Genomic DNA, 56,512 nt, shown 5'->3' with positions numbered 1-56,512 from the left:
GTTCATGCTTGATTCTGTTCTCTTCGTCTTCTTCCACTACTGGCGTACTTACCTTATAGCTGCTGGCCTGATCTCGTTGCTTTTCTCCGTCCCGGCCTCATCCTTGATAATCGAGACCGGCGGCAGCCGTTTCGCCATGAAGGCCGAGAGGGATCCGAACTTTTTGCGTTACACCATAGCATTCTCAATAATCGTGATAGGTGCTTTCATGTTCAGTGTGCCGCTGATGGCTGATGTGCCCAGTGTCCTATCTGGACTGCACATGGATCCCATTTACGTGACGGTGCTGTCGTTGGTTGGATTTGGAGGCTTTGTGATCGCCGGTTACCTTTCAGACAGGTACAGGCGTGGATACGTTGCCATGGCATTCACCGGTGCAGGAGTGGCGTTTGGCCTGGCCCTGTTCTTCACCGGGGTTGGGCGCTACTTCCTTTTCATACTTGGCCTTGTGTATGCATCATCCGGGTTCTTCTCGTTCAGCGGCATATGGGTAAGCGAGAATTATCCTCCGGGATCCAGGGCTCTGGCCACGAACATAGTGTTCTTCTCCGGAAGGCTTGTGGGAGGCTTCTCTCCCTTCATAGCTGCGCTGATAGACCCCTCATCGCTGGTATCAGGTATAGCCGTGGTCTGCATCGTTGCCGGGTCAATGGCCTTCGTCGCATCGGCCTACGTCCAGGCCATGAGGAAGCACAGAACGGGCCTGGCCTGATCATCATGCGAAGATCCTTTTCCCATTGAGCGATCTCACGTATTCCGGTGCATCTTCGCCGGGATCCCCAAGAAGATGGATGACAGGCAGGACGCCGGACCAGATATCCTCATTGGATGAATCATGTGGAGGCCCAGTCCTGGACTTGATGGAGAATTTTTCAGGCTTCACTGCGAAGACGAAGACATCCTTAAGATCGGCTTCAGACGGCTTTATCGATCTTTCCCATCTGCCCCTGACCATCTTTTCCGTCAGAATCTTGAATACAAACAGCTTTTTTTCGTCGTCGTTCACCTCGCTGGGCCTTCCGAATATGATCGCTGAGACATAGTTGACCGAGTTGTTCTTTATTTCCTTTGCCAGTACGATCCCTTTTATCTCCAGAATCGATATGGCGATCAGCTGGCCTCTCTTCAGTATTCCGTATAGCCTGCTCTTTGTTGATCCGTGGAGGTATATGGTATCGCCATCGCTGGCGAGCATCATTGGTATTGCATATGGAACCATATCGTCTATGAACGATACCGTGCACACGAAGTTCCTGTCCAGAATAGCCCTGAGTTCATCCGGATCGTATGAGGCCCTCTCGGGATACCGATTTATTCTGTCCTTTATGTGATCTTCGGACATGAAATGAGAACGCCTAATCTGGACATAAACATAACTGCATGCATTCAGAACACAATAACTGATCAAGGATAAGCCATCATGGATGCGACGCCACTCCAATGTGGGACAGGAAAACAGTGGTGGATACAATCGCGTATATCCATGCTATTATAAGTATGGCCCAGGCCAATGTCCCGATATAGTAGATGATGCTTGAGGCGGCTGCATACCCGTAATTCTCCATTATGGATCTCAGGTCGAATGAGGAGACGGAAAATATGGCTATAGGGAACGTGTATGCCCATATGCTTATGCTTGCTGGCTCCCTGAAAACGCGTTTGAGGCTTATCATCATTGCAACGACGAAATTCCAGAGCTCGAATGCCCACAGCGCGAATGATACCACAAGGGCTTCAGGCATGGCTATCTGAAAAACAGACCTTGTGGATGCGATGACCAGCGTGTTTATGACTATTATGCTGGCTACTCCCACGGGCAGAACCAGCATGGGTGAGGGGACGTTTGCTTTCAGGTCCCTTATGTAAGATGCGAAGGCCATTATGCCTATGAATAGAAAGAGGAAGAACGCTATGCCGATGCCCATTACTGTCAAAAACATAACGGTATCGAAGTACTGCGTCCTGAGGATCATGGAACCAAGGAGCACGTTGGATGAGAGCGCAACTGGCGGTATGAGAAGCCCGTATGAGATCTCGTTCGTGTGCACTGGCGATTTCGTGTATAGCTTGTAACCAAGGAAGAAGCTCAGGAAAAGGATGGCCGTGAAATCCGTGAAGTAGTTTGCAACATACAGCTGCGTGTACGATAAATCATAACCGTAGTACGATATGATGGCTGCATTCATCACTGATGCGGAAAGTGGTATTACCGTTGTGAAGCTTATCCTGTTCAGGCTGTTCCAGTCCTCCTTCACGACGCCTGGGTTCATGAAGGTGCGGAGGATCCAGGTCGCAAGAGTGATGATAAAGAAAATAACGCCAAGATAAAGGAATGCCTGACCAGCATAGATCAATTCTGAATATTGGAACACGGAATGAACGTGAATGAAGGCCAGCGAGATAGCAAAGGTTCCCAGTGTTATGGTGAACCATTCGGACCCGAAGAGGCTGAGTTTAGAATTGCCTGCCATCCCGCTGCAATGCAGGATCGATTCATAAGCTTTAACTTCCGCATCCAATGACGCAAAAAATGTGGGAAAAAGTCATAAAGTCATATAGAATATCCTCTATGATGGAGATGAGGATACTTATACCGGTCCTGGAGAAGAACGGAGAGAATTCAAGAGTTTCTCCGCATTTTGGCCGTGCACCATATCTTGCGCTGATAAGTGTTTCAGATCGAAAAATCACGAGTGTAGATTTTGTGGCGGGAGAGGGCCCGCATCCTGAGGAGAGAAGCGAGGAGGAGAAGAAGGCAGCCTCATTGATACACCAGAAGGTCATCGACCTGCATCCGGATATAATAGTGGCGAGCAGAATAGGTCCAAGGGCATATACCGATTTCAACAATGCCGGGATCAGGGTGATAGCCGCGGATGGGGAGACGATATCTCAAGTTGTGAACAGCCTCAATATCTGATGTCTCCAGGTTATGGTTTCTGTTAACCATGTTAACAACCACCTTTGGAAGTTGCCATCTCCAGGAATTCCTGGATGCTTAAACTTCGTGGATACAACCCAATACCTCCTATTCCATCCGCGAACGCTTCAGGAATTGCCTTTCTTATCAGGTTATATGAAGCCTGCAGGTCGGCACGTATCAGTGTTCCATTTATATAACTGTTTTCCTTTTAACATCCCTGTTCAATGGTTTGTAAACATCCTCATCACTGTAATCATAATAACCATTGGGCATAGCTGTGAATCTTATCTTCCCCGTTGAAGCGTATACATGGAGTGTCTTTCTGGAAATACGTAGTAGATTTAATACCTTCTTTGGATTCATAGTTAATAACATAATACATCAGTTGTATGTTATTTGAATTATATATCATAGAAACAAAATCACTTTTTGTTTGAATTTTGATACCCAATGATACAGCGCATGACATGTAATATAAATACTGGATAATGTCAAGCTCCCACTCCGTTATGCCATGGAGCACAGGGTTTTATCTTATTCTCTATTTCTTCTCTGCAGGGCGTATGATATTGATGGTAAAGGTCAAAAATGGACACGAAAGGATAGAGGCTGATGGGCAATTCCTCATAGTATATACGGACGAGCCCAGGGAAAACGGCAGAGCTAATATTGACGTGCTGAAGCAGATCAGCCGGTATTTCAAAGTGGGAGAAGGATGCGTGAGGATTGTCAAAGGATTGACCACTGCCAGAAAAACGATAATTATAGATGATAACTGTGTGCGTGGTTCTTAAAGGAAGCGTTAGGGGTTTGGTGGAATATATAATTCTCAATAGCTTCAGCTGACGAGTAGCTCACTTCTGAGTGGCTGCTTGGATGCTTCCCGTATAAATGTAACATCAGGAAAAGTCAACTGACCCTGTATTTCATTGCAACTTCGGAGGCCTTGGATGTGGCATCTCTGTCTTCTTCAGGGATCTCGTGGAGATCCTTCCTGAGGTCGATGATGAGATGTTCGTCGTCCATGCGCAGGTCCCTATCGCAGTCCATGTTCAGTGCAAGCGTCCACCCAACCTTCTCCATATCGGAAGCCTCAATCGCCTCTGGTATCAATATGTTGACATCCGCATCGGATTCACCATGAGAGATGAGAACCTTTCCTCTGGCCGAGTATATTGCAACGCTCTCCGGGTGCTTCTCTATCCTGAAAGGGCCATTGGATCCTTTGGTTACTGCTAAAAGTTTTGAATCTGTGCCGTCCGCCTTTGCAGTCGGATCGGAGCTTATCACATAAAGGTCTCTCAGGATGGTGAGTGTGCTGCTGAAATTTCTGGTCTCGGCAAGGCTCAGCAGCATCCTCTCAATGCTGAGGTCGGTCTTTCCCTCATTCACGATAACGACCTTGTTCCAGAGGGGATCATTCGCCATGGCTGATATGGCAACGTTCTTCGCCAGGCCCGGGAACGGGGGATCGATGTATCCTATCGCGAGAAAACGGGATCCGAAATTTGGCCATATGATCCTGATATCGTGGCCCTTTGGGCTGGTCTCCCTGATGACGCTGTTCACCCTGATGGACCGCGTGAAGGAAAACAGGTTGATATGCTCCCTGGAATTTGAAGGCATTATATCCACGTAGATCGGCTTTTTCCTTGCTATGATACTCCTGACCTCAGCAACGGATCTGGTCGAATCGTATCCCATGTACCCGGTGTATTCGGCGAACGGGCCCTCATCATATTCCTCGCCCGGAAGGTACCTGGCCTCTATCACGATCTCTGATTCCGCCGGAACGGGAACATCGTTCCTGTAGCCTCCATAATAACTGAAATTAAAGAGCCTCCCTATTCGCCTGTACTCGTCATCCATGAAGGCGGCTGCCGTCAGATAATGGACGGGTGGCGCGCCAATTATCACAGACATCTCCAGCGGCGTTCCGGTCTTCCTGCACTGCTGCAGGTATGACCAGAGATGTCCATGGCTCCCTGCATCAAATGCGTATCGGCCCTTCGCCATGACCTGTATCCGAGTGAAGCTGAGATTCATCCTCTCCGGATCGGAGGGATCCCTCGCAGCGACGATGCCTCCTGTTATATACCTGCCGTTTCCAGTCCTCTTCCCATCGTTTCTGTAGTGCCTAAGAACCGGCAGGGACAGGAGGTCGGGATGATCAACTATGGACATATCGTTTGGAACTGCTTTTTCAACGGGCAACTCGTTCGAAGATCCGTCTCCGGTTATGGCCGTCCACCTCCTGTAAAATTCATCCTCATTTTCAGATCCGAGTATCCTGGTCATCCTCTCTTCGGTTGAAAAGAGTCCCGTTACCAACGAGTATCCGGGAGCGTTCATAATGCGGTTGAACCCCAGGATCTTCCCGCTCCTCTCCATCAACGACGCCATTGCGGAGATCTCGAGATCCGTGGAAAGTTCATCATCGATCACCATGACGTTTCCGCGTTTCTCTTCATCTGCAAGGAATTCTCTCAGCGTTATCCCAGGCAGCTTCATGATCGATCATCACCTCTTTCGTTGTCATTTCCATTATCACCATCCTTTCTGCGGATCCTGCTTAACATCGTGGGTCCAGCGAAGGATGGAAAGCCGATGACGTACAGGAAGTGGTCCTCTGTGGATCTCTCGGTGCTTTCCTCGATCCTCTTCATGAAGTTCATGTGCATCTCGGAATACCTGGCCATTGTTTCCCTCGAGAGTGAAGAAAAAAACATGATCATGAGATCGCTGTTGATCTCCTCGCGATATCTCTTTATCTCCTCCGGGCCTGCCATTGCAATCTGCTCTGCTGCTATCGACATTATGGCTGATGATGTGGTCAGGAATGATATGATGAGGTTCCTAAGGCTCTCATCGTCCATCCCGATCAGCGCTTTCTTTAGATCCTCGGATTTCACGCTTGCAAACATATTCTCATTGATGTAGTAATACTTCTCGACATAGTTCCTGTTGGTCTCGGTCTTTACCTGAATGACAACCCCGTCAGAAACCATGTCCTTGATTATCTGGTAGAGGTTTGACCTGCTTGTTTTTATGGTCCTGGACAGCTGCGTGACGGTCATTGGCCCGTTTTCTATTATCAGCGTTATTATCATTAGCCTGGTCCTGTTAGAGAAGTTCTTCAGGAGCAGGTCTATGTTCTTGGCAGATCCATCCATGATAGCATATTTTTATATAAGATAATAATCTACGTATAAGTCCAATTTATATGTATAATGAAAACAGGAACGACAGTATGCTTCAGAACTTCCACATGACGGTGGCAAATGCGGCCATATCCAGATTCGGGCTATCAGCCTACAACCTTGTGGTCATATGGGTGGTGCTCCATATCACTGGCAGCCCTGCCCTTGCTGGCCTTGCAGACAGCATGATGACTTTCCCGCTCATGCTAAGCATCGTTGTGGGGTCGGTCGTGGACAGGATATGGCTGAAGAAGGAGATCGCGATTGGCGCGGCCATGATCAGGGTCGCCCTGCTGGTACTTATACTCTATGCAATTTACACGGGCAAGGGTATCTACGTTGTGGTTTCAATATTTGCCGCCACGTTTCTGCTTGGTTTCACCTCTGATGTCATCGATTCCGTGAGGGCCTCATGGATGAAGGTCTTCCTCTCAGAGGATCAGTACAAGTCGGGATCGTCAGAGATGTCCTCGGCTACAATGCTGGCACAGGGGGCTGGCTTCGTCATATCAGGAATAATAATAGCGCTCGGCGATATCAGGTCATTTCTCGTTCTCGCACTCATCTTTCTGGCGGCGCTTCTTCCTCTCCTGACGATAAGACATGCAAGATACGGTGGATCCGGTTCCGTTCAGGAGTACATCATGAACGGGATCAGACTGGCAATGGGGGACGGCAGGATAAGGGAGGTCATAATCATAGGCCTTATGGGAAACTTCATACTGGGCATGGCCGGCATAATGTTCATATCGCTTGTACAGGTGGGGTTCAGGCTTCCTGCCATCTACGTGTCCATGATCTTCGGAATGCTGGTGTTTGGAATAGCGGTGGGATCCCTGCTGGGACAGAGGATCAGTGGCAATATCGGAAGGATAAGCATCGCGGTATACGCCATTATAGGAGCATCATTCTTCTCCATTTCATTCGTGAAAAATGGTTTCCTAGCTGTGCCTCCATCATTCATCGCTGGCCTGGCCATGGGCATTGAGAATGTTGCAATAAACACTTCGCTGATGAGGATAATACCCGTTGAGATGATGGCGAGGATCCAGGGGGCATTCAACACATTCGGCATAGCTGCCACAGCCGTATCGAGTATAGCCGGTGGTTTTCTCTATGAGTCTGCAGGCAGTACGTATTCATTCATGACAGTGGGTATCTGCATGATGTCCGTCGCGGTCATGATAAGATTCATGAGGAATTTCTCATCCATGGCTTACTGAGAAGCCGATCATTCTTCTACCCTGCATGAATCCACGAGCCACGCCCTGTAATCTTCGCTGATCCTGTCCATTTTCATAGAGACGATTTCCGGTACTTCATATGTATGTTCCTTTCTTATGAACTCCTCAAGATCGCTCACCTTCTCGTCGACCGTCTTGAACAGGCACATGACCTCCTCGTTTTCATCTATGCTTCCCTTCCACCTGTATATGGACGTCAGGGCCGGAATGATGCTGACGCATGCTGCTAGATTCGCCTCCACGGCTTCTCTTCCTATTTTCTTTGCCATTTCCGGATCGTCAAAAGTCGTAATCACATAGTATGGCATGTTTCTGGCATATTTTCTAGGATTTAATATCATGTGCCTGCGCGTTGTCGGATTGGAAATGCAACGGATCAGGGTTTGCTCAGATCATAGCCTTATGTTGTTGATAAAATGGAAAAGAAGCGGGCCCGGTGGGATTTGGACCCACGATTCCCGACTTAGAAGGACGGTGCCTTATCCTAGCTAGGCCACGGGCCCAGTCAGGCTATCCAAATTCGTTATATAAAAGTTAGGTGGTCATGAAGTCTGTAAAATATAGGTTATGACGCTGTTGAGCGGGCAGCCATTTGTAGCAATTTTGTCGTACCATGAATACTGCTTAATCCTAAGATGCGATGCATATGCCATGGATTTGGATAAAAAGAGTAAGGTCATCATAGATCTTACCGGAAAGATAGTGTTGGTCACAGGGTCGAGCTCTGGCCTCGGAGCTGCCATAGCGAAGTACATGGCCAGAGCAGGTGCAAAGGTAGCTGTTCACTACCACAGCGGAAAGGACAGGGCTGATGAGATCGTTAACGAGATAAAGAAAGACGGTGGTTTTGCGATGTCCTTCTACGGCGATGTTTCGAAGAAGGATGACGTTATGAAGCTTTTCTCCGAAATAGACAGCAGCTTTGGGCCCATAGATATACTTGTTAACAATGCAGGCATAGACGGCAAACGGGAACTTGTGGGCGACGATGTTCCTGAGGACTGGGAGAAGGTCATACAGGTAAACCTCATGGGGCCGTACTACTGCGCCAGGGAGGCTGTTAAGAGAATGAAGCCAAGGAAGAGCGGCGTGATAATAAACATAACGTCGGTACACGAATACGTTCCTTGGTCAGGTTACACGGCATACAGCAGCGCAAAAGCCGGATTGTCCATGTTCACGAAGGCCCTTGCACAGGAGCTTTCGGACTACGGGATCAGGGTTGTAGCCATAGCGCCGGGAGCCATAAAGACGCCCATAAATAAAGATGTCTGGGGCAATCCTGAGTCGCTCAAAGACCTGCTGGACAAGATAGCCATGCCGAGGCTGGGCGAGGTTGATGACATAGGCCAGGCTGCGGTGTTCCTGGCAAGCGATCTTGCTTCATACATAACAGGTACAACACTGCTCGTTGATGGAGGAATGGCGCTGTATCCTGATTTCAAGCATGGCGGATGATTCATTATAAGGAATAAAATGATATATTAACTAGGGATATATCGCTGCATTATCTTTAGCTGTGAGGAATTCGGGTTGTTCCATGATTACGTTCGATCCGTCATTGAATAGGACTCAGGGAGCATGTATATCCGCGAAATATTCATGAACATTAATGGTGGCATTGAGAAATATTTCCATTGAATATATTAACACGGCAATTATTTTCCTGTGAAATGCAAATCATTCTCAGGAAAAATTATTTTATTTATAAATGCTACACTATAATATGTCGGTAAATATTATCAATAACTTCTGGGTTTTGTTCGCGGCCTTCCTTGTATTTCTGATGACAATTGCGGTCGGATTTCTTGAGGTTGGAGAGCTGGGTGAACAGTTAAAGAGGAGTCTCTACAAAACGATACTCATAACAGGGATTGCCTTCATAGTGATGGCTGCAATCGGATTTAACACTGCATTTGCTCCAACGATCTATGGTATCATAGGAAACCCGTTCTATTCGCCAGGGCTATTCCTCGGTTCTATAGGATCATCCACGTCCATATTCTCACAGGTATGGTGGTCGACGGCTTCCTCTTACTTCGATACTGGGCTTCTTGGCATCACATATTTCATGTTTGAAACAGCTTTCGCCTCCGTTACGCTGGCGCTTGTCTCCGTGATCGTTCTGCGGAAGATGAAGATGTCTTCCTTCGTAGCATTTTCAATAGTGTACTTTGTGATTATATACAACCTCCCAGCTGCCTGGATATGGAATCCAACGGGATGGCTGTACAGGATTGGTATGAGGGATTTCGCCGGAGGTCTCGTGGTCCATGGCGCCGCAGGGTTTGCTGGCCTGGCCCTAATGGTTAGGATATGGCAGGAAGAGAGGAGAAATGGCCTTAAGGAGAGCGCTAGGGAAAAAATGCAGATAAACGATACAATGCTCACATTGTCAATACTTCTCCTCATGATGGGCTGGTTTGGCTTCAACCCAGGAAGCGTGTTGGCCTTCTCATATGATACGCTGATAGTGGTTGCCACGACGTTCATAGCAGCTTTCGCAGCGATGCTCTCAACGCTCGCCTCTAGTTATTTTGTCAATGGAGAAACCGGCGGCATAATCAATGCGGTCAATGGCATACTGATGGGGCTCATAGTGATAACGCCTCTGGCAGGCTTTGTTTCGCCTTTCAGCGCCCTGATACTTGGAATAATAGCAGGCCCGATCTTCGTATATGCGGAGAGGTACTTCTCAAGGTTCAAATGGTTCTCGGATCCGGTTGGGTTGATGCCAGGGCATTTCACTGGAGGTCTGTTCGGCGTGATCATGATAGCATTCTTCACGCAACACTCATATGCCCTTCTCTCAGGAAACGGCAATCTACCCAACGGGATCTTCTTCGGAGGCGGCATAGCAGCTGTCCATCAGCTTGGGATAGAGGTACTGGGAATAATGGCCGTTGCAGCGTTCGTCTTCACCGTCTCTTATTTGACCATATACCTGATAAGCAGGGTATCTGGAGGCATACTCTGCAATAAAAACGACTTTGCTTCCAGGTACTATTCAAAAATACCTGCCACGGAAAGGAAATAGATCACAGCCTTTCGAACAATATCCTCATCATCTCCCCCTTTATCTCATATTTCTTTGTGAAACCTTCTATGTTCAGCCTCTCCACATCCTCCATCGTGAGCGCATGTTTTCCGGCTGCCCTGTGGAAGCTCCTCAGATTTGGCCTGTAGTACTCGTAAACTGCTACAACACCCTTCCTAGAGGTATACCGCGCCATGTTCCGCAGGCCGTCCTCTCTGCATTTCCAGTGGTGAAAAGATATCGATGTGAATATGAAATCGTATTTCCGATCAAAAGGTATAGATCTGCTGCTGCCCAGTTCTGTTCTTATCCTATTTCCGAACCTTGATAGCTTTTTCCTTGCAATGCTCAGCATGTACGGAGATGGATCGACGCAGTCAATGGACACATCGGGGAAGGCGGACGCTATGAAATAATCCGCTGTTCCTGTGCCGGAACCAACATCAAGGATCGCTGATGGCTTGAACTTTCCAACGTCGTCAACGATGATGGCGTATAGATCGCGCAGGAAATGGTTTGATATCATCCCGTAGAAGTATGATGAAACAGGACCAAACTTCTCTTCTCCTTCCTTGTAAAGATCCATGCATATCTATATCCAATCATATGCATAAGCTTTTTACCGGTTCTTTTATATCGTTATTGCCAGACTTGGCCGGGGGGTTAGGCGTCCCCTGTACCCGAAGTCTAGATGCGGGGGCGACAGCCCGGTGAGACCACCTGGGTTTCTGCCAGGCCCTGCGGAATCAATGATCTCCTGTCCCTCTGGATCGGAGGCCCATAGGCACGATCTCAAAGGAGAACGCGTCTATGGCCTGCCAGGGGAACGCGCCAGGCCCGGAAGGGAGCAACGACACCTTGGACTCTCGATGCTGGAGGGGTGCGGGGGTGAGAGGAAACAGGGGGTACCTGACAGGACGCCCAGACCGAACCGGGTGTGTCTGGCTTCTGATGGACATGAATTCAAAGATAGTGCAGGATCCGGTCTTTGGGCCAATACGCGCGTCGGGTGCCATACTCGAAATAATGGATACCGTGGATTTCCAGCGGTTGAGGTACATTAAAAATCTCGGCCTCTGCTATCTGGTTTTTCCAAGCGCCAACCACACGAGGTTCGAACATTCCATTGGCACATATCATCTGGCTGGCATGTATCTTGATCACCTCGGTATAAGATCGGATGAGACCCTCGTTGCAGCACTGCTTCATGACGTTGGCCATTTCCCATTCTCACACACGATAGAGGAATTTTATTACAGGAACGGGCGCGTGGATCACCTGGGCGAGGGAATAAAGATCATAAACGGTGAACGCGAGAGCGAAATACCGTCTATACTTGAAAGGCATTCCATTGATGCCCGAAAGGTCATCAGGATCCTGGAAGGCAAAGAGAATGTGCTGTCCGAGGTAGTCAGTGGCCCGATAGACGCCGATGAGCTTGATTACCTGCGGAGGGACTCATTCTACTGCGGGGTCTCGATAGGCTTCGTCAATCCCGCACGCGTAATCAGCGTATCCGCCGTCCATGATAACATGATGGTGGTTGAGGAGAAGGGCCTTTCCGATATCGAAAGCCTTCTCATATCACGCTTTCTCATGTATCAGGCAGTTTACTTCCACAAGACGTGCAGGATAGCCAATAGGATGCTTGAGAGGGCAGCCGTATTGTCAGAGGCCTACGACACATACATGATGAATGATCAGGAACTGACGCATCTGCTCATCTCAGACCCGAGATCAAGGGACATCATGGAGAACATACTCAACCGCAGGCTCATGAAGGTTCTTTACAAGGTAAAATACGAGGAAAGCCTCAAAAGGGATATTGAAGGCACACTATCGGACAGGTTCATAGTGGACGTGATACCACCGCTCTCTTTCAGGGGAAAGGAGAGGCTGAAGACACAGGTTGGCGTTCTTCTGGAGGGCAAAATAGCCACAGGCGAGGAATCATCACCACTGGTCAATGCCCTCAACTCCGCGATAGAGAGACGTTATCTTTACGTTTATGGCTACAGGGAAGACGAAGAGGAGCTGAAAAGGGATCTGGCAAGCATCTGATAATAGAAATCATTGTTCTGGGAAAACAGCCAGAATTATTCATGAACAATGAAATAGAATCATTGAAATCAGAAGTCCGGATACACGATCATGGAAGTAGAGGAAGGATTTATTGATATCAACGGGACAAAGGTTTTCCACAGGAAGAAGGTCTTGGTGGGAAACAAGAAGAATATAGCACTCTTTCACGGATACTCATTCACATCCATGGACTGGGATAGGGCTGACCTCTTCAGCAATTATTCGAAGGTTGGATACAACGTTTATGCCCCAGATTACCCAGGATTCGGAAGATCGTCTGGATCAGAAAGGTACGGAATAGCAAGGGGGGATCTTGATCATGCGGCACTGTTCATACACGATTACCTGAAGGCGAACGGCATCGATAGATCGGTCATACTGGGTGCATCGATGGGTGGTGGAATGGTCCTCATGACTGCGCTGCAGTACCCGGAGATGATTGAGGGTGTGATAGCGGTTGCGCCGGCATGGGTTGAATCCATGAGGGATGATTTGAAGAGGATAACGCAGAAGACGCTTCTGGTTTGGGGGTCAAAGGACCATGTCGTACCAATATCGCTTTCAAGGGAATATGCTTCCATCATACCCGGATCAAGGCTGGAGATCGTTGACGGTTCCGGACACCCTGTGTATATTGAAAAGCCAGATGAGTTCGTGAGAATAACTGTAGACTTCCTGAAGAGCTTGTGATCATCACACGAACTCGTATTCCACTATTTCCTCAACGTTATTTCTTATCGCTCTGGATATGAAGCAGTACTTTTCCGCCAGCTGCATTGCCCTGGGTATCTTTTCCTTGTCCTCATCGTTTACGCCTATCTTCACATGTATCCGGATCCGGTGAAACTTGAAGCCCTTTTCAGGAGATGGCCCAAGCTCTGCAGTGACGTGGCTGTTCCATGTCTTCAGATTTATACCCATCCTGTCCTTGAACTCAAGGAATGTTGTGAGAAGGCATGAAGCCAATACGCTTGGAAACAGCGTTTCAGGATACAACTGGCCCTCTGGCCCGCCGAACTCTGGAGGAGAATCAACCTCTATCCTGCGGTCCCCTATCGAGACCTCGGTACGCCTGTCGTCTATCCAGGAGACATCGCCTTCATATACATGCATCTCATCAGCCATCCTGAGCACCTCTATCTTAAAGATGATCCAAGAAGATCTGATATCTCTTTTCTTCCGAAAACTTCTGCAGCTCTCCAGACGTTCTGGCCTGTATTGTTTCTGGCTTTCAGATCGCAGCCAGCCTCGATCAACATCTTCAGGCACTGCACCCTGCCGTATTTGGCTGCAAGTATTGCCGGCGTATCCCCTTCAGCATTCTTAACATTGATGTTTGATCCGGACGAGATCAGAAGTTTAACCATATCGGTGTATCCGAATATTATGGCCCAGCACAGAGGCGTGTTGCCGGAATTGTCAGGCAAGTCCACACTGCATTTCATGGAGATGATGCTCCGGGCCGACTCAATGCGATTATTGCGCACGGCCCACATCAACGCCGTGTTGCCCTCTATGTCCCTGTCATCCACATGATCGTACTTTCTTGCAAAGAACTCGATCAGATCAGTCCTTCCGTACATGGCTGAGATCATCAGTGCATTCCTGTAGTACTGATCCCTGTAATCCCAGAGTTCATCGGAAGCTCCCTCTACGGACTTCATGTCGGCGTTCTTTATTGTTTGCAGAAGGTTCTGATCGTCCATGCAGATACAACGTTGAGAGGACAGATAAATGTTTGCCTTTTCGCGTTTGAAATCTGGCATGCAGGGAGAATGCTCGCATCAATATCTTTTATTGATACATGCAGCAAAATGTCGAATTTCATGGCATCAAGGCAAATAATTAGAACACACATTGCATTGAAGTTTCGTGAAACGGGGATATCTTGTCATAGCGCTCGTCGTTATGTCCATGAACTCGCTTTACCAGTACTCATGGAACGTTTTTGAGCCCATGATAGCCTCAGGCCTTCACACAACAACCGTTTACGTTGAGGTTGCCTTCACCATATTCACGGTGTTCTCGACCACGTTTCAGGGCGTGGGCGGATATTTTGCGGACAAAGACGGCCCTGCAAGGATAGGAGTCATATCTGCAGTACTTTCCGCAGTGGGTTTTCTTGGAGGATCCCTGTCCAGATCGATCTACGAATTCTACGTCATATGGGCCATGGGAAGCATAGGTGAAGGTATACTCTACGGAATAGCCACTAACCTTGCCGTGAAATGGTACAGCGATATAAGGGGGCTTGCGGTGGGAATAGTCTCCCTGGGCTTCGGGCTCGGATCGAGCGTTGCCAATGTGTTTCTTGTCCATGCAGCCGGTTTCAGGACGCCGATGTTGATCATAGGTATAATGGAGATGGTCATGATGCCCGTTCTTCTCTATATGACAAGGTATCCTGGCACGAACCTCACGGGCGGGAGGCCGAGGCGTAACCTATCCAACCCGGCATTCTGGATCCTCTACATCTCCTTTGTCTTCGGGTCAGTTCCTCTGCTGGTTATCTCGTCATCCTTCGGTTACATAGGCAGCCATCTGCCGCTGTTCGAGTTCTCCGTACTAGTATCGCTGTTTCCACTTCTCAGCGGAATAAGCAGGCCTATGATGGGGTGGTTATCGGACATGATCGGCAGATCAGCAAGCGTCATCATAATCGATGTCTTCATAATAGCCGGTTCGGCATTCCTTGTCATGAGGGATTACGTTCCAGCCATAGTTTTCATAGGATTCTTTGGAGGATCGATGATATCCCTGTACTTCGCATACATAGGCGATGTGTTCGGTACGAGGTTCTCCACCGCCAACAACGGCGTTTTCTACACGGGAAAATCCATCTCAGGCTTCGTCGGGAGCACCATATTTGCCCTGATATTTTCATATAATATGAGCATCTCATTCATATTCGTTCTGGTATCTGGAATCATCGGGCTTGGATTCCTGATGGCAGCGCGTGGTGCAGTGAAGAGGTTCAGCCAGCGTGATGGAAACTGAATGTGTTAAAGAAGGTTAAAATACGCATAGCCCATATTCGAATATGGCCATACCCGTAAGCCCAACGCTGGTATTCATCCCCATTCCAGAGCTCATAATACTTTATTCAATATCATTTCCGGTTGCCATATTCGACATCTATATGTGGTACAGATCCTATTCGAAGAAGGGAATCAACTATAGGGTGATGTGGTCATATCTTATATCCAATTTTCCGAGGATGGTGAAGCAGTTCTTCAGCTACGCCATATTCCAGAGGAAAATAGTCAAGAACAGGTATGCAGGCATCATGCACCTGTTCATATTCTACGGCTTCGTCATACTCTTCATAGCCACAGCACTTATCGCGTTATCCCATGATATACTGAAGCCTATCATAGGCGTCGGGATACTCTATGGAACATTTTACCTGATATTCGAGGTATTCACGCAGATAGGCGGCATAATCCTCATAATAGGCCTGATAATGGCCATAGCCAGGAGGGCAACGAACTTCGTATCAATGCACACAACCTCCGAGGACTACATACTGCTCTCCGGCATACTGATACTTGCGCTTGAGGGATTCTTCCTTGGCGCATTGAAGATAGCGCTCTTCAGGGAGTCATTTGATGTTTACAGGTTCGTGGAATGGTACCTGAGCTATATATTCCCGTATGGAAGCTTAAGCCCGGCAGGCATAGCCGTATATCGCGGCCTGTGGATGGCCCACATTCTGACCGCATTCCTTGTGGCCCTCTACCTTCCATACTCAAAGCTCTTCCATTCCCTGCTATCCCCGACGCATGCAACGAAGACGGTCATACGCGGCAATTCGTACATAGGTACGCCTTTCATACTCTCCGAGGTCATGGCCTCAGGGAACTACGAGGTGAAGGTCGGGGCGAAGAATGTGAAGGAGCTTTCTCTGGAGTACGTGACAGCGGCCATGGCATGTACAGACTGCGGTCGCTGTGAAAGGGCATGTCCAGCATACGCCTCCGGCACAGGGCTTGATCCAAGGGCCGTGGTGCAGAACCTCAAGAAGACTGTTGGTACGGATACGGAAATCGTGCCTGTCATACTTACAGAGAACGCCGCATGGTCATGCACCACCTGCATGGCCTGCGTGGAAGAATGCCCTGTTCTCATAAGGCCCTACAATTTCGTGACCGAAACTAGGCGCAACCTGGTCATGGAGAACAGGGTTTCCAAGGAGACAACAACATACCTTACCAACCTTTACAACACGGGAAATCCGCTTGGAAGCTCGCCAATGGACAGGGATGACCTGCTGCAGTACGCGGAAAAGTACTCAGAGGACAAGGAGGTACTTTACTGGGTCGGATGCATGGGCGCCTACGATCCCAAGGCCAAGGAAACCGCCATTGCTGTTATGGATCTCATGAAGAGGGCCGGTGTGAAGTTCGGGATCCTTGGTTCTGAAGAAAAATGCACGGGCGAGACCGCCAGGAGGATGGGCGAGGAAGGCCTATTCCAGACTCTGGCAACTGGAAACATAGAGACGTTCAATAGGTACGGGGTTAGGAAGATCGTCACATCTTGCCCGCACTGCTACAACACATTCAAGAACGAATACCCGGAGTTCGGGCTAAAGGCAGAAGTCATCCATCATTCGGAGTTTCTGGCGCAGCTTATACGTGAGGGGAGGCTGAAGGTGAAGAACTCTGAAACGATCATGACATACCACGATCCATGCTACCTTGGGCGTGGAAATGGAGTCTACGATGATCCCAGGTTCATCGTCTCATCATCCGCGAACCTTGTCGAGATGGAGAAATCAAGGAATTCTAGCTTCTGCTGCGGTGCAGGAGGAGGCAACTACTGGTACAGGGTTGATAACGAGAAATCCATAAGCCATATAAGGATGGATCAGGCGCTCAAGACTGGCGCATCCAGCGTGGCTGTGGCATGCCCATTCTGCAACGCAATGCTATCTGATGCGGCAAGGACCATGAACGTCGAGGATAAGGTACAGGTCAAGGATATTGCCATAATAATCAGAGAAAACCTGATCGACGATCAGGGTATGGATGCCTCTGGCCAGAAATCTGCAACCTGAAATTGCATTTTATACTAATAGGGAACAGATTCTGTATACATTTTTTAGTTACAGATCGCCATCGCGATCTGTTTCGAAATGACCTTTACTAAAACTATATCAGGCCGACCTTCTGCAACTCCTTTTTTACCTTTATGACGGCCTGTTCTATCTCGCTCTCCTCCTTCGCACCGGTGCACACAACCTTACCGGAACCAAACAGAAGGAGAACAACCCTCGGCTCTTCCACCCTGTAAACAAGTCCTGGGAACTGCTCTGGTTCATACTCCACGTTCTCAAGGCCAAGCGACATGGCGATGTCGGTGAGGTTCAGCTCCGATTCAAGGTCATAAACAGCCACAATGTTCTGCACTATTATTTCTGGATCATCATATACTTCGATATCGGCTGCCTTGAGCTTGTCGATTATGATCCTTATTGTTCTCTTCACGTCCTCTATGTTCTTCGCTCCCGTGCAGTTTACCTTACCGCTCCTGAAGATAAGCACAGCTGTTTTCGGTTCCTGAAGCCTGTATATCAAGCCGGGGAACTGCTCCGGTTCGTATTCAGATCCATCGAGGGCGAGCGCGATCCTGCTAAGATCCAGATGCTCCGCAAGTGATGTTGATGCTACTATATTCTCTATGGTGATCTTTTCTCTCTCACTCATAAGTTATCAGATGGTTTATATTTAAATAGTATTTAAAGATATGATTGCCTTCGATAATTCGATCAGTAATCAATATTCAGGGCCTGTTTTGCCTCATCGCTCATCATCTTTGGGTTCCATGGCGGGTCCCACACAAGCTCTATATCGCATGCCTCAACGCCGGGAAGTTCCTCCACAACTTGCTGCGCCTCGCTCAGTATCCACGGAGTCACAGGGCAGGTCGGTGCCGTCATCGTCATCTTTATATACACCCTGTTGCCGTTTATCTGAATGTCGTACACCAGACCAAGATTTACGACGTCATAGCCTATCTCTGGATCGGCCACGGCCTTCAGGGCTTCCAGTACCTCTTCCTTTGTCACCATTCCACAAACACCTCACAGTTTAACCTCAATAACACACTTGCTCGATCCATTGCTGATCTTCTCGGTTATTTCGAAATCTGCGTTCAGCGACTGCACTATGAGATCCTTTCCAAGAGAATTGCATATTATCCTGTTGTTTGTCTTCGCTAGATCGTAGAATATGCAGTTGTGCCTGGATATGATCACCCTGTCGCTGTAAATGTCAAGCGTTGCGTTGTAACCGAGAATGTTCAGCATTGAAACGTATTCCTGAATCTTCTTTATCTTCTCCTCTCTAGGCTTGTAACGCAGATCTTCGGCGAGCCATCCTGTATCGGATATCATCCTGGATGCTATCCTCTCAAGTATAGCATTCATCCTCTCAGTGCCCATGACCTTCTCCGCCTCTTCCAGAAGGAGTTTGGCGAAATCTATGTACTTCTTAGGAAAGAGCGAAATCCCCTTATCTGTAAGTCTGTAATATTTCTTTGGCCTGCCGGCACCTCCGCTCTGAAAGTAAGAGGAAACATAACCACGCATCTCGAGATACTCCAGATGCTCTTTGACGGCAGTCTTGTTTATCCCGAGAAGGTTTGAGAGGTCATCGACGCTCCTGTCCTGGACGTTGAGGCTCTCCAGTATCGTCGTCTTCGTTGCTCCCAGGATGTCGTCATATATCATATGATATGTAATGCGTAATGGTTATTTAAATTTAGTCAATTTAGACACAAAAAAGTGTTTAAATAGTATTAACGTATATTCCCTTGATAGCTTATGATACTCGAGATCAGAAACCTCTCTGCATCAGTTGAGGATAAACAGATACTGAAGGATGTCAACCTGAAGATAGGTGGTGGCGAAATACACGCCCTGATGGGTCCAAACGGGGCCGGCAAAAGCACGCTGGGCAACGTGCTCATAGGGCATCCAGATTACAAGATAACCGGTGGCCAGATAATACTTGATGGCAAGGATATAACATACGCAACGCCCGAGGAAAGGGCCAGGGCTGGGCTGTTCCTGGCATTCCAGAGCCCAGTGGCCGTTGAGGGGGTCAGAATATCCACATTCCTGAGGATAGCGTACAGCCATCTGCATCCGGATGAAAAGATAGTGATTTCTGAGTTCAACAAGAGGATAAAGGAGGCCATGAAGACCGTAGGGCTTGATGAGAGCTTCATATCAAGATCCGTCAACGACGGGTTCTCCGGCGGAGAGAGGAAGAGGTTCGAGATACTGCAGATGCTCATACTGAAGCCCAAGATGATCGTTCTGGACGAGATAGATTCCGGCCTGGACGTGGATGCACTGAGGATGGTGGCCGAGCAGCTTAAGAGGTATTTCAGCAGGGATGTCGGCTACCTCATAATAACGCATTATCAGAGGATACTGAAGGATATCGAACCGCAGTTCGTTCACGTCCTCGTAAACGGTACCATAGCGATGAACGGAGACAAATCGCTTTCAGATAAGATTGAGGAGAATGGTTATGATTGGTTGAAGGAGGTGGCATAAATGGAATCAACGTATGTTAATAAGGATGAGGAGATAGATCGACTTATAAACGATCTTAAGTCAAACGGTGCTCTGGATTACGGCTTCCACGATAACATAAACCCCGTTTACTCTACGGGGAAGGGACTGAGCAGGCAGGTCGTGGAGGAAATATCTGAGATAAAGAAGGAACCTGACTGGATGAGGCGCATAAGGCTGCATGCCTATGAGATATTCATGTCCAAGCCCGTGCCCACATGGGGCCCGGATCTGTCCGGGATAGACTGGGAGAACATGACGTATTACAGCAGCCCAGACGAGGTAAAGGCGACCAACTGGGACGAGGTCCCCAAGGAGATAAAGGACACGTTCGAGAAGCTTGGCGTGCCAGAGATGGAGAGAAAGTACCTGGCCGGATCCATAGCGCAGTACGACAGTGAAGGAATATACAACAGCCTGAAGAAGGAATGGGAAGACAAAGGCGTTGTATTCATGGATCTGGACTCTGCGCTCAAGAGGTATCCGGATCTGGTGAAGGAATACTTCGCCAAGGCGGTACCTCCAAGCGATAACAAATTCGCTGCCCTGAACGTGGCGGTATGGAGCGGAGGTGCATTCCTGTATGTTCCGAGGGGAGTGCATGTTGATATGCCTCTTCAGACCTACTTCAGAATAAATGGGGAGGCCACTGGCCAGTTCGAGCACACGATAGTCGTTGCGGACGAAGGATCAAGTGTACACTATCTTGAAGGCTGCACTGCTCCAGTTTATTCCAAGGACTCGCTGCATGCGGCCATAGTTGAGTACTACGTCATGAAGAACGCTCATGGTAGGTACACGAGCGTCCAGAACTGGTCCAAGAGTGTATATAACATGCCGACAAAGCGTGCATGGGTTGAGGAAAACGGCAACATGGAGTGGGTCGGCGGTTCCCTTGGATCGAAGATCACCATGATATATCCATCGTCCTACCTTAGGGGCAGGAACGCGACAACCTCAAACCTCAACATCGCACTGGCGGAGTCCGGTACGGTTAAGGATACTGGGGCAAAGGCAATACACATGGCGCCAAACACAAGCTCAAAGATCATTGCGAAGAGCGTTTCTCTGGGCGATGGCAAGTCGATATACCGCGGCCTTGTGAGGATAAACAAGGACGCTGTAAATGCAAAGAGCCATGTGCAGTGCGATGCCCTACTCATCAACGACGAATCCGTATCGTACACAATGCCGCATGATGAGATATACGAACCCACCGCCAACTTCACGCACGAAGCGACGGTCGGCAAGATCGGTACCGAGGAGCTCACATACCTGAGGTCCAGGGGACTGTCAGAGGACGAGGCAAGCTCACTGATAGTGCTGGGTTTCCTGGATGACGTCATGAAGGAGATCCCAATGGAGTTCGCCGTTGAGATGAACAGGCTGGTCAAGCTTGAAATGAGCAAGATGGGTGCTGTGGGATGATCGAACAGATACGCGACATGATAAATGAACGTGGATACGACCGGCTTCATGAATACAGGCAGGAGAACTTCATCCAGTTCATGAAGACACCACCTCAGGTCTGGAAGGAAAGCCCGACCAGGATGAGGTATGTGGAGTTCACGGACGAATTCGTAGAGAAGATGGTTCTTGGCCGGCCAGAAGATGATGAAGGCGAGTACAGGAGATCGGAAGAGGACGTGGCCATCGTGAATGGCCATGTCCATGTTTACAATGCGAAGGGCCTGATAGTTTCATCTATGCGGGATGCGGAGGAGAAACATTCCTCCATAGTTTACGATTTCGCAGGAAGAGAGTACGTATACGACAGGTACGAATTCCTCATAAACGCTGGCTTCCATGACGGGATCTTCATCTACGTACCAAAGGGCATATCGGCTTCAATAGACATCGAAGACTATGCCTCTTCAGCCTCTTCATTCGCAGCCAAGAACATGATCATTGTGGACGAGGGATCCAAGCTGAAGCTTTTCAGGAGGATCTCCGGCAGCGGCAATGGAAACGGATACCAAGGAGACAACACATATATATTCCTTGGAAAGAATGCTGCAGTTGAGTACAATCAGGTTCAGGATAGGCCCAAAACAGTTGTTGGCCTTCAATTCATAAGAACATTCATGGATGACTATTCTTCGGCCAGGATCTATCACGCTGAGAATGGCTATGACAGATCCATTATAGTTACGGAATCATATCAGCAGGGAAACAACACCAACTACCAGGTGAGAGGCGTCAGCTTCACCAGATCGCTTCAGCAGATGGATCTTAGGGATAATACAATTCAGATTGGAACGCACACGGTTGCAGACATATACATAAGGGGAATAGTGCGGGATAAGAGCCTGACGATGCAGCGCGGAAACATAGATATACGCGAGCAGGCCAGGCACGCCGAGGGCTATTACGACACGAGGATACTGCTGCTCTCAAGGGAGGCGTTCGCAAACACAAAACCTGCGCTGCTGATAAACAACAACGATGTGAGATCGAAGCACGCGTCAGCGATAAGCAACATCGATGATCAATCGCTCTTCTACCTCAGATCCAGGGGCATAGGTGAAGAAACGGCCAGGAACATGATAGTGGAGGGCTTCACTGAACACGTTGTTGAAGGATCAGATGAAAGATTGAAGGAGGCCGTTGTCAGGTTCTCCGGCCTCTGATTCAGTCCTTTTTTCTTGATGTTTCATATATAATTTTCCACTGTTCTTCGGTGAGATCCTCCAGATGGTTGAACTGCCCGGCCCCCTTCAGCCATTCGCCACCATCGATTGTAACCACGGATCCATTCATGTATTCAGCCTGATCTGAAACAAGGTAGGCTGCAAGGTCTGCTATCTCGTCCATCCTGCCAGGCCTTTTCAGCGGCACTCTCTGAACAATGCGCTCCTCTATCTGGGGTATTGGGAAAAGATTCTTCCGCGTTGCCTCGGTGGGAAACGGGCCGGGTGCAATGGCAACATGCCTGATACCGTACTTTGCCCATTCAACAGCCAGCGATCGGACGAGGGCAAGAACTCCGGCCTTAGCTGCGGCAGACGGAACCACGTATCCGGATCCTGTCCATGCGTAGGTCGTGACTATGTCCAGGACAACGCCATGCCTACCGGTCTTGATCCATTTCTTTCCCAGATCAAGCGTCATATATATAGTTCCATGAAGCACTATGCCCAGAACAGCGTCAAATGCATGGGGCGACAGCCTCTCCGTTGGAGAGACAAAATTGCCTGCAGCGTTGTTGACAAGGATGTCTATCCCGCCAAACTTATCCAAGAAGTGATCGATGGTCTCGGAAACCTGGGCAGGATCCCTCACGTCGCATCTGTGATAATCGGCCGTTATGCCGGCCTCACTGAATCTTGACACAGCTTCAGCGAGGACGTTTTCCCTGCGCCCACATATGGCTATGGATGCACCCAGTTCCCCGTATCTCTTTCCTATATTGAATCCTATGCCGGTGCCGCCGCCGGTGATCAATGCAACCTTCCCCTTCAGGAGATCCCTTTCAAACATCCCATGAATATTTGCATCGAGCTATTAATTTTCTGCATACCGAGGAAAAATGAATCCGTTTGTGCGCACCCGCTGGATGATGATGAACTTGCGGATAATGGGAAGAAAATGAAGAACAAGGGTGTGTAAGGTCAGCTGGAAAATAGGCCAGAGATTGAATCAGGAAACGATCTTATCCTCTCGAGGAGGTCGCCTGTGCTGATCCTTACCTGTCTTGTGCTGTCCCTTTCCCTGATCGTAACAGTTTCATCATCCTTTGTCTGGTAATCCACGGTCACGCAGTATGGCGTACCGATCTCATCCTGCCTTGCGTATCTTCTACCTATGTTCCCGCTGTCATCGTAGAATATGAACGGGTCCACTGATCTGATTCTTTCGAACAGATCCCTTGCAATCCTGTCCAGATCATCCCTCTTCTGCAGAGGGAATACCGCAAGATGTAAAGGAGCTATGTGCGGGTCCAGGCGAAGTACCTTGTAGCCGTTATCCCTCCTGTAGTAAGATGAGTCCATGATCGTAAGCAGCAGGCGGTCAACGCCGTAGGAAGGTTCGATAACCCTAGGCGTCCTGCCATCTATCTGGAAGTTCTCGCCGGAGAACTGCTGATGCCTTCCCAGATCATAGGTGCCGCGATCCGACACACCGACGATCTCGATCCAGTCCTCATCGAGCAGGTATTCGAAATCCCATGTCTCAGATGAATAATGTGCCCTTTCCCCAGGGTCGTGCTCCCTAGCCCTTATGCGGTCTGGCTGGAACCCCAGCTTCAGCAGTATATCGTATGTCTTGTTGAGGAAATAAGCCATGACCCTGTTTCCGACAACGCCTGATTTCAATGCGTCGCTTACCCTTATCCTCAGGAGTTCGCCAGTGTTCCTCAGCAAATTCAGTTCCATATGCGAATCTGGAATCGGGAAATCCTCGTTTTCCAGATAGAAGACCTCGACCTCTGCCTGAGAGAATTCCCTCATCCTTATGAGGGCCTGCCTTGGAGATATCTCATTTCTGAAGCCCTTGCCAACCTGGCACACGATTATCGGCATCGAGTTTCTGGCGTAGTTGTAGACGTTCTTGAAATTGATGAATATGCCCTGCGCAGTCTCCGGGCGGAGATAAAGGTCATTTGATCCGACACGGAACATGAGGTTGAAATCGTATGGGTTCCTCAGCTTCTCCCCGCACTTCGGGCATTTGACATCATATTTTTCAAGTATTGCAGAGGCCTCATCAACAGTCTTCGCTATCTCATTTATCCCTAGACCTTTGATAAGGCTCTCGAATTTATAGGGCGTACCGCATTTGGTGCATTTCACTGCTATGTCGGAGAATTTTTCTAGATGCCCTGAGGCCCTGAACACGTCAGCCGGAGAGATGACAGGAGTATCAAGGAAAATGGCGCCTTCACGTGCATATTCCCTCTTCCATAGGCCTATTATGTTGTCCTTCAGCAGGGTACCAAGGGGGCCATAATCGTAGAAGCCAGATTCACCGCCGTATATCATGTATGATGGCCAGAAGAAGCCTCTCCTTTTCGCCAGCTCGATAACATCCTCGAAGCTCATTGAAACACACCCAGCATCTCTATATCGTAGAGCATACCGTATATGCCGTGGGAATCATCGAGAACAGGAAGCTGGTTGTAGTTGTACTTGATCATGAGGTCAGCTGCTGTAGAAAGCCTGTCATTCGCGTAGACAACCGTTGGGTTCTTCACCATGATCTCATCAGCGGAGATCTTTGGAAGCTTTATATCAGCGCGTTCTACGACGTACTTGAAGACATTGCGCAGTCCTGTCCATGACCATGGATCCTCATCGTCCGCGATCCCCATCTCGCTGAGTATCGAGTCAAATTTGAGATCTATTCTGTCGAATATGTCCCTATCGACAAGCAATCCAACGAATGACCCATTATCGTCTATAACAGGGAATGAGAATATGCCAGATACGTTCATGACCGTGAGTATAGCTGGTAAAGGTGTCTTATACCATATGGGGACGCTGGTTTCCTTCATTACCTCCTTCACCTTTACATTTCCGTAATTGTCCTTTATCGTCTTCATGAAGTTCTGTGGTGTCAGTATGCCTTTCACATGCCCCTCTCTGTCTATTACTGTCAGGTGCCTCTTCTTCTGTGCAAGCATTTCAAGGGCAGCTGTCCTGACGTCGTCGTCTTCGTATACGGCCTTCGATCTCCTCATCACCATGGCCGTCTGGGTTTCCCTTGGATTGGCAAATACATCCCTCCTGCTTACAAAGCCGGCGTAATGACCGGACTGATCGGTTATTGGAACACCGGTCACATTGTATTTTATGAGAACCTTTATGACCTCGTTTATGGAGCTCGGGACATGGTAGGTTATGGGATCTGGCGTCATTATATCGGATACTTTCATGATGGCGGTGCATTGTTAATCTGGATAAAATTATTTTCCTGAAGGATCTTTCATGCCTTTGCACAATATTCGTCATATCCATGATAGTATATCACAAAAAAGAAATTTATCCCACGTTGCAATGTACCATTATGGAAGAATATGACGTCATCACCATAGGTGCAGGGGGCGCTGCCTATCCTGCAGCATTCAGGCTCAAAAAGTCAGGTTACAGCGTTCTCATGATCGATAAGAAGGGTGTGATGTCTGGAAACTGCTTAGCTGAAGGCTGTGTTCCATCGAAGGCGGTGATCGAGACCGTTCATACTCTTGCGAAGATGAGGCATTTCGGGGATTTTTCCATAGACTACGGGAAGATCGTCGATCACAAGGACAGCGTGCAGAAGATACGGTATGATCAGCATGACGAGGAGTTGAAGGAGGCCGGTTTGAAGATAATCAAGGGTACCGCTAGGCTGATAGACGAGAACATGGTTGAAGTTTCGTCAGATACCGGTACGTCAAGATACAGGGCCTCCTCAATAATAATAGCATCAGGATCAGATACATTCGTGCCGAAGATACCAGGATCAAATCTGGCATGGACAAGTGCCGATCTCTATGCGCTGAATGCGAGGGTAAGAAAGCTCCCAAAGAGCATGGCGATAATAGGCGGTGGATACATAGGCATGGAAACAGCATCGTTCATGTCAATACTGGGAGTCAAGGTCACCGTCATAGAGATGCTGGACAGGGTACTGAGCACCATGGAGAAGTCCATGGTTGATAAGCTTCTTCCGCTGCTGCCTAAGATAGAGATAAAGACATCATCGCCAGTTAAATCTATAGAGAAGAACGGAAGTATGTACAGGGTGAATTTCGGAGCGGACAGCAATACAGAATCGATAGACGTAGAGGCAGTGCTAATGGCTGTAGGAAGAATCCCTGTATTTCCGGATGGTGTCGACGAACTGGGCATAGAACATGACCGCCATGGAATAAAGGTGAACATGGCCATGCAGACAAATATAAAGAACATTTACGCTACGGGGGATGTCAATGGTATAACGCCGCTGTTCCATGCGGCAAAGAGGCAGTCAATCGTTGCTGCGAACAACATCATGGCAAACAACGTTCCAACAGACTATTTCGATCCCCTGTCCGTACCGTTCACTGTATACACCATACCACAGATGGCCTATGTGGGCATAATGCCATCTCAGGCCAGAAAGATGGGCATCGATTATGTGGAGACAGATTACCAGATAGAGACGGATTCCATGGCGCAGATAAACAATGAAATGTATGGAGAGATCAGGATATTCACAGACAGCAGGATGAAGGTTATAGGCGGCTACGTTATTGGAAATGACGCTGGAAACGTCATAAACGAGATTGCACTTGCAGTTTCAAGAGGTCTAAGTCTCAGGGACCTCGCAGAAATGGCCCACCAGCATCCAATGACATTCGAAGGCATAGACTCTGCGGCAAGGAAGCTCTATTGAACAGTAGATTTAATTTTTCTCATATTTTCATGACCTGAATCAAAGGGCACCCATAGCATTTCTGAGGACTCGGATCATGGATCGCAGCGTGCATAAAGGGTGAATTATATTCCCGGGTCTTAAACGTGAGAAAGCAGGATCACTTCTTCGAAACGACCTCATCAGCGTGTATAGTATTTCTGAAGAGCGAACCTCCTATTACACCGCCCATTATGGAGAAGAGCGTAAAATCAACTATTATCCTGTTGACGAGTGGCGATATCGGTGAGTTTATCTGGTCAACGGAGTAGCTGACGAATGAGTATACAAAGCTGTTTCCTGTCGAACTGTATATGGACTGCAGGAATGAAGATGGCACAGCTATTGTCAGCGTGATCATTATGAATACCGTTACTAGTGACGAGATGAGGGCTGCAAGAGCTCCTCTGCCGGATCCCTTGGAGGCTATGCCTGCAACCAGTCCAGATATGAACCATGAAACAGGGCTTATGGTCACCATCGCTATCAGGAAGAGGATGCCAGCCGCGGTACCTGCGGCGAGGCTTCCAGTTCTTGCCAGTAGAGGCATAGCCATTTAACGTTAGCATTGTATTAAGCATTATGGCGATACGTTGAGAAGGAAGAACAATCCGTAGAAATATATTTATAACGGGTATATGATGCTGAAAGAGGTGCACCGCCACGGACGATCGTAACCTTTTCCTGATCAGGTTCGGCATAGTTGTCGCAACCTTCTTTTCGCTGGCACTCTATGCTGGATCGTTCACCTTCATATTGAGGGAAGGGGGTATTCCGTTCTATTACCTGGGCGTGTTTTTTGCCATAGCAGTCATATTCTACCTGATATTTAATTCGCTTTCGCGCGAGTACGTGGACCGTTCAGGAGATGCAATAACGGTTCCACTTTCCATACTTATGGTGGCCGTGGCATTCATATTGGTTTACATATCACAGAGCGTCCCAGTGATCTCCGTTTCTGTTGCCCTATTCACGGTATCGCTCACGATGTTCTACAATTCCACAATTAGGAACAGCATCTCCATAAGCGCGAACGAGAGAATATTCATGGTCGGTGCAGGTCTGGGAGGGTTCATCGGCCTGATAGTGGCAGGCGTATTTCCAGGGCAGATGTATACCCTGGACTCATACATGGCTATCATAATGCTTGCAGTCGGCCTCGCTGCTGTATTCTTCTTCTTCAAGAGGCCCACTGGCAGATTCAGGAGGTACGATATCTTCCGGGTTTTTCTGAGGCCATTCAACTCCATGGAGAGTATAAGGACGGTTGAGAAGAAGCTTCTTTTGCTTGCAGTTTCGCTGGATGAGATATTCGTCTGGATATCAATAGGATCAGCTTTCCCGTTCATAATATCGGCGGGTCTTGGTTCCAGCATGTCAAGATCCGGGGTTATGTTCTCTGTTGCCGCCGCGATCATAATAGGCGCGGCCCTTGTATACGTGTTTGAATCCTCGAAAATACCTTCCATACCTTTCTTCTATCCAGCAAAGGATCTCATACTGGTGGCAGGTCTTCTGCTCATGAGCTTCATGTCGCCAACGTCCTTTGTTGCCGGCCTTATTTTTCTCTCTCTGCTGCCGGTCGCATTCATAGGATCCGGGCGTTTCATCCGATCACAGTTCCCGTCCGCTTTCGATTTCAGGCAGATAACATCATTCTTCAGGAACCCGATAATGGTCATAGCGCCGCTCATGGGATCAATACTGTGGGCTGTAAGCGGTGCAATGCTCTTTCTCACAGCGATGGCCTTCGCGATATTTGCGCTGGTCATAGGAATAATAGTAATAACAAACCCCAGGATATTCAAGGTCAGCGATCCATACGAGACGGCAAATAACTGAAGACCATTGAAAACGTATATACGATACGGAATCATATCAGGATGATGGTAAACGTAGTTGTTCTCATTAAGCAAATTATAGACATAGACCAGATGAAGACAGACAGCGAGGGGAAGCCAATACTGACCGGAATTCCTTACAGGCTGGAAAATCTTAGCAAGAATGCCATAGAAGCCGCAGTACGGATCAAGGAGAAGAACGGTGGAAAGGTGACCGGGATCATATTCGGCACTGAGGCTGGGACCTCTGCGATGAAAGAATCCTATGCAATGGGTGTGGATGAGGGTATCCTCATAACGGGCTATAAGGGGAGCAATCCGCAGGTCACGGCCAAGGCCATTCTCACATATCTCAAGCAGATCCAGTTCGATATGGTCATTCTTGGCGATCAGTCTGCTGACTCGTATACAGGAATGCTTCCGGGCCTCATTTCAGCTGGACTGGGCATCCCCCTTCTTGGTAATGCAAACAACATTGCCATAGATGGGAAGACCGTACGCATAACTCAGGTCGGAGAGGCGGAGAACGTGGAGATGGAGGCTGAGATGCCGGTGGTTGTCTCAGTCACGCAGGAGATAAATGAGCCAAGGCTCCCGCCAGTTCTGCAGATAATGGCTGCCGGGAGAAAACCAATCCGCACTGAGAAGTTTGACGGGTCTTTCAACAACGTGAACGTGATATCCAACCTCGCACCGAAGAGCGAGAGAAAGAGGAAGGTCTTCGAGAAGGTTGATGAGGGCATCGCCGAGGTTGTCAAGGTTCTGAAGGAGGAGGTAAGATGAAGTTTCTGACAGTATCGGACGATATTAACTTTCTGAGGCAGGTCAACACGCTGGTCTCTGGTAAAGGCGATATTGACTCCGTGCTCATTGGAGAGGGGGATGCCAAGGGCCTCGGATCGCATGTGCTTTACAAGGCGAAGAGAGAAACGCCGTTTGATGCAGTATCTGAGGGCATACTGAAGATCGCCGGCAACTACGATTACATAGTGATAGGATCAACTGAGATCGGAAGGGAGATCGCGGGATACCTTTCGTTCAAGACGGGTTTCTACGCTGCAACTGAAGTCTTCTTCCTTGATTTCAGCGGGCAGAAGACGCACACAAAGAGATTCTTCTTCGGCGGGAAGACTGTCATAGAGGAGGAGAGCGATGCCAGGATCATAACCGTCGCACCTGGCGTCATAGAGGCCAAGGACCTGGGTTCCACTCCGGAAGCAAGGGATCTCGAAGTGGGACAGAGCAGGATAAAGATAACCAAATTCGTCAGCAAGGCCGGTGGAAGCGTTAGGCTGGAGGATGCAAAGGTCATCGTATCAGTGGGTAGGGGCATAGGCAGCAAAGATAACATAGCGAAGATCGAACCACTGGCAAAGGCGCTGAACGGTGAGATCGCCGGATCTAGGCCGGTCTGCATGGATTACGGCTGGCTCAGCGAGGACAGGCAGGTGGGTCTGTCCGGCAAGAAGGTATCACCGAAGGTCTACATCGCTCTTGGAATATCCGGGCAGATACAGCATATCGCCGGAATGAGGAACTCGAAGACCGTGATAGCCATAAACAAGGATAAGAATGCACCGATATTCCAGGAGTGCGATTACGGCATAGTAGGCGACATATTCACCGTGGTTCCGAAGATACTTGAACAGCTGAAGCAGTAAAAATTTTAAGAAATTAGACAAAATTCTTATTTTTTCTCTGGACTGGTATACTCGGATGTCTGCCGGAAACGTTAAACATCTGCCAAAATTTATATAATGTCCATACGATCATCATCAAATGCAAAATCTGAGGCAGGGCGCTTTTGGGATGGGGTTGACTTTCTGGCAGATCCCCGTCATACTCGTCCTCCTTATCCCAGCAGGGTTCACATTCATTTCCAATTCATCCAGTCCAATAACATATGCCGTGGAAGCACTGTGGATAATGGGGTTGCCAATAATCATAATAGCCCTTGCTGGTGCCTACAAGAGCAGAAATGTCCGGCTATCCGATTTCAGCGGTCACATAGATGAGACCGTAATATTCCAGATAGCGTCCATAGCAAGGTGGGATGTGGTAAATGCACTGGAGAGGGTCATAAACTCTGTGACGTCGTCAGCGCCAAGAAACCTCAGAAACTGGTTCATAAATCTCGTGATCGAGGAGAACTCAGAGGCCAGATCATACCTGGAGAAGAAATACGGCGGCAGCAGCTGTATAAGGATAACCGTAGTCCCAAGGGAATACAGGACCAGAAAGGGGGCGTTGGCTAAATCCAGGGCAAACCAGTACGCAATAGAGATGCTGCGGGCGCAGGGTCTGGTATCGAAGAATACATGGATATACCATCTTGACGATGACACATCAATAGGCCCAGAGAGCGTTGCCGCAGTGGCGGAGCATATAATGCGCTATGGGGACAGGTATTACCTTGCACAGGGCATACTGTCATTCCCGCATTTCCTTACCAGGAACTTCATAACGAAGTACGCGGATTCCATGAGGCCAACGGATGACCTCACCAGGTTTTACTTCTTCACGAACGTAATCAAGATGCCGCTGATCGGGCTTCACGGAGAGAACATGCTCGTCAGATCGGACATAGAGGAGTCAGTTGGCTGGGACAACGGCAACCGTGCAATTGCAGATGACAGCTTCTTCGCTCTGAACTTTGCCTATATGTATCCGGGAAAATCAGCGTTCATGCCGGCTATAACATATGGTTCGTCGCCCACCACCATAAGGGATATGCTGAAGCAGAGGAAACGCTGGTTCCTGAATGTTTCCAACCTGAGCTTCTATGGTGGTATACCCATAAAATACAGGGCGTTCATGATATACAGCATCATCTTCTGGATAGGCATGGTGGTGCAGAACGTCGTTCCTGTGCTGATGATCCTTCACTTCCTCGGTGTGATACGAATGGCGGTGATCAACCCCGAAGTACTGTTCCTTTGGGCATTCACGCTCTCATTTTGGATATGGTTCTACATATCTGGCCTACGGATAAACAGGGAAGTCTCGGGTATATACAGGGAAAGCATCATGGATTATGCCATACTGGTATTCCTTTACATATTCGTGATATCCCCGCTTGAAATAATAGGTGGATTTCTTGGTTTCATAAGTTTTCTGAAAAATGAGAGGTCGTTCGAGGTCATTTCAAAACCCATCTGACGAAATGTCAGAATCGACGACTTTCCCGAATTCTGATATGAGCGTTGTTGCGTATATGCCTTTTCCGAGGGTGAACTCCATAATGCCTCCGGAAACAGAAAAATCAACTGGCTTTGCCGATACTATCCGCCTGTCCCCGGTGGATGACAGATGTGGATACTCCACGTTCCTGAACATGGCCTGGTCAATGTGTTCCTCCTCCAGGACCTTCCTCTCGATCTCTCCGAACTCGCTTGAATCAGGGCCAACTTCAGATCCTATTATGGGAAGCGCGACCCTGAGGCTGTCTTTCCTTATGAGCTCGTTTATCCTGTCAACGTTGACCTCGTTAACCTCCACAGGCCTACTCCGATCAGGGTTGAAGTATCGATCCACAGGGAAGGCTATATCGCCAGGTATGGCAGTATTCAGCCCGTATCTCTCTATCCTCAGGCTCAGCATCCTGTTGAACAGGTATGACTGATATGCATGCACGAACATTATGGCAAGGTTCTTGGGAAGAGCGTCAAAAGCACCGCGGAAAGTGCGATGATCAGCGTAATAGCCGATGATTGATCGCTCGAACCTCAGGGTCTTTGGAAATTGATCAAGAGCCCTTGCATAGTCCAGTGTCTCAACAAAATCCTTCCGATAGTCCTCTGTGTCGTAGCGATCATCGTAGATGTATAGGCGGACAGCGTCCTCGTACCTGCCCATGACTATGAGTCTTCCAACGTCATGCGTGTTCCTGCGCCTTGATCCGAAGCGTTGCTGGCCGAAGTAGTTGGGAAAACCGCCATTGGCCATCATGGCATCGTAACGCCTCTTTATGTAGTCATCCTCTGGCCCGTGGAATCTGATCCTGAAATGGTTTGCGGTTAGATCGCCGAGCTTCAGGTAGTGATCGCTTCTGAATGTATCGAGGATCCTGAAACCGTTAAGGGAGATCCTGGTTACATCAACAGGTGCATTTATGCAAAAATACTGTATCTTTTTCGCACGCTTGTCCTTTGTGCCAGCATACGATATCCTTTTCCTGCTTATCCTGAGCGATGATGCAATGGCCTCCACGACCTTATTTGTGTCCCAGTCCGTGATCTCTGCTCTTATGATTATGTACTTGCCCCCATCTCTCCGGGGAATGTCTGCTATCTCCTCAACCAGAAAATCTTCAGGGTCCTCCTTTATCCTTATGGCCGGTAGGAGACTTCCGTCATCATCCAAGGTCATTTATGCACTCCTGGCGTATATGACACCGCGCGAATATAATTTACGCAGGTCGCCCTCACACTCACAAACCAGAGAAAAAAGGATGCCTGCAAAAATCAATAAACCTGCACCGGCCTGTAGAGGTTATCCCTCTCCACAGGCACCATGCCCAGGTCCTTGATGCTCCTTATTATTATCTCCTTCCTGAGGTTTCCTACCTGCTTGCCGGTTGCAGGTATAACGCGCTCATCGTATATCGTACCGCCCCAGTCGTTTGATCCGTATATGATCGCGAGCTGCCCCATCTCCACACCGTTTGTCAGCCATGAACTCTGAATTATGGGAAGGTCATAGTTCAACACTATCCTGGATATGGCAACGTTTCGGATCACGTCCTCAGCCTGTGATCTGTAGCTCAGGACACCTTCCCGCTGGAGTTCCGTGTTGTCCGGTTCCATGTTCCATGCCGTGAATGACAGGAAGCCATGGTACTTCTTCTGCAGATCCCTGATCGCGATAAGGTGATGCGCCTTGTTTATGCTCTTCTCAATGTGCCCGTAAACCATGGTTGCAGAGGTCTTCACGCCGATCCTGTGTGCGGTCTCCATGATCTCCAGCCACTGCTTTCCGCTTCCAGGCGGCCTTCCGAGTGCCACCCTGATATCGTCATCCAGTATCTCTGCACCAGCTCCGGGTATCGTCTCAAGCCCCGCATCCCTGAGTACGGATATCGTATCTTCGTAGCTCATCTTCGCCTTTCTTGATATGAAATTTATCTCTGCCGTTGAGAGGCCGTTTATCCCTACATCAGGGAATTCCTTCCTGATCCTGCTGAAGACCTCGAGGTAGTAATCCAGATCCAGGCTGGGATTGACACCTCCCTGGATGAGAACCTGTTTTATGCCGAGAGGATAGTATTTCCTGATCTCATCTATGACCTGATCTGGAGTCATGGTGTACGCGTCCTCTTCTTTTCCAGTCCTGTAGAAGGCACAGAACTTGCACCTGACATTGCAGACGTTTGTATAGTTAAGAATTATGTTTGACACAAAGGAAACGCGGTTCCCGCTTATTCTCTCAGTGATCTTCCTGGCGAGCTTACCAAGATCGTTCACGTCAGCTTCATCATACATATATACGATGTCATCAGCGTCCAGATCCTCTCCGGCCTCGATCTTCTTCTCTATGGATGAAATATGATCTGATACTATCACGATACTCTATTTTTTAATGGTTATTAACATTTGCCAAAAATATGCGGATCACGATCTTTCCTCGGATCTGATACGCATTCCGCCTATGACCTCCTCGTATGATCTGTAAAGGAGTATCAGAAGAGAGGTCAGAGTTGGCTTGTGTTTGTTGGACCATTCTATGTCCTTGCTCATGTAGGCGAGGTGCTTATCCACCCGGTTGCTCTTGCAGTAGTTGTTGCCCCGCCTGTAGTTCTGGACATTTCTTATTATGGTCTCCATGGTATCCCTGCTTATATCGCCAACATCGTACCTCAACTGGGTCATTCTTATCTCTGCATCGTACGTTGCATTGACTATTTCGTCCCTGGTCATCCACTGTGTTTCGTAGTCCAGGAAATCGTACCATGTCTTTCCCATATCGAGGATGCGGTATATGTCTGCAAGGGTCCTTGCGAAGACCTTGAATCCGTACATCTCGGACTTTTCGTACCAGAGCGAACCCGGATCCACGAATGGCGCTATCGGCGATATGAATGTGCTGATCTTCATCTGCGATCCCCTGAAATCCCTCATCAGCTTACCAGCGTATTCAACTGTATCGATTACGTTCCTGTAGTCCTGGTGCGACAGCCCTATGGAGAAGTAAACATCGAACTTTTTCGATCCGTATTCCTCCGCAAGTTTGAGAGATTTTTCAAGATCCTCGTTGCTGTATCCGCTCTTGTTCCAGTTTCTGACATTTTCATCGGATGTTTCCGGTGATATCTCCATTGAGAAATCGACAACGCTCCTGCTTATCTCCTTGGCGTAGTCCTCGTTGAACGGCTTGAAGTACTCAGTGAGTATTGGTATGTCGATCTTCCGATCCCTAAGGCATTTGAAGAACTTCTCATAGTATTTCTGCCCGGCAAGAGCGAGATCGCCGACGATGAAGACTGGCGATCCAAGGATCTCCTGTGATAGCTCGATCTCATCCACCACTCTGCATGGGTCCCTGAACTGGTAATTGATCGCAAAGTTGTTCTTGTATGAGAAGTTTGACCCACCGCAGAATCCGCAGTTGAGCTGGCATCCACGTTCTATCAGCGTGAAGCCCTCAGGATTCCTCAACCAGTCTGCGTAAGGCAGATGCCCCTTCACGTCATGATACTTTATTGCGTTTTTTAGAAGCACTTCGTAGTTGAAGAAGACATTCTCAAGGCCTTTCCTGAAGTCATACGGCCTCTCCTCCTTCACCATGCCGTTCTCCCTGTGAACAAGGCCGGGCACCTCAGACAGCGGCTTGCCCTCAACTATGCTCTCGGCAAGCTTGTATATGCCGTATTCCTGGAAATCACCGGCGAGAACGAAATCGACGAATGGGTAATCACGCATTATCTCCTTCCTGAAGTAAGTGGATGAATAACCACCAAAGACAACGTACGAGTTTGGATGGAGATTTTTGACTATCCTCGCAATATTAAGGGCACCATGGGCATGCGGAAGCCAGTGGAGATCTATTCCATATATGGGGGCATCCAGATCCCTCAGGTATGATACTGGATCAAACCTCCTCGACTGCACCATCCTGACCGCGACGTTGGCTATCCTCGCATTGAAACCGTTCTGAACAAGATAATTCAGCATGCTCACAAAGCCGACCGGATACATCTCGAACACTGGCGTGGACGGAACGACATCGCTTATAGGGCCAGGGTCGATATCCCTCTTCCTGAAATCATAGATGGATGGGGGATGTATGAATACAACGTCGGTTTTCATGGGTCACGCCCAGTCATTTTCCTGCCGTATTTAAGCATTTGTTGATTAATCATATCCATAAAGTTTAGATATCCATTCATTCGGAGAAAGAGGCTGAAGCAGAAATATAATGCGCCTTCGTTCAAGGCGAAATGGCTCCAAGTTTAAATATCAAATGACAATGAGTATAAAATGATCTCCTATGATGTTGATTACTGGGTTGAGAGAGCCAGAAACTCGCCCATAACGTTCGATGAGGCCATGGATCTCACCAACATGGATATATTCGACCTGATGAAGATAGCAAGCAGGCTCACTGAGATCGATGTCGGCGATACCGTGACGTATGCAGTTTCATATAATATAAATTACACAAACTACTGCACAGCAAGCTGTCCAATATGTGCATTTTATGTCCCATACAAGAACAAGAGGTTCGGAAAGGGATATGAACTGACTAGGGATATGATCATGCACGAGGCCTACGAGGCAAAGAAGAGGCAGGTGACCGAGGTTCACATAGTTGGCGGCTTCAATCCAGACCTGAGCATAGAGTACTATGAGGATATGTTCAGGACGATAAGGTCAATTATGCCGGACGTCGCCATAAAGGCTTTCACGATCCCGGAGATAGACTTCATTGCAAGGACAACGGGGAACAGCATAAAGGAAACTGTTTCAAGGTTCATGGAGGCCGGCATGAACGCACACACTGGAGGCGGTGCTGAGATATTCGATCCGGAGATCAGGAGGATAGTGGCAACGCCGGAGAAGATCTCAGGTGAAAAATGGCTTGAGGATGCCAAGATAATACACGCGCTCGGCCTCAGGGGGAATTCTACCATGACCTACGGCCACGTCGAGGGATGGAACCACATAGTGGATCACATGATAAAGATAAGGGACAACCAGATGGAGGTTCCGGGTTTCCTCTCATTCATACCGCTGAAATTCAGTCCAGAGAACACTGCACTGCTAAAATCCGGTAGGGTGAAGGGTCCGGCACCAGTAGACAAGGACCTGAAGGTCATAGCGTTGGCTAGGATAATAATGGGCGAAGCGATAAGGAACATAAGCGTTTACTGGGTCGCATTGGGCAAGCTTGTCGCACAGATCGCCATCAACGGAGGCGGCAGCGATCTGGTGGGTACAGCTTACAGCGAGAAGGTATTCGGTGCTACGGACAGGAAGAATCCGACCACCACGGAGGAGCTGAACCGCCTCATAAGGCAGGCTGGAAAGGTACCCGCGATAAGGGACACCTTCTATAATATAATGGCGTACGCATGATATCCATAATTGATTTTGCGCACAGCGATCCTCTTTATATGGGATTTGAAAATCGAGATGGTGTTGATCGGCATGGCCCGTTCCAGAACCTGGAGCTTGTGCTGTCCGGCAGATCCGAAATAGGGATGGTGTCGCTTGTCTCATATCTGGAGAATGAAGATAACCTGAGGCTTCTCAATACTGCAAATATACACTCCAAGGGGAAGACCGTATCAACGCTGCTGGTATCGAGGAAAGACGGCTTGAAGAAGAAAATGGATGTGGCAATAACGCGCAATACCAGAACCACGGAACTGTACCTTGATCTTGTCCTCACATCCCTACATGTGGAACACAGGTTCATCCATACCGATTACAAGGATGCGGAAGATCTTCTAACCGTGGCTGACTACGCCCTTCTCAATGGTGATGAGGCGCTTGCAGTTTATGCAGGCAGAAACCACATAATAATGGATGTGGGCAACGCGTTCTCAAGGATATTCCACATGGCACCAGTATACGCGGTATCAGTCTCAAGAATATCGGAGAATCCAGACACGACGGAACTCGATCATGCTGTCATGCGATCGATCGCCTACAAAATGGAATGTGCACGCAGCCTTTCAGAACGGATTGGAATACCGATGAGCGTTGCAGAGGACTACTACAATACAATACTGTACGAGTACGATAATCATACAGCACAGACGATAGAATTCATCAGGAAGATCATCAGATCCACGAACGGGAACAAAACATCGTCGTCGATCACCAGATGATCTTTCAGAGGAAGAACTGGCAACATTTATTTATTGGTTTTTACTTCCTTTCGCATGTATAGAGAGAAATTCACGAAGATAGCTGAAGGTTTCACTTTTGACGATGTCCTTCTACTTCCAATGAGGACTTCAGTCGAACCCAAGAACGTTGTTGTTTCATCCCGTATAAGCAGGCATATACAGGTCAAGGTACCCATAATAAGTTCTCCAATGGACACAGTCACCGAGGATGCCATGGCCATAGCCATGGCACGGTATGGTGCCATAGGAGTTATACACAGAAACCAGCCAAGGGAGAAGGAAGTGGAGATGATCAAGCGCGTCAAGAGGGAAGAGACCATAATAATCAGGGATGTTTACACCATAAGCCCGGAGACGCCAATAGAGGTCGCCAAAACTCTCATGGCCACGAGAAACATAGCTGGTCTCCCAGTCGTGAAGGACGACAAACTGATCGGTATAGTGACGAAGAGGGATCTGGAATTCGTGAAGAAGGGTTCTTCGGTATCCGACGTCATGGTAAAGGATGTTATCACGGCACCAGAGGACGTGGATATTGATGAGGCAATAGAGATACTGCACAAGAACAGGATCGAGAAGCTGCCACTCGTAGATAGCGCAGGACATCTCGTCGGGCTCATAACCGCCAAGGACATAATAACCAGGCAGAAGTTCCCAGACGCCTCGAGGGACAGCGAGGGGCAGCTGATGGTCGGTGCAGCCGTCGGCCCCTTCGACATAGAGAGGGCAATAGAGGTGGAGAAAGCCGGAGCAGACTTCATAGTCATTGATACTGCACACGCGGACAACGAAAACGTCCTGTCATCGATCAGGAACATGAGGAAACAGATATCCGTAGACATCGTCGCTGGAAACATAGCGACGGCCCAGGCCGCAGAGGATCTCATAGCCTGCGACGTGGACGGGCTAAGGGTCGGCATAGGGCCGGGATCCATATGCACTACCAGGATAGTTGCGGGCGTTGGAGTGCCGCAGCTCACTGCCATCTCGGAGGCGGCTGAAGTTGCCAGGGAAAGTGGGATTCCGGTGATAGCGGACGGAGGCATAAGGTACTCAGGAGACATAGTCAAGGCAATAGCCGCAGGCGCAGATGCGGTTATGCTGGGTTCAATGCTGGCTGGAACCGAGGAAAGCCCCGGCCAGGAGATGATAATCAATGGCAGGAAGTACAAGGCCTACAGGGGCATGGGATCCATAGGCGCTCTCACAACCGGCCTTTCTGACAGGTACAGCAAGCTGGGCAATGGTTTCATAGCTGAGGGCGTAGAAGGAGCAGTCCCTTACAGGGGTAGGGTTGACGAAGTCCTCTTCCAGCTGGTCGGCGGCCTTCGCACGGGAATGGGGTACGTGGGTGCAGCCACGATCGAGGATCTAAAGAGGAACGGAAAGTTCGTAAGGATAACAAACAATGGCCTGAGGGAGAGCCATCCGCACGACATAAGGCTGATAAGCGAACCGCCAAATTACCAGATATCAAACATAAATCCGTAGGCTGACATGATAATAAGAAATAGATTCACGGATGAGATAGAGGACGCGTATCTTGAATACGGGAGTCCTGGTCCGGAACTGGATGCGATACAGGATGCATCCGCATCACTGCGATCTCTCTCTGTTGAACAGATCCGATCATCCATAGATTCCGTCTTTGATTATCTGCAGGAGAACAGAGACGCCATACTGCCAAGGATAGCGAGGACAACGGGGAAGCCGGTGGGATACCTAATATCGGAGTTGAACCGATCGCTTTCTGATGTGAGAAAGATCGGTATACTTGAGGATCCTGTATTCAATCATCTGCCGCAGTATTCCATTGTATACCCAAATCATCAGGATCCAGTATCATCAATGCTGGTTCCATCCCTATTCTTCCTTTCAAACCGCGTGCCGGTGGCGGTTGTTCCGGACAGGCATGCATTTCTTGTCCCATCGCTGATGTACAAGGCCTTTGCCTCCTCAGGGCTACCAAAGGGATCTTTAACCGTGTGGAACCATGGAATTCCGGATGGTCTGCCGGGATCGAAATACGTGGTGTCATATTCGACTGATGGGATGCAGGACTACGGCAGAACTTCTGGAACAATCCTCGCGGACAGGGGAGGGCCATCTGTTGTCGTAGTGTGGAAGGACGCAGACCTGGATTTTGCGGCGCAGGATCTTGTCAGCGGGATCATAGAGAGGCACGGCACGTTCCTCAGGGCCATGATAGTGCATGAGGATGTCTTCGAATACTTCGTGAACAGGCTGAAGGAACTGCTACCATCAATAAGGGCAGGAGATCCTGAGGATCTCTCAACACAGCTTGGCCCGTGCGCATCTGATATCGATCTTGTCCGATCTCTGAACATGATCGCAGAGGCGAGAAAGGCCAGATCCCTCATGTATTCGAAGGGGCCACAGGGCAACATAATAACACCCACGCTGATAAACGGCGAGATAACGGACTTTGACGACATGCTCTACACGCCGGTCTACATTCTGCACCATGCTGCATCAGTGGAAGAGGTTATGGAACGCATTATGAAAATTGATCCGGTATCCCTCGCCGTATACAGTTCCGATTCCATGATATTCCGGATGATGCTGACCAGGGCAAGGACAAGGTATATTGGCCTAAACAGATATCCGGAGATCTCATACAGGCCGGACATAGTTTTTCCAAAACGTGGCATCTTCCTCTGAAAGCACAGTCTATTTCAGGCGCCCAGACATATAGATGCCGATGCTCATAACAACGAATCCGGCGATCATTATGCGGGATACCGCCTCGTGCAGCATCAGCACGGAAAGTATCACACTTATCGCCGGAACAAGGAAGAAATATGCGGAGATATCGCTCACCCTGTACTTCCTGTAAAGCGTCAGGAATATGAAGTAGGCCACCGCCGTTCCCAGAGATCCCATGTATATCATTATGAGGTTGAACTGCGGTATCATCAGCTGTCTGTTGATCCCGCCAGTAATGAAGGCGATGATGATCACGACAGGCATGGCATAAAGTAGCTGCAGCGTGTTAAGGCCGGCTGAATCATAGCCGGTCAGGAATTTCCTGTAGAATACCGTGCCCATGGCCCAGCTCAGTGCCGCCAGTATGAGCATTATCAGGTCTACATAATTATAGACGTTGATAGAACGGAAGAATATAATTACGAGACCGGCGAAGCCAAGTGCTATGCCCATGGCCTTCCCCCTCCCGAAGCGGTCGTTCAGAATGGCATATGAGGCGGCCAGAGACATGATGGGATATGAATATATGACGATGGACGTCAGCGAAGCGCTGACTCCGGTCTCTCCAAAGAACCAGAGCGAGAAGAATGCGGTAATGTTGAGGTTCGCAAGCCCGAACACCTTCAGGTGCTCTTCCAGCGTCCTCGGAAACCTTATCTGCCTGAAGAACAGTATTGTTGAGAATACGAGCGCGTAGAGAACCCTCATGAGGAGCACCGAGGATGATACGTCGTATATGTACGCGTATTTTACCATTATATAGTTCAGACCCCAGAAGAAAGCCATGAAGAAGAAGAGAAGCGGTTCTCCATCTTTTTGCATCCCTGCGTGATCTTCTCGAATATAATATTACTTTTTGAACGATCTTCGGAAGATAATCCATTTATGCTTGAAGCGGATCATCGTGAAGTGCAATATGTCCCAGCTTGATCGGACGAGCCTCATACAGTACTTCAACAGCAATGGCGTGCTGATATCACCGGAGGCGCTGGATAAGCTGATAAAATACTCTTCCAGCTCCATGATAGAAGAGATGATAAGGAATTCTGATGGCTACATTGATGAGAAATACGTGGACCGCTATATTTCGAGGCCAAAGATCAGGAACGATTACGAGGTGTATCTTCCGGATGTGCGTTTCAATGCCTCAATTGAGGACTTCAGAAGGATGTTCGTGAGCAAATACGAGAAGATCATCAAGATCATAACCTCGAGTTCGTCGATGCGTGGTTCTGTCAGCATAAAGACGGCAAAGAGGTCCCAAGGCGAGGTAAAGGTCGTCGGCATGGTCTCAGAGGTATCGATGACGAAAAATGGACACAAGCGCATAGTGATCGAGGATCTGGAGGATTCCATAACGGCAATAGTGATGAAGGACCGCGGCCCTATAAACGAGATAATACTGGAAGACGAGGTCATAGGGATAATAGGAAGCGTAAGCCAGTCATCAAAGGATCCGGTCATATTTGTGAATGAGATAATCAGGCCTGACATACCCTATCGCGTTATGGATGAGGAGAAGCACGATCCTGTGTACGTTGCCTCGATATCGGACATACATGTTGGAAGCAAGACATTCAGGAAGAACGAGTTCGAGTCAATGGTTAAATGGCTGGCTTCTTCCGACTCAGACGCATCGAAGGTTAAATACCTGATCCTCAGCGGTGATGTCGTAGACGGTATAGGCGTGTACCCAGATCAGGAAAACGATCTTGAGATACTGAACCCGCTGGAACAGTACGCGAAGCTGGCCGAATACCTCGTTGATGTGCCCGAGGACATAAAGGTTTTCGTGATGCCTGGAAACCATGATACCGTACGCTTGTCAGAACCGCAGCCGGTTTTCCCGCCAAGGATCAGGGATCTGTTCGAGCCAAACGTGGCCTTCCTGCCAAATCCATACAATCTGAAGCTGGAGGGAAAGAATGTCCTCGTATATCATGGCATGTCCCTAAATGACATGATAGAGCTGATACCCGGAGCGAACTACGACAGCATAGGCAAGGCCATAGAGGCCATACTGATAAGGAGGCATCTAAGCCCGAAATATGGCGGTAACACGCCGATGATACCCTCGGCAGTGGATTATCATGTAATAGAGGAGGTTCCGGACATATTCATAACGGGACACATACATTCGCACTACATCGGAAACTACAAGGGTGTGAGGTATGTGAACTCCTCAACATGGCAGTCCCAGACCGAATACCAGAAGATGATGAACTTCAACCCGAAGCCATCGAAGCTCACGATCTTCGATCTCTACTCAAGATCCATTATTGTGAAGGACTTCGACACGACATCATAGCGTCTTCCTTATTACTGCCTCTATCTCGTTCTTGAAGACCTTCATGAAATCCTCGTACATCTCGGATTTTACGCCTTCAGGTGCGCTGACGAGCCCGATCTTCGCGATTATCTTCGTCATGCTTATCATTGCATCATACTGCTTCACGCGGGACTCCATGAACTCCTCCAGAACGGTGGCAAGTTCCTTCTTTATGGTCTCGTCTTCATTCATCTTCTTCTTTATGTATTCTTTTATAAGATCCTTTACTATGTCGCGGACAGCCTCGAGGTATAGGTCCTCGGTGGGCATTGCCTTCATAAAATCCTTAAAATATTTCTCCAGTTCGTCGTCCATGGCAAAACATCATCATATGGGATAAAGAATTTTTGTAGGATCACATTCTGTTGGCTCTTCTCTGTCTCTTGAGCCTTCTGATTCTCTTCTTTCTCCACTTCCATCGCATCTTTCCGCGCTTTTTCCAGTCCCTTGAACTTCTCTTCAACCAAACACCTCTGATCGCTATAGTGTGACGTTGACCTGATTGAACAACCATATATGAAAGTTATTACTCGATGCTGCAGAAAGTGCCGACGATTCATTTCATATATAACATAGGTGAGGATGCGGTCAGGGTCGTTAAAAATATGACCCGGATGGAACTTCAGTCGGCGTTGCCGTGGCAGAAGTAACCAGAAAGGTAGCCGTCGTAAGCCGTTCGTTCGACTGCGTAGACAGCCGGAACCATCGTGTACCTGCTCACCGCTTCTCTAACCATCTCCTCAACGTCCCCCATGGAGGACAGCTTTCTGTACATCTCATCGTCTATCTCTATCTTTGCCATTGATAATCATACTCTTGCATACTATTTATATTTTGCTATAATCGCATTCGGCAATTGACGTATAATTCCATACAATACACAATGTTTCTTATGTAAAATACCGCACATATTAATAATTGGATTGCATCAGGAAAATGAGCATGGCCATTTCGAAGAACGACCTGATACTCATCCCGGTTCTCGCGGGGGTCATGATGGGAGCAATCGACAGCACGATCGTTGTGCTTGCTCTCCCGACAATATCGGATAGCCTGAAAGCGCCCCTTTCGTTGTCCATATGGATAATACTCGCTTATCTTCTCACAGCAGCTGTGACCACAACCCAGTTTGGCCGTCTTGGAGACATGAAGTCCAGGAAGACAATATTCAACAGCGGCATGTTAATATTCACGGCCGGTTCGTTCCTGTGCGGAATATCTCCGAACATCGAGTCGCTGATAGCCTTCCGGTTTATACAGGCCGCAGGCGGTTCCATGATGCAGGCCAACTCCGGTTCGATCATAGCGGATAACTTTCCACCCAACCTTAGGGGCAGAGCCTATGGATACACCTCAGTGGGCTGGAACTCCGGTGCAACCCTTGGTATAGTATTGGGTGGAATAATTACAACGCTGATAGGATGGCGCTACATATTCTACATAAACGTGCCCATAGGGCTTGCCTCGTTCTACTTCGCTATGAAATACATAGGCAAAAGCGAGAGGCGCATGGCACGCCTAGATATACCGGGTGTGGTGACGCTCTCTGCTGCCCTTGTATCAATCTCATACGCTGCGACCGATTTCACTTCACATGGTATAGACAGGTTGAACGAGGGGCTCATGTTAGTTGGTGCAATACTCATCGTTGCATTCGTTTTTCTTGAGAGATCGAACAAGGACGCTCTCCTGCCAGTGAGCATGTTCCAGAACAGGGTATTCAACTTCTCGATAATGGCTTCGTTCCTACAGAGTCTTGGTTACCTTGCAGTGACATTCATAATAATAATGTATCTACAGGGCCTCCGCGGTCTCACGCCTCTTGACAGTTCTCTGCTGCTCGTCCCGGGATACGTCCTTGGAGGTTTCACTGGCCCGATATTTGGACGCTTATCGGACAGGATAGGTGCTAGGTTACCCGCTACTCTCGGCATGCTGATGATGGCGGTTGCCATAGTGCTGTATATGCAGCTGAGCCTGTCGACATCCATATACTACATAATACCGGTATCGATAATATCTGGCCTTGGATCATCCATGTTCTTCCCTGCCAACAACAGTGCTGTTATGGCCAGTTCGCCTGTGAAGACATATGGGGCCGCGTCCGGGCTTCTCAGGACAATGGCGAACATAGGGATGCTCGGATCATTCGTCCTCGCAATAACAATATCTACATTATCGATACCTAGGTACATAGCCTTCGAGGTGTTCGCAGGCGTTGGTCATCTGGTGGGTGGAGTATCAGCATCTTTTCTCACCGGCATACACACGGCGCTGGCCGTCTCGCTGATATTAATACTCATCGGTGCGCTTTTCTCATTCATAAGGGGAAAGGAAGAGCGCAGCAGGGGTTCTATAACAATTCAGAAAGGCAGTGAAAATCCGAAATAACAATGTCTATATATTTTTTCAAATTGTCCAGATGTGCCTGAGAAAGTGATCGAGGTTGAACACCTCCGGCAGACCTATGATGGGAGAACGTTCGTGGTCGATGATGTTTCATTCAATGTTGCAAAGGGGGAGATATACGGCCTTCTTGGAAAGAACGGGGCCGGAAAGACGACGACAATAAGGACGATGACAACGATACTTCCCGTACATTACGGAAAGGTCAGGATTCTGGGCATGGATGTGTCCGAGAATGCTGAGAAGATAAGGAGGCGCATAGGAGTGGTGCTGCAGAACGAGTCATTTGATTTTGCAAGCGTTGAACGTAACCTGAAGGTCTACGGCATGCTCTGGGACGTCCCCAGGGAGGTGCTGAAGGCAAGAATTGAGGAGGTGCTTGAGGTCTTCGATCTCGGTCCGCTGCGCAAGGTGAGGGCCATGGAGCTCTCTGGTGGCCAGAAGAAGCGCCTTCAGGTAGCAAGGGAGTTCATACACGATATGGATCTCCTGTTTCTGGACGAACCTACAGTTGGCCTAGATCCGATAATGCGCCGTTCCGTGTTGAATTATATCAGGGACAAGGCGAGAAGAGGCCTGACTGTACTCTACACGACGCAGATCATGGAGGAGGCCGATTACCTCTGCGACAGGATCGCCATAATGAACAGGGGGAAGATAGTGGCTGAGGGTACAAGCTCCGATCTGAAGGCAAAATACGGTGATCTCAAGACGATACACGTCGTTGTCTCAGGGGACATTGATTACGAGAGTCTCAAATCCAAGTTTCCTGAGGATGTCATCGTGGACAACGAAGAGATACGCATAGTTTCCAAGAACGTGGAAGATATACTCCCGGATCTCATAATATACCTGAAGACAAAGGATATAAGGATAGAGAGAATAAGCGTCGAGGAGAGCAGCCTCGACGACGTTTTCCTGAAGGTGGTATCATGATGCCTCCATCCCTCCGCCTGACGGCAAGGAATCTGATAATAAACACTGATCCTGGTACGCTCCTCTTTCTTATTGGCCTCCCCTCATTCTACCTTATCGTTCTTGGCCTCATGTTCCAGGCACTTATACCAAATGTTGTTTTTGACGGGAGATCAATAAGCTATGCGCAGTTTCTGTCTCCGGGTGTTGTGGCGATGCAGCCCTTCATAGCTGGATCCATAGGTGGGAGCATGCTGTGGTCTGACAGGCGCTGGGGGATGTTCGAGCAGCTGCTGGTGGGTCCGTTCCACAGGATAGATTACCTGCTGGGAATAATATACGTGTCGATGATATTCTCGGTGGGGGGAGCCCTTCTCATGTTCCTTGTATCCTATCTTCTCACCGGGTTCGTTGTTCATTACCTGGTGAACATACTGCTCATAATTGTCGTACTCCTTGTATCATCGATACTCTTCACCTCGCTGTTCCTGGTTCTCTCGGTGTTTATACGCACCATTCAGACATACAACACCGTGACCATGTTCATATTCTTCATTCTGGACTTCGCAAGTTCAGCGTTCTATCCGATCAATGGAAGGACGCCCCTTGGACTGAGGATAGTATCCTACGCGAATCCACTGACATACATAGTGAATTCAGTGAGGGACATGATGTTTGCCCGGCTCACAGGATCCGACCTGGTATATGTTGGCGTTGTTGTGATCCTCTCCGCTTTGTTCTTTGTCTTCGCCGCGCTCTCCTACAGGAAGGCAAAGATCTGAAAATGGAAAGGTTTATCCGCAATTTTTAGCTTGATGTATTATTCAGGTTCTGGATGGAGATGAGGCCATGTTCAGGGACAGGATCGAGGCCGGGCACTTACTTGCAGGCAAGATCCAGAGGCCAGCAGGGAACTGTACCGTTACCGGCATCGCAAGGGGCGGCATCCTTACTGCCAGGCCTATAGCCGATGCGCTGGGTTGCGAACTGACGACAATAGTGGTCAAGAAGATAGGGCATCCTGATGATCCGGAATTCGCCATAGGCGCCATAGCAGAGGGGCAGGAGAGGAAGCCCTATCTGAACACATTTTCATCTGGCATAGACAGAGAAAGCATACAGTACAGTGTCAGCAGGATCATGGACGAGATCGCGGAGATGCGCAGATCTCTTGGTGATAGCAATTCCGTGTTTCGTGGCAGATGGGATGCCGTCATACTTGTCGACGACGGATCAGCCACCGGTACAACAATAGTCGCGGCCGTAAGGAGCATAAGATCATCGATAACCAGGAATATATCCATCGCCGTGCCCGTTCTGAGTGAGGACGCCTTCGATCTGATACGTTCGGAGGGTGTTCCGATAATCTACGCTGAAATGCCCTATGAATTTGAGGCAGTCAGCGAGTTCTATTCGGATTTCAGGGAGGTCAGCGTGGTGGATCTTTATCCAGTGTTGAAACGATGAATGCACTGTGATCATGATCTGTCCCATTAATATGCAGTGCAATAATCTGCGAAATTGATATATACGATACAAACATCACTCTCTGAAACTCCGCGACGTTCCATCATCGCACGATGATCGAACTCTGGTGGATCAGTTGCGGCAGGGGACATGGGGTAATGGCATCCTGACGGGCTCCAGTCAGGAGATGATTAGAAACAGGGTCATCTGATGTGATGATGAGTGACTGGAACTATGATCCAGGAAGAGACCCGTAGATCTGGGTTCAACTCCCAGTGTCCCCACTTTCCATGGTTTGTATTTCTCATATCTATGCGGAATTCAGGAGGTATGATGATCTTGAGGATACCTTTTCCAGTTGATTCATCTTTGATGAAAAATTTCTAAAGGTTACGATATATGGCATTGCTCCGCATACTATTTCCAAATGGGAGCAGCATCTCAGGAATTGATATTCCAATGTTTTCTTGCCGTGTCCTGTTCAAGATAATAGCGCTGGCCTCTATTTTAAATTCCTCAACATCTCCGCCTATCTTTCAGTATGCACCGCTGCAAGTTTCCCCATCTTTACGATACGAAGCCGCGATCACGTGATATAATTCCAAACGGAATGCGCGATATCGCTACACGTTCAGGATCCTCATTATGCTCCACGTTATGAATATGATCTTAAGCCTCATGTAGAAGGGATCACGCACCACGTACCATATCTCATGGGTAAGCCGATAGAATTCGTCGTTACAGTCCTGCAGAAGGCCCATCCAGAAGCCTATAATGCATCTCACAAAGACATTAGGCCACTCGCATGAAACGAGGCAGCACCAATGGAGAATTGAATATGGTGCTGCAACTCTCCATGAACCAGAAAGGCCAGCAGAACTGTAAGAGCTATCATGGCTGCCTGAGGGCCATCTTGCCTATGTCCTCTATCTCGCGTATCACGTCGCTGTCGTCTGTGTTGCTTGTATCGCCGACAGGGAGGCCGCAAAATGCGGATCTTATCACCCTCCTCATGATCTTCCCGTTTCTTGTCTTGGGTATCCTCGATATGCGTATCACATGCGCCGGCCTGAACGGCTTCCCCATCCCCATCTCTATCTCCTTCTCTATCCTGCCATTCAGTCCAGGATCACCTACATAGAACACGGCCAGAACATCCCCCTTGATCCTGTCAGGTATGGAAACAACAGCGCATTCTGTCACGCCATCAACGCGCATTACCAGATCCTCCACCTCGTTTGGCCCGACGCGTTTTCCGGCGATCTTTATCACATCGTCTGATCTTCCATAGAGATAGAAATAGCCATCCTCATCCATCTCGCCGAAGTCGCCATGGAACCACACATTCTCGAACCTTGACCAGTATGTTTCGAGGTATTTTTCAGGGTTTCCCCAGAGTCCACGTGTCATTGACGGGCTCGGGAACCTTGCCACAAGGTAACCGACCTTTCCGTAAACCTCTTTTCCATCCTCATCGAATATGGATGCATTCATCCCAAGGCCTCTATAGAGGCATCTGGGCTTCTGCGGTATGGCTGGATTTGATGCCAGAAAGCATCCAATTATATCTGTGCCACCAGATATATTAGATATGGGAGCCTTGCCACGACCAAGCACGTTGAACAGGTACAGCCATGACTCCTCGTCCCATGGCTCACCTGTGGAACCGAACACCCTGACGGTATCAAATGTACGCCTGGTTCCCCTGAATTTGATCATCCTCACGACCGTGGGCGAGAGGCCAAGCAAGGTTATGCCGTTATCATGCACAATATCGAAGATCCTGTCAGGGTCAGGATAATCTATGGCACCGTCATAGAGGAATATGGTCCCGCGCAGTGTGTTCGTGCCTATCAGAGCCCATGGCCCCATCATCCAGCCAAGATCCGTTATCCAGTGAAGCACGTCGTTTTCCCTGAGATCCATATAATACTTTACCTCCTTTGCTATATTGACGAGAGCACCACCATGTACGTGTATCGTCCCTTTTGGTCTTCCTGTCGTCCCGGAGGTGTAAAGCATTATCGCTGGATCCTCGCTTGAGGTGTGTTCCACGGGCACGCTCTTTCCACCGCTTATTGCGTCTTCGAACCTGTAGAATTTCGTACCTTCGCCATCCATTATGGTCTTCATATCTATCCGATCGGCCACGGCTGACATGTCGATGGTCTTTCCCTTCCTGGTGTAAGATGAGGATGTTATCAGAAGACCAGCACCGGAATCTTCCAGTCTTCCCCTGACAGCATCAAGCCCATAGCCTGAGAACATTGGAACCGCAACGGCACCTATTCGGAGTACAGCATAGAAAGCTATGGCGCTTTTTGCATTAAAGGGCATGTATATGGCGACGCGGTCGCCTTTGCCTACGCCCATATCACGAATGGTAGATGATAGCGCCGATACCCTCCTGTTGAGTTCCGAGTACGATAATTTGGAGATCTCGCCATCCTCGGATTGGTATACTATTGCGGTCTTTCCGGATCCAGAATGGCGTTCAACTGCGTTGTACTCAATGTTGATGCTGCCACCCGTGAACCACTTTGCCCAGGGAATTCCACCAGATAGATCAACAACGCTCTGGTATTCTCTGAAGAATTCTATGCCGATGTCCTCTATAACCTTTGGCCAGAACCATTCCGGATCCCTATCAGCACGGATGTAGAGATCCCTGATGCTCATGCCCAATGATGAAGCAAAACGTCCAAGGTTGGTATATGCTATGGCCTCCTCAGAAGGATTGTAATCGAACATGCATGCACCAATGATTGAATATATATAACAGTTTTTCCATATGCATTTATTCCGAAAACGATAATGAAGTGTATCAGCTTCTCATAACGGTACTTTCATTCTATTTTTCTCCCTTCCTTATACATCCTGACGAGGGATCTGGCGATCACGCGCTTCCTTATCTCTGTCGTTCCGGCCCCTATCTGTCCAAGTATTGCATCCCTCAGCAGCACCTCTATGCCTGTATCCTTTATGTAGCCATAACCTCCGAAAATCTGGATGGCCTCTCTTGCTATGTACTCGGCGGATTCTGATGCATACATGATGGCTGAGGCTGCGTCGATGGGATCCATCATGTCGAACTGTAGCTTCTCCAGTGCTCTGAATGCAAGCATCCTGCTGGCCTCATACCTGACATACATGTACGAAAGCTTCTCCTGTATCAATTCGAAGTCTGCCAGGTGCTGTCCGAATTGCTTCCGCTCTGATGCATAGTTTACCGCTTCGTCTATGGCACGCCTTGCTAGCCCTATGAATATGAAAGAAAGTATCACCCTCTCTGAGTTCAGGCCAGACATTATGATCCTCTTTCCAGATCCCCTTCCTCCGACGATCCTTTCTGGTCCGATCCTCACCCTGTTGAAGAATATCTCTCCAGTCGGGGATCCGCGCATACCCATCTTCTCCAGGGATCTGCCCCTGCTGAAGCCCCCATCGTCTGCAAGGACGATCACTGATGAGTACGAATCGCCATCCCTGCTGTGCACCAGAAACAGGTCCGCGTACGGCGCATTTGTGATGAACATCTTGCTCCCTGAGAGATACAGGCTACCATCGATCTCGTCGATGTGGGTAGACATGGCCAGCGCGTCCGATCCAGATCCTGGTTCAGTTAGGCATAGTGATCCTATGTATTCCCCAGAGGCAAGCTTGGGAACGTAAGTTTCTCTTATAAATTCCGATCCATTCCTGTATACGTTATCCAGGCAAAGGTTGCTGTGTGCACCGTACGATAGCGCCAATGAAGGAGATGAATAGCCAAGCTCATCCTCAATTATTGCCTGCGCGAGATAGCCAGCACCGCTTCCCCCGTATTCCGGTGGTACGGTCACACCAAGATAGCCCATCCTCCCCATCAGCCTGAATTTATCCTCCGGAAAATAATCATCCCTGTCGATCTTGGATCTTATGGGTTCGATCTCCTTCCTGACAAATTCCCGTATGGACGATCTTATCATATCGGATGCGTCCGTATAACCCTGCATTATTATATGTATCATATCTGTGCTATATATAGTTTATTGAAATAATGTCTAAATAATGCATAGACAGATAATTATAGCAAAATTCATGTATCAGTTATCAGGTCTGCATATTTCTCAATGTCCTCCGGATAATTGATGCTTGTGAAGAACTTCTCTTCATCCTCGTTTATTGGAACGCTTTCAATGTCTATCATGTTCAGGAACCCTATCAGACTCTTTCCACCAGATTCTATATAATCATGCATTGCGTCATAAACGCTTTCCGTGTATATACCGAACAGCGGTTCTATGAGCCCATCCGCATGGATCGGAAAGGTAGGTCTTCCATCGTAGGAATCGATGATCCTCTCGATCATCCGGTGCGTTATGAACGGCATGTCTCCAGCCACAGCGAAAAATGTGCCAAACTTGTCAATGGCGCTCAGGACAGAATCAGTTATTATGCCGTCTGTTGAATCCCTGACGACCCTGCACTGCACGCATTCCAGATCCGGATCCTTTGAGTAAAGTATCACCTGGCCATAATCCACGAGCTTTGATGCAACTATGTCGATCATCCTGCGGCCGTTGATCAGCGTGGAATGCTTGCCGGGAAAACGGACGCTCTTCTTGGCAAAGATCACGAAGTCCATGCGGATACATAATTTATGCGAGATAAATACGTTTCCATTAACATAACCCATATACCGGAAACTTTAGGTTCAATCACACGTTGATGAGGATATGCCCATGGACTGAGGATTGAAAAATCAAGAATTCAGGGATAGATGTCAGCCGCTCAGAACGGAATCAGCCTTCGAACAGGAGAAGCGTCATGTTTTTATTTTCCTTGCCATTTCCACAATGCGGGCTCGTGGTCCAGTGGTTACGACGTCGCCCTTACAAGGCGGAGATCACCGGTTCGATCCCGGTCGGGCCCATATCCCATAGTATAATGCTTTTACCAGTATCCAGCTTTCAATCGCCATAAGAGGGCGATAGTGGATCATAGCAGATTGTGTGACAGTATTGAATTTTTCAGGCTGTCCTGTATGTTCGGCAGTGCTATCAGGATCATGGCCACCGCTATGAATGCTATTGATGCATAAAGGTAAAGGCCAGGAATGAAAATCGACAGAACCGCTATTGCGGCCACAGGAGCGATTGTGAGGCCTGCAACAAAGTTCCTCCCCGAATACCGTGATGAAGGAGGAAGCTCCCCGATATCGATTATCTGGTAAGGGTTAACAAACCCAGCGAGGTAGAAGCCAAATATGAGCACAGAGGGAGATAATGCAAGTGTCATGACAGACATCTCGAGAAATATCCTGTCCCTGAAAACAGCGAAAAGAATGAAGTTGACAATGATGAGGGGCAAGAGCGTTATCAGTGTGGAAATCACCTTGGCCAGCGCCATGTGCCTGAAATAGGTGGTGGCCGGCAGTGACATCAGCGCAAGCCAAATTCTCTCCGTCTGTATCCAGTTTATCCCTCTCATCAGTGGGTATATGGCCACCCCGTAGAGGATATAATAGATCTCTATTATGGATCTCTCCGCTTCCGGAATGAATATAAAGGCCACACCGTATAGAACTGCTACGGCCATCGATACCCATACAGCAACACCCATGTTGAGCCTTCCGGCATAGTTCTTTGATACGTTTCCGATCCTGAGTGTCGATGCACCGCCGACCATCTTCAGATTGAACCTGTATATTGCGCCAATGGGGGTGGATCCTGCAAAGCTTATGGATCTCCTTATCGTTGCTGTTCCCGCCGTCAGGGATCGATAATAATAGGCGATCCTGGGAGGCCTAAGCACATTGTATGAAACAAGAGACAGAGACACAGCAGCATCTATCACAGTTCCATAGATGGGATATCCCGCGAAAGCTGAGGTTGGCGAGATGGGAAAACTGAAGAACCCTGGTACCAGGTACCATACCAGGACAATGGCTATTATGAGCAGCCTCCTTCTGATGCTTATGCTTCTCAAAATGGCAGCAAGTGAGACGTTTATGGCCATCACGAACCAGAGATCTATCGCGGCTGGTATGATGAATACAGGGTACTCAAGCATTGGGAGAAAGTAAACGAGGAAGAAGGCATACATGGAGTTTATCACCAGGGCGGCCAGAAAGAAGTTCAGAGATAAGGAACTCGCAGGGATGGGCGATGTGAACAGGAAATCGAAATCAGATTTCTTGAATATGAGTGCAGATCCAACCATAACGATGAGAGATATGAACGAAAGGATGCCTAGGAAAACAGGATACTCAGCCCTTATGGGCCTTGCGTGTGGTGCAGAAATGGCGATGGTGAACACTGCGAGCAGGAGGAATATGATTATCAAGGCGATAAATGAAGAGGAAACCCTTGTCCTGAGGATCAGAGAAAACAAGCTGCGTCTCATGATTCACCCATTATCTTGGAGATGACTCCCTCTACGGTCATGTCCTCTTGCCTGCTCATCTCCTTCAATTCATCGATCTGCCCGGACCAAACCAGACGGCCGTTATTTATGATCAGCGCACTCTTTGTGAATCTTTCCGCAATGGACATTATGTGCGTTGATACGAGAAATGTTGCATTCATGCCCTTGAAGTACTTTATAATCCTTTCCTGCGTTGGTATGTCAAGGTAATTCAGTGGCTCATCAAGCAGCATTATCTTTGGATCATGTATTATCGCAAGCGCTATGGAAAGCTTCTGCCTGTTCCCCCTGGACAGTGTGCTTACCCTGCTGTTCCTGTACTCGTTCAGTTCCATGATGTTCAGCAGGAATTCAACCTTCTGTTCAAGGCCATCTGTTTTCCTCAACGCGCCTATGTATTCCAGGTTCTCCTTTACGCTCAGCGTAAGATACGGGGAGGCATCCTCTGGAAGATAGCCCATTATCCTTTTCGCCTCGATAGAATCCGGATCAAAACCTCCAATCTTTACTTCTCCAGAATCTGGTTTAATCAAGCCTGCAAGGATCTTCAGCGTTGTGCTTTTTCCAGCCCCATTTGGCCCGATCAGCGCCACGCTCTCCTGGCATTCGACGTCAAATGATAATCCATCAAGGGCCTTCTTGCTCCCGAACGATTTCTGTACCTCATGAAATTCGATGCAGCTCATTTTGATGTTCAACATTCTATTATTAATAAATAATATGTAGGATACCAATAAACTTCGGCCAGATCACTGTCTTGTACAGCTGCCTCATTGCCATATGATGGCATGGCCAATCATGCGTTTTGCTAGAATGAGGAATAATCCTGGCAAAATGCCATTGAATACGATCGCGATGATATTCAGGAAAGTGCTGTCCTCGATATACGCGGTGAATAGATAGCCCTCAAGCAGGCGTCTCCTGAGGGCGGCTATTCTGGAGAACGAATATACGCTGAGAACGAACGAAACAAGTATAAATGAAGCTACGGATACCGGAACTGGAGAAATCAGGATCCTCAGATTCGCTGATGAAATGCCGGTAATGAATCCGGCTAAAATTACGATCAGAGACGCGATGGATAATATGACGAAAAACATGGCAAAGATCATAGAAAGTATCTTTGCACCAAGAACCAGATCTGAAAACTTCTTTTTATCAAAATCAGAGATCTCTGCCGCATCGGAATGATAGATCACTTTTCCATTTTCATCGAGTATGATGAGGATCTGCCTTTTCTGATCCATATCAGGAAAGGAGCAGCTTGCCATCCAGTGTCCGCTTGCTGAATTTCTCAGGGTGGAAAGCCTGACGGATCTGCCTGGGACACCGTAGGTTGTGGCAGCCCATTCTTCTATGCCTTTAACAGCTTTTTTTTGTATCTGCCCATTTCATAATCATCGATCACAACAATATATGCCGCTTGATATTTAAGAGCATCTCAGAACCATGAAAATATGGCAGCAGAAAGTAACTAGGATCTTAAGGGAAGTGTTGTGAGTCTGGTGGAAGCTGTAATTCTCAATGGCTTCAGCGATGAGATACACGGGCTTTCCCCAATGGAAAAGATAATAAAGAAGCTCGTTATGAATATATGTACTGCGATAACCAAGCAGTAC

56 protein-coding genes, 3 tRNA genes, 1 other RNA gene and 1 pseudogene (1 of these 61 cut by a window edge) are annotated in these 56,512 nt (G+C 48.4%); 30 read left to right on the top strand and 31 right to left on the bottom strand.

Features of this window, described 5'->3' with window-relative positions:
- Positions 1–712, top strand: partial view of an MFS transporter gene (locus tag F6Q11_RS04135; protein ID WP_297026487.1) — the 3' portion only. 422 nt of this gene lie to the left of the window's left edge; only the last 712 of its 1,134 coding nucleotides appear in the window; its start codon lies beyond the left edge, outside the window; its stop codon occupies positions 710–712.
- 3 nt (positions 713–715) lie between these two features.
- On the opposite strand, the gene F6Q11_RS04130 is transcribed toward F6Q11_RS04135, so the two are convergent.
- Positions 716–1,342, bottom strand: coding sequence for a pyridoxamine 5'-phosphate oxidase family protein (locus tag F6Q11_RS04130; protein ID WP_297026485.1), 627 nt, complete (start codon positions 1,340–1,342; stop codon positions 716–718).
- Positions 1,343–1,418: 76 nt separating this feature from the next.
- Positions 1,419–2,471 carry a hypothetical protein gene (locus F6Q11_RS04125; protein ID WP_297026483.1) on the bottom strand — a complete coding sequence of 351 codons (1,053 nt, stop codon included), beginning with the start codon at positions 2,469–2,471 and terminating at the stop codon, positions 1,419–1,421.
- A gap of 107 nt (positions 2,472–2,578) precedes the next feature.
- Between F6Q11_RS04125 and F6Q11_RS04120 the strand changes: the two genes are divergently transcribed.
- Positions 2,579–2,920 carry a NifB/NifX family molybdenum-iron cluster-binding protein gene (locus F6Q11_RS04120; RefSeq protein WP_297026482.1) on the top strand — a complete coding sequence of 114 codons (342 nt, stop codon included), beginning with the start codon at positions 2,579–2,581 and terminating at the stop codon, positions 2,918–2,920.
- Between the two features lie 195 nt (positions 2,921–3,115).
- Here F6Q11_RS04120 and F6Q11_RS04115 read toward each other — a convergent pair.
- Positions 3,116–3,286, bottom strand: a pseudogene (locus F6Q11_RS04115) (IS607 family transposase); the annotation flags it as partial.
- Between the two features lie 209 nt (positions 3,287–3,495).
- On the opposite strand from F6Q11_RS04115, the gene F6Q11_RS04110 reads away from it, so the two are divergent.
- Complete coding sequence (locus F6Q11_RS04110; RefSeq protein WP_297026506.1) at positions 3,496–3,717, top strand: DUF167 family protein; 222 nt, start codon at positions 3,496–3,498, stop codon at positions 3,715–3,717.
- A gap of 115 nt (positions 3,718–3,832) precedes the next feature.
- On the opposite strand, the gene F6Q11_RS04105 is transcribed toward F6Q11_RS04110, so the two are convergent.
- Together F6Q11_RS04105 and F6Q11_RS04100 are read right to left on the bottom strand one after the other, a co-directional pair.
- Positions 3,833–5,434 (bottom strand): UbiD family decarboxylase, encoded by a 1,602-nt coding sequence (locus tag F6Q11_RS04105; protein ID WP_297026480.1) that lies wholly within the window; start codon positions 5,432–5,434, stop codon positions 3,833–3,835.
- Complete coding sequence (locus F6Q11_RS04100) at positions 5,431–6,096, bottom strand: winged helix-turn-helix domain-containing protein (RefSeq protein WP_297026479.1); 666 nt, start codon at positions 6,094–6,096, stop codon at positions 5,431–5,433. Before F6Q11_RS04100 ends, F6Q11_RS04105 begins: the two co-directional genes overlap by 4 nt.
- 50 nt (positions 6,097–6,146) lie before the next feature.
- Here F6Q11_RS04100 and F6Q11_RS04095 point away from each other — a divergent pair, with 50 nt between their 5' ends.
- Positions 6,147–7,346: an MFS transporter gene (locus tag F6Q11_RS04095; protein ID WP_297026476.1), complete on the top strand. Its 1,200-nt coding sequence runs from the start codon at positions 6,147–6,149 to the stop codon at positions 7,344–7,346.
- A gap of 8 nt (positions 7,347–7,354) precedes the next feature.
- Here the strand turns inward: F6Q11_RS04095 and cutA are convergent, their stop codons facing one another.
- Positions 7,355–7,708, bottom strand: coding sequence for a divalent-cation tolerance protein CutA (cutA, locus tag F6Q11_RS04090; RefSeq protein WP_297026474.1), 354 nt, complete (start codon positions 7,706–7,708; stop codon positions 7,355–7,357).
- 87 nt (positions 7,709–7,795) lie between these two features.
- A tRNA-Arg gene (locus F6Q11_RS04085) sits at positions 7,796–7,870 on the bottom strand.
- Positions 7,871–8,018: 148 nt separating this feature from the next.
- On the opposite strand from F6Q11_RS04085, the gene F6Q11_RS04080 reads away from it, so the two are divergent.
- A complete protein-coding gene (locus F6Q11_RS04080; RefSeq protein WP_297026471.1) occupies positions 8,019–8,825 on the top strand; it encodes an SDR family oxidoreductase in 807 nt (268 codons plus the stop codon).
- A gap of 268 nt (positions 8,826–9,093) precedes the next feature.
- On the top strand, positions 9,094–10,404 hold the full coding sequence (locus F6Q11_RS04075) for an ammonium transporter (RefSeq protein ID WP_297026470.1): 1,311 nt from the start codon (positions 9,094–9,096) through the stop codon (positions 10,402–10,404).
- A gap of 1 nt (position 10,405) precedes the next feature.
- Here the strand turns inward: F6Q11_RS04075 and F6Q11_RS04070 are convergent, their stop codons facing one another.
- Positions 10,406–10,990: a class I SAM-dependent methyltransferase gene (locus F6Q11_RS04070; RefSeq protein ID WP_297026468.1), complete on the bottom strand. Its 585-nt coding sequence runs from the start codon at positions 10,988–10,990 to the stop codon at positions 10,406–10,408.
- A 57-nt stretch (positions 10,991–11,047) separates the two neighbouring features.
- Between F6Q11_RS04070 and ffs the strand changes: the two genes are divergently transcribed.
- The 3 genes from ffs to F6Q11_RS04055 all read left to right on the top strand — a co-directional run bounded on the left by ffs (position 11,048) and on the right by F6Q11_RS04055 (position 13,176).
- Positions 11,048–11,351, top strand: an RNA gene (gene ffs / locus F6Q11_RS04065) — signal recognition particle sRNA.
- 4 nt (positions 11,352–11,355) lie between these two features.
- Positions 11,356–12,465 (top strand): HD domain-containing protein, encoded by a 1,110-nt coding sequence (locus F6Q11_RS04060; protein ID WP_297026466.1) that lies wholly within the window; start codon positions 11,356–11,358, stop codon positions 12,463–12,465.
- A gap of 90 nt (positions 12,466–12,555) precedes the next feature.
- The gene (locus tag F6Q11_RS04055; protein ID WP_297026464.1) at positions 12,556–13,176 is read left to right on the top strand and encodes an alpha/beta fold hydrolase; all 621 of its coding nucleotides are present in this window, start codon (positions 12,556–12,558) and stop codon (positions 13,174–13,176) included.
- 3 nt (positions 13,177–13,179) lie between these two features.
- Here F6Q11_RS04055 and F6Q11_RS04050 read toward each other — a convergent pair whose 3' ends face one another.
- Both F6Q11_RS04050 and F6Q11_RS04045 read right to left on the bottom strand, forming a co-directional pair.
- Positions 13,180–13,611, bottom strand: coding sequence for an OsmC family protein (locus tag F6Q11_RS04050; protein WP_297026462.1), 432 nt, complete (start codon positions 13,609–13,611; stop codon positions 13,180–13,182).
- A gap of 11 nt (positions 13,612–13,622) precedes the next feature.
- Positions 13,623–14,192, bottom strand: coding sequence for an ankyrin repeat domain-containing protein (locus F6Q11_RS04045; RefSeq protein ID WP_297026461.1), 570 nt, complete (start codon positions 14,190–14,192; stop codon positions 13,623–13,625).
- 166 nt (positions 14,193–14,358) lie between these two features.
- Between F6Q11_RS04045 and F6Q11_RS04040 the strand changes: the two genes are divergently transcribed.
- Positions 14,359–15,483 carry an OFA family MFS transporter gene (locus F6Q11_RS04040; RefSeq protein ID WP_297026459.1) on the top strand — a complete coding sequence of 375 codons (1,125 nt, stop codon included), beginning with the start codon at positions 14,359–14,361 and terminating at the stop codon, positions 15,481–15,483.
- Between the two features lie 43 nt (positions 15,484–15,526).
- Entirely contained in the window at positions 15,527–17,545 is a 2,019-nt protein-coding gene (locus tag F6Q11_RS04035) for a (Fe-S)-binding protein (protein ID WP_297026457.1), read from the top strand.
- A gap of 94 nt (positions 17,546–17,639) precedes the next feature.
- On the opposite strand, the gene F6Q11_RS04030 is transcribed toward F6Q11_RS04035, so the two are convergent.
- The 3 genes from F6Q11_RS04030 to F6Q11_RS04020 all read right to left on the bottom strand — a co-directional run bounded on the left by F6Q11_RS04030 (position 17,640) and on the right by F6Q11_RS04020 (position 19,219).
- Positions 17,640–18,194, bottom strand: coding sequence for a TATA-box-binding protein (locus F6Q11_RS04030; protein WP_297026455.1), 555 nt, complete (start codon positions 18,192–18,194; stop codon positions 17,640–17,642).
- A 62-nt stretch (positions 18,195–18,256) separates the two neighbouring features.
- The gene (locus F6Q11_RS04025; protein ID WP_297026453.1) at positions 18,257–18,559 is read right to left on the bottom strand and encodes a metal-sulfur cluster assembly factor; all 303 of its coding nucleotides are present in this window, start codon (positions 18,557–18,559) and stop codon (positions 18,257–18,259) included.
- A 12-nt stretch (positions 18,560–18,571) separates the two neighbouring features.
- Entirely contained in the window at positions 18,572–19,219 is a 648-nt protein-coding gene (locus F6Q11_RS04020; protein WP_297026451.1) for a metalloregulator ArsR/SmtB family transcription factor, read from the bottom strand.
- Between the two features lie 93 nt (positions 19,220–19,312).
- Between F6Q11_RS04020 and sufC the strand changes: the two genes are divergently transcribed.
- Genes sufC through sufD form a run of 3 tightly spaced genes read left to right on the top strand, consistent with a single transcriptional unit; the run spans position 19,313 to position 22,701 of the window.
- Positions 19,313–20,053: a Fe-S cluster assembly ATPase SufC gene (sufC, locus tag F6Q11_RS04015; RefSeq protein ID WP_297026449.1), complete on the top strand. Its 741-nt coding sequence runs from the start codon at positions 19,313–19,315 to the stop codon at positions 20,051–20,053.
- Positions 20,054–21,499: a Fe-S cluster assembly protein SufB gene (gene sufB, locus F6Q11_RS04010; protein WP_297026447.1), complete on the top strand. Its 1,446-nt coding sequence runs from the start codon at positions 20,054–20,056 to the stop codon at positions 21,497–21,499. It begins immediately after the preceding gene.
- Entirely contained in the window at positions 21,496–22,701 is a 1,206-nt protein-coding gene (gene sufD / locus F6Q11_RS04005; RefSeq protein WP_297026445.1) for a Fe-S cluster assembly protein SufD, read from the top strand. Before sufB ends, sufD begins: the two co-directional genes overlap by 4 nt.
- Position 22,702: 1 nt before the next feature.
- Here sufD and F6Q11_RS04000 read toward each other — a convergent pair whose 3' ends face one another.
- From F6Q11_RS04000 to F6Q11_RS03990, 3 genes are all read right to left on the bottom strand, one after another.
- Positions 22,703–23,551, bottom strand: coding sequence for an SDR family oxidoreductase (locus F6Q11_RS04000; protein WP_297026443.1), 849 nt, complete (start codon positions 23,549–23,551; stop codon positions 22,703–22,705).
- Between the two features lie 131 nt (positions 23,552–23,682).
- Positions 23,683–25,113, bottom strand: a complete 1,431-nt coding sequence (locus tag F6Q11_RS03995) for a glycine--tRNA ligase (protein ID WP_297026439.1) — start codon at positions 25,111–25,113, stop codon at positions 23,683–23,685.
- Positions 25,110–25,946, bottom strand: a complete 837-nt coding sequence (locus F6Q11_RS03990) for a CBS domain-containing protein (protein ID WP_297026438.1) — start codon at positions 25,944–25,946, stop codon at positions 25,110–25,112. The genes F6Q11_RS03995 and F6Q11_RS03990 overlap by 4 nt, the downstream gene beginning before the upstream one ends.
- A 131-nt stretch (positions 25,947–26,077) precedes the next feature.
- Between F6Q11_RS03990 and F6Q11_RS03985 the strand changes: the two genes are divergently transcribed.
- Positions 26,078–27,430 carry a dihydrolipoyl dehydrogenase gene (locus F6Q11_RS03985; RefSeq protein ID WP_297026435.1) on the top strand — a complete coding sequence of 451 codons (1,353 nt, stop codon included), beginning with the start codon at positions 26,078–26,080 and terminating at the stop codon, positions 27,428–27,430.
- A gap of 139 nt (positions 27,431–27,569) precedes the next feature.
- On the opposite strand, the gene F6Q11_RS03980 is transcribed toward F6Q11_RS03985, so the two are convergent.
- Positions 27,570–27,998, bottom strand: coding sequence for a hypothetical protein (locus tag F6Q11_RS03980; protein WP_297026433.1), 429 nt, complete (start codon positions 27,996–27,998; stop codon positions 27,570–27,572).
- Positions 27,999–28,204: 206 nt separating this feature from the next.
- On the opposite strand from F6Q11_RS03980, the gene F6Q11_RS03975 reads away from it, so the two are divergent.
- From F6Q11_RS03975 to F6Q11_RS03960, 4 genes are all read left to right on the top strand, one after another.
- Entirely contained in the window at positions 28,205–29,290 is a 1,086-nt protein-coding gene (locus tag F6Q11_RS03975; protein WP_297026431.1) for an MFS transporter permease, read from the top strand.
- Positions 29,291–29,331: 41 nt separating this feature from the next.
- The gene (locus F6Q11_RS03970; protein WP_297026429.1) at positions 29,332–30,072 is read left to right on the top strand and encodes an electron transfer flavoprotein subunit beta/FixA family protein; all 741 of its coding nucleotides are present in this window, start codon (positions 29,332–29,334) and stop codon (positions 30,070–30,072) included.
- Positions 30,069–30,950: an electron transfer flavoprotein subunit alpha/FixB family protein gene (locus F6Q11_RS03965; protein WP_297026427.1), complete on the top strand. Its 882-nt coding sequence runs from the start codon at positions 30,069–30,071 to the stop codon at positions 30,948–30,950. Before F6Q11_RS03970 ends, F6Q11_RS03965 begins: the two co-directional genes overlap by 4 nt.
- Before the next feature lie 118 nt (positions 30,951–31,068).
- Positions 31,069–32,448, top strand: coding sequence for a glycosyltransferase family 2 protein (locus tag F6Q11_RS03960; protein WP_297026426.1), 1,380 nt, complete (start codon positions 31,069–31,071; stop codon positions 32,446–32,448).
- On the opposite strand, the gene truD is transcribed toward F6Q11_RS03960, so the two are convergent.
- The 3 genes from truD to F6Q11_RS03945 all read right to left on the bottom strand — a co-directional run bounded on the left by truD (position 32,434) and on the right by F6Q11_RS03945 (position 36,593).
- Complete coding sequence (truD, locus tag F6Q11_RS03955; RefSeq protein ID WP_297026424.1) at positions 32,434–33,657, bottom strand: tRNA pseudouridine(13) synthase TruD; 1,224 nt, start codon at positions 33,655–33,657, stop codon at positions 32,434–32,436. The genes F6Q11_RS03960 and truD overlap by 15 nt on opposite strands.
- 95 nt (positions 33,658–33,752) lie before the next feature.
- Positions 33,753–34,850: a cyclic dehypoxanthinyl futalosine synthase gene (gene mqnC / locus F6Q11_RS03950; RefSeq protein WP_297026421.1), complete on the bottom strand. Its 1,098-nt coding sequence runs from the start codon at positions 34,848–34,850 to the stop codon at positions 33,753–33,755.
- Between the two features lie 48 nt (positions 34,851–34,898).
- On the bottom strand, positions 34,899–36,593 hold the full coding sequence (locus F6Q11_RS03945) for a TIGR04190 family B12-binding domain/radical SAM domain protein (protein ID WP_297026419.1): 1,695 nt from the start codon (positions 36,591–36,593) through the stop codon (positions 34,899–34,901).
- 171 nt (positions 36,594–36,764) lie between these two features.
- Here F6Q11_RS03945 and F6Q11_RS03940 point away from each other — a divergent pair, with 171 nt between their 5' ends.
- Genes F6Q11_RS03940 through F6Q11_RS03925 form a run of 4 tightly spaced genes read left to right on the top strand, consistent with a single transcriptional unit; the run spans position 36,765 to position 41,323 of the window.
- Positions 36,765–37,862 (top strand): radical SAM protein, encoded by a 1,098-nt coding sequence (locus F6Q11_RS03940; RefSeq protein WP_297026417.1) that lies wholly within the window; start codon positions 36,765–36,767, stop codon positions 37,860–37,862.
- Positions 37,859–38,620 carry a menaquinone biosynthetic enzyme MqnA/MqnD family protein gene (locus F6Q11_RS03935; RefSeq protein ID WP_297026415.1) on the top strand — a complete coding sequence of 254 codons (762 nt, stop codon included), beginning with the start codon at positions 37,859–37,861 and terminating at the stop codon, positions 38,618–38,620. The genes F6Q11_RS03940 and F6Q11_RS03935 overlap by 4 nt, the downstream gene beginning before the upstream one ends.
- 54 nt (positions 38,621–38,674) lie before the next feature.
- Positions 38,675–40,132: an IMP dehydrogenase gene (guaB, locus tag F6Q11_RS03930; RefSeq protein WP_297026414.1), complete on the top strand. Its 1,458-nt coding sequence runs from the start codon at positions 38,675–38,677 to the stop codon at positions 40,130–40,132.
- A gap of 6 nt (positions 40,133–40,138) precedes the next feature.
- Positions 40,139–41,323: an aldehyde dehydrogenase family protein gene (locus tag F6Q11_RS03925; RefSeq protein WP_297026413.1), complete on the top strand. Its 1,185-nt coding sequence runs from the start codon at positions 40,139–40,141 to the stop codon at positions 41,321–41,323.
- A 9-nt stretch (positions 41,324–41,332) separates the two neighbouring features.
- Here the strand turns inward: F6Q11_RS03925 and F6Q11_RS03920 are convergent, their stop codons facing one another.
- Entirely contained in the window at positions 41,333–42,190 is an 858-nt protein-coding gene (locus F6Q11_RS03920; RefSeq protein WP_297026412.1) for a DMT family transporter, read from the bottom strand.
- A 94-nt stretch (positions 42,191–42,284) separates the two neighbouring features.
- On the opposite strand from F6Q11_RS03920, the gene F6Q11_RS03915 reads away from it, so the two are divergent.
- On the top strand, positions 42,285–43,676 hold the full coding sequence (locus tag F6Q11_RS03915; RefSeq protein WP_297026410.1) for a DNA-directed DNA polymerase II small subunit: 1,392 nt from the start codon (positions 42,285–42,287) through the stop codon (positions 43,674–43,676).
- Here F6Q11_RS03915 and F6Q11_RS03910 read toward each other — a convergent pair.
- From F6Q11_RS03910 to F6Q11_RS03900, 3 genes are all read right to left on the bottom strand, one after another.
- Positions 43,671–44,012: a nitrite reductase gene (locus F6Q11_RS03910; protein WP_297026408.1), complete on the bottom strand. Its 342-nt coding sequence runs from the start codon at positions 44,010–44,012 to the stop codon at positions 43,671–43,673. The two genes, F6Q11_RS03915 and F6Q11_RS03910, sit on opposite strands and share 6 nt — an antisense overlap.
- Before the next feature lie 40 nt (positions 44,013–44,052).
- Entirely contained in the window at positions 44,053–44,160 is a 108-nt protein-coding gene (locus F6Q11_RS07595) for a 50S ribosomal protein L41e (protein ID WP_083808298.1), read from the bottom strand.
- A 159-nt stretch (positions 44,161–44,319) separates the two neighbouring features.
- Positions 44,320–44,499 (bottom strand): hypothetical protein, encoded by a 180-nt coding sequence (locus F6Q11_RS03900; RefSeq protein WP_297026406.1) that lies wholly within the window; start codon positions 44,497–44,499, stop codon positions 44,320–44,322.
- A gap of 146 nt (positions 44,500–44,645) precedes the next feature.
- Between F6Q11_RS03900 and F6Q11_RS03895 the strand changes: the two genes are divergently transcribed.
- The 5 genes from F6Q11_RS03895 to F6Q11_RS03875 all read left to right on the top strand — a co-directional run bounded on the left by F6Q11_RS03895 (position 44,646) and on the right by F6Q11_RS03875 (position 48,769).
- On the top strand, positions 44,646–46,088 hold the full coding sequence (locus tag F6Q11_RS03895; RefSeq protein WP_367119327.1) for an MFS transporter: 1,443 nt from the start codon (positions 44,646–44,648) through the stop codon (positions 46,086–46,088).
- Positions 46,089–46,121: 33 nt separating this feature from the next.
- On the top strand, positions 46,122–47,039 hold the full coding sequence (locus tag F6Q11_RS03890; protein WP_297026402.1) for an ABC transporter ATP-binding protein: 918 nt from the start codon (positions 46,122–46,124) through the stop codon (positions 47,037–47,039).
- Entirely contained in the window at positions 47,036–47,800 is a 765-nt protein-coding gene (locus tag F6Q11_RS03885) for an ABC transporter permease (RefSeq protein ID WP_297026400.1), read from the top strand. Before F6Q11_RS03890 ends, F6Q11_RS03885 begins: the two co-directional genes overlap by 4 nt.
- A gap of 67 nt (positions 47,801–47,867) precedes the next feature.
- Positions 47,868–48,485 (top strand): phosphoribosyltransferase, encoded by a 618-nt coding sequence (locus tag F6Q11_RS03880; RefSeq protein ID WP_297026398.1) that lies wholly within the window; start codon positions 47,868–47,870, stop codon positions 48,483–48,485.
- Between the two features lie 144 nt (positions 48,486–48,629).
- Positions 48,630–48,769: transfer RNA gene (locus F6Q11_RS03875), tRNA-Trp, on the top strand.
- A gap of 339 nt (positions 48,770–49,108) precedes the next feature.
- On the opposite strand, the gene F6Q11_RS03870 is transcribed toward F6Q11_RS03875, so the two are convergent.
- The 4 genes from F6Q11_RS03870 to F6Q11_RS03855 form a co-directional block, all read right to left on the bottom strand.
- Positions 49,109–49,246: a hypothetical protein gene (locus F6Q11_RS03870; RefSeq protein WP_297026396.1), complete on the bottom strand. Its 138-nt coding sequence runs from the start codon at positions 49,244–49,246 to the stop codon at positions 49,109–49,111.
- Positions 49,247–49,376: 130 nt separating this feature from the next.
- Complete coding sequence (locus F6Q11_RS03865; RefSeq protein WP_297026393.1) at positions 49,377–51,236, bottom strand: AMP-binding protein; 1,860 nt, start codon at positions 51,234–51,236, stop codon at positions 49,377–49,379.
- A gap of 95 nt (positions 51,237–51,331) precedes the next feature.
- The gene (locus F6Q11_RS03860) at positions 51,332–52,480 is read right to left on the bottom strand and encodes an acyl-CoA dehydrogenase family protein (RefSeq protein WP_297026392.1); all 1,149 of its coding nucleotides are present in this window, start codon (positions 52,478–52,480) and stop codon (positions 51,332–51,334) included.
- 83 nt (positions 52,481–52,563) lie between these two features.
- Complete coding sequence (locus tag F6Q11_RS03855) at positions 52,564–53,112, bottom strand: molybdenum cofactor guanylyltransferase (RefSeq protein WP_297026390.1); 549 nt, start codon at positions 53,110–53,112, stop codon at positions 52,564–52,566.
- Between the two features lie 215 nt (positions 53,113–53,327).
- Between F6Q11_RS03855 and F6Q11_RS03850 the strand changes: the two genes are divergently transcribed.
- A tRNA-Val gene (locus tag F6Q11_RS03850) sits at positions 53,328–53,400 on the top strand.
- Positions 53,401–53,465: 65 nt separating this feature from the next.
- On the opposite strand, the gene F6Q11_RS03845 is transcribed toward F6Q11_RS03850, so the two are convergent.
- The 3 genes from F6Q11_RS03845 to F6Q11_RS03835 all read right to left on the bottom strand — a co-directional run bounded on the left by F6Q11_RS03845 (position 53,466) and on the right by F6Q11_RS03835 (position 56,140).
- The gene (locus tag F6Q11_RS03845; RefSeq protein ID WP_297026386.1) at positions 53,466–54,872 is read right to left on the bottom strand and encodes a hypothetical protein; all 1,407 of its coding nucleotides are present in this window, start codon (positions 54,870–54,872) and stop codon (positions 53,466–53,468) included.
- Complete coding sequence (locus F6Q11_RS03840) at positions 54,869–55,579, bottom strand: ABC transporter ATP-binding protein (protein ID WP_297026384.1); 711 nt, start codon at positions 55,577–55,579, stop codon at positions 54,869–54,871. Before F6Q11_RS03840 ends, F6Q11_RS03845 begins: the two co-directional genes overlap by 4 nt.
- 84 nt (positions 55,580–55,663) lie before the next feature.
- A complete protein-coding gene (locus F6Q11_RS03835) occupies positions 55,664–56,140 on the bottom strand; it encodes a hypothetical protein (protein ID WP_297026382.1) in 477 nt (158 codons plus the stop codon).
- Positions 56,141–56,512: the final 372 nt, after the last annotated feature.

It is taken from the genome of Thermoplasma sp., assembly GCF_008709555.1.
Classification (GTDB): Archaea; Thermoplasmatota; Thermoplasmata; order Thermoplasmatales; family Thermoplasmataceae; genus Thermoplasma.
Note: the sequence above shows the minus strand (reverse complement) of the source record. Positions and strands in the feature narration are given on the sequence as shown.

Bases quoted from the DNA above. Each gene is read 5' to 3' on its own strand.
- F6Q11_RS03985 (WP_297026435.1), top strand. From the start codon at position 26,078: ATGGAAGAATATGACGTCATCACCATAGGTGCAGGGGGCGCTGCCTAT.
- F6Q11_RS04130 (WP_297026485.1), bottom strand. From the start codon at position 1,342: ATGTCCGAAGATCACATAAAGGACAGAATAAATCGGTATCCCGAGAGG.
- F6Q11_RS03845 (WP_297026386.1), bottom strand. From the start codon at position 54,872: ATGAGACGCAGCTTGTTTTCTCTGATCCTCAGGACAAGGGTTTCCTCT.
- F6Q11_RS03920 (WP_297026412.1), bottom strand. From the start codon at position 42,190: ATGCAAAAAGATGGAGAACCGCTTCTCTTCTTCTTCATGGCTTTCTTC.
- F6Q11_RS04105 (WP_297026480.1), bottom strand. From the start codon at position 5,434: ATGAAGCTGCCTGGGATAACGCTGAGAGAATTCCTTGCAGATGAAGAG.
- sufB (WP_297026447.1), top strand. From the start codon at position 20,054: ATGGAATCAACGTATGTTAATAAGGATGAGGAGATAGATCGACTTATA.
- sufC (WP_297026449.1), top strand. From the start codon at position 19,313: ATGATACTCGAGATCAGAAACCTCTCTGCATCAGTTGAGGATAAACAG.
- F6Q11_RS04075 (WP_297026470.1), top strand. From the start codon at position 9,094: ATGTCGGTAAATATTATCAATAACTTCTGGGTTTTGTTCGCGGCCTTC.
- F6Q11_RS03960 (WP_297026426.1), top strand. From the start codon at position 31,069: ATGCAAAATCTGAGGCAGGGCGCTTTTGGGATGGGGTTGACTTTCTGG.
- F6Q11_RS03935 (WP_297026415.1), top strand. From the start codon at position 37,859: ATGATATCCATAATTGATTTTGCGCACAGCGATCCTCTTTATATGGGA.
- F6Q11_RS03865 (WP_297026393.1), bottom strand. From the start codon at position 51,236: ATGTTCGATTACAATCCTTCTGAGGAGGCCATAGCATATACCAACCTT.
- F6Q11_RS04110 (WP_297026506.1), top strand. From the start codon at position 3,496: ATGGTAAAGGTCAAAAATGGACACGAAAGGATAGAGGCTGATGGGCAA.
- F6Q11_RS04020 (WP_297026451.1), bottom strand. From the start codon at position 19,219: ATGATATATGACGACATCCTGGGAGCAACGAAGACGACGATACTGGAG.
- guaB (WP_297026414.1), top strand. From the start codon at position 38,675: ATGTATAGAGAGAAATTCACGAAGATAGCTGAAGGTTTCACTTTTGAC.
- F6Q11_RS03980 (WP_297026433.1), bottom strand. From the start codon at position 27,998: ATGCCTCTACTGGCAAGAACTGGAAGCCTCGCCGCAGGTACCGCGGCT.
- F6Q11_RS04095 (WP_297026476.1), top strand. From the start codon at position 6,147: ATGTATAATGAAAACAGGAACGACAGTATGCTTCAGAACTTCCACATG.
- F6Q11_RS04080 (WP_297026471.1), top strand. From the start codon at position 8,019: ATGGATTTGGATAAAAAGAGTAAGGTCATCATAGATCTTACCGGAAAG.
- F6Q11_RS03835 (WP_297026382.1), bottom strand. From the start codon at position 56,140: ATGGATCAGAAAAGGCAGATCCTCATCATACTCGATGAAAATGGAAAA.
- F6Q11_RS04055 (WP_297026464.1), top strand. From the start codon at position 12,556: ATGGAAGTAGAGGAAGGATTTATTGATATCAACGGGACAAAGGTTTTC.
- F6Q11_RS04000 (WP_297026443.1), bottom strand. From the start codon at position 23,551: ATGTTTGAAAGGGATCTCCTGAAGGGGAAGGTTGCATTGATCACCGGC.
- F6Q11_RS03855 (WP_297026390.1), bottom strand. From the start codon at position 53,112: ATGGACTTCGTGATCTTTGCCAAGAAGAGCGTCCGTTTTCCCGGCAAG.
- F6Q11_RS03840 (WP_297026384.1), bottom strand. From the start codon at position 55,579: ATGAGCTGCATCGAATTTCATGAGGTACAGAAATCGTTCGGGAGCAAG.
- F6Q11_RS03870 (WP_297026396.1), bottom strand. From the start codon at position 49,246: ATGGGCCTTCTGCAGGACTGTAACGACGAATTCTATCGGCTTACCCAT.
- F6Q11_RS04050 (WP_297026462.1), bottom strand. From the start codon at position 13,611: ATGGCTGATGAGATGCATGTATATGAAGGCGATGTCTCCTGGATAGAC.
- F6Q11_RS03925 (WP_297026413.1), top strand. From the start codon at position 40,139: ATGATAATAAGAAATAGATTCACGGATGAGATAGAGGACGCGTATCTT.
- F6Q11_RS04030 (WP_297026455.1), bottom strand. From the start codon at position 18,194: ATGAGTGAGAGAGAAAAGATCACCATAGAGAATATAGTAGCATCAACA.
- F6Q11_RS04060 (WP_297026466.1), top strand. From the start codon at position 11,356: ATGGACATGAATTCAAAGATAGTGCAGGATCCGGTCTTTGGGCCAATA.
- F6Q11_RS03995 (WP_297026439.1), bottom strand. From the start codon at position 25,113: ATGAGCTTCGAGGATGTTATCGAGCTGGCGAAAAGGAGAGGCTTCTTC.
- F6Q11_RS04125 (WP_297026483.1), bottom strand. From the start codon at position 2,471: ATGGCAGGCAATTCTAAACTCAGCCTCTTCGGGTCCGAATGGTTCACC.
- F6Q11_RS04070 (WP_297026468.1), bottom strand. From the start codon at position 10,990: ATGGATCTTTACAAGGAAGGAGAAGAGAAGTTTGGTCCTGTTTCATCA.
- F6Q11_RS03910 (WP_297026408.1), bottom strand. From the start codon at position 44,012: ATGGACGACGAACTGGAGAAATATTTTAAGGATTTTATGAAGGCAATG.
- F6Q11_RS03990 (WP_297026438.1), bottom strand. From the start codon at position 25,946: ATGAAAGTATCCGATATAATGACGCCAGATCCCATAACCTACCATGTC.
- cutA (WP_297026474.1), bottom strand. From the start codon at position 7,708: ATGATATTAAATCCTAGAAAATATGCCAGAAACATGCCATACTATGTG.
- F6Q11_RS03965 (WP_297026427.1), top strand. From the start codon at position 30,069: ATGAAGTTTCTGACAGTATCGGACGATATTAACTTTCTGAGGCAGGTC.
- F6Q11_RS03885 (WP_297026400.1), top strand. From the start codon at position 47,036: ATGATGCCTCCATCCCTCCGCCTGACGGCAAGGAATCTGATAATAAAC.
- F6Q11_RS03880 (WP_297026398.1), top strand. From the start codon at position 47,868: ATGTTCAGGGACAGGATCGAGGCCGGGCACTTACTTGCAGGCAAGATC.
- F6Q11_RS04120 (WP_297026482.1), top strand. From the start codon at position 2,579: ATGAGGATACTTATACCGGTCCTGGAGAAGAACGGAGAGAATTCAAGA.
- F6Q11_RS03940 (WP_297026417.1), top strand. From the start codon at position 36,765: ATGATCTCCTATGATGTTGATTACTGGGTTGAGAGAGCCAGAAACTCG.
- F6Q11_RS04100 (WP_297026479.1), bottom strand. From the start codon at position 6,096: ATGGATGGATCTGCCAAGAACATAGACCTGCTCCTGAAGAACTTCTCT.
- truD (WP_297026424.1), bottom strand. From the start codon at position 33,657: ATGACCTTGGATGATGACGGAAGTCTCCTACCGGCCATAAGGATAAAG.
- F6Q11_RS03900 (WP_297026406.1), bottom strand. From the start codon at position 44,499: ATGGCAAAGATAGAGATAGACGATGAGATGTACAGAAAGCTGTCCTCC.
- F6Q11_RS04025 (WP_297026453.1), bottom strand. From the start codon at position 18,559: ATGGTGACAAAGGAAGAGGTACTGGAAGCCCTGAAGGCCGTGGCCGAT.
- F6Q11_RS03945 (WP_297026419.1), bottom strand. From the start codon at position 36,593: ATGAAAACCGACGTTGTATTCATACATCCCCCATCCATCTATGATTTC.
- sufD (WP_297026445.1), top strand. From the start codon at position 21,496: ATGATCGAACAGATACGCGACATGATAAATGAACGTGGATACGACCGG.
- F6Q11_RS03860 (WP_297026392.1), bottom strand. From the start codon at position 52,480: ATGCAGGGTTATACGGACGCATCCGATATGATAAGATCGTCCATACGG.
- F6Q11_RS03970 (WP_297026429.1), top strand. From the start codon at position 29,332: ATGATGGTAAACGTAGTTGTTCTCATTAAGCAAATTATAGACATAGAC.
- F6Q11_RS04035 (WP_297026457.1), top strand. From the start codon at position 15,527: ATGGCCATACCCGTAAGCCCAACGCTGGTATTCATCCCCATTCCAGAG.
- F6Q11_RS04045 (WP_297026461.1), bottom strand. From the start codon at position 14,192: ATGGACGATCAGAACCTTCTGCAAACAATAAAGAACGCCGACATGAAG.
- F6Q11_RS03915 (WP_297026410.1), top strand. From the start codon at position 42,285: ATGTCCCAGCTTGATCGGACGAGCCTCATACAGTACTTCAACAGCAAT.